Raw genomic sequence first — 56,763 nt, forward strand, 5'->3', positions numbered from 1 at the left:
AGCTATTGGCGATGCACTGGCTGCTTCTAATCGTCAGCGCACTGCGATTCAGCATGTGGCTGAGGCTAATCTGAATCCAGTACATAAAACTGTGACAGCTAAGCCGGATACTGCCGACGCTGCGCAGGGTGCTCAATTAACTCAAATGAATATTAGGCGCACTGCGATTGAGCATGTTGATGCTAACGCAGTGGCTGAGGCTCAGGAGCAAGCTGCCCATGCTGCGCGTTACAACATGAGCATACAACCTGCTGTAACAATCACTGAAACGGCGAAAGTCAGTGTCCCTGTCTCTGCACTGACTCCGGCAATTAAGCCTACTACAGTGACGCCGCCTACAACTGTTCCAGCGCAAACACTGACACCAGCAGTTAAACATGTGGAAACGATAGGTGTTAAGACTCCGGTTGAAGCGGTTCCGGCTACTATAGTCAACGTAGCGACTGCGGTAGTTAGCGTCCCATTCGTCGATAAGAAAGGCGGTAATGGTAAAACTACCTCCAGCCATAGTGATCATGGTACGGGTACGGGTGCTGATAACGCCCATGATCATGCATTTGGGGGGCACACTGGCGGGGGTGGTGGCTTTAAATATTAATTAATATATGTATCCAATAACAATTTAATTACGTATAAAAAGGAGATGTAGTTCTCCTTTTTGTTATTAATCCCTCAGCCCGCTAATAAGCGTTGTTACGGTTTTCATGTAAATGCCCATCAGTACCTGGAGATCTTTGTATCCACTGATACGAGCAAGAAAAGCTACTATCATGCCTGGCTTTTGGGAATAATTTGTAATACCTGTATGTCTCAGTGAATGAAAAAAGGATCTTTGCTTCCCAAAACAGGGAATATAATTTGGAGGCGATTAAGGATCGTTTTATTACTATTCTTTTCAATGCCTGCTTTTTACTGGGTACTTAGCATATATTTGTCTATCAGTGACACGATGGTGTGCTGAGTGTTTATTTATGTTGTTTATCTTGCAGAATCAACGTAGCGTCGCTTGCAAGTAAGGTTTCTTGCTCGGTAGCCCATGCTTTAGCCTTACCAGGTACTTAAACCTGATAGATTACAGCTCCTTTAGGATTCACCCGCTGTTTAGTAGTTACCGATGCCATGCTAAAATCCCCCCCTAAATACACATTTTCATTCTCATTAGCCAGGAAAAACTAAGTCAATTTAGACGCCTGTATGTTTTTCAGCTAGTCAGGAGTTGTCCATGAACGAACAAGGTATTCGTCTGACGCAATACAGCCACGGAGCAGGTTGTGGTTGTAAAATTTCCCCCAAAGTGCTCGATACTATCCTGCATAGCGAGCAAGCGAAGTTTATCGACCCGAACCTGCTTGTGGGGAATGAAACCCGCGATGACGCGGCGGTATACGATCTCGGCAATGGCACCAGCGTTATCAGCACGACCGACTTTTTTATGCCGATTGTCGACAATCCTTTTGATTTTGGCCGTATCGCTGCGACAAACGCGATTAGCGACATTTTCGCCATGGGCGGTAAACCGATCATGGCGATCGCGATTTTAGGCTGGCCGATCAATAAGCTGGCGCCTGAAATTGCCCGTGAAGTGGTGGAAGGTGGCCGACATGCCTGCCGTCTGGCGGGTATTGCGCTGGCGGGTGGGCACTCCATTGATGCACCGGAGCCTATTTTCGGGCTGGCGGTGACGGGCGTGGTGCCGACCGCGCGCATTAAGAAAAACAGTACTGCGCAGGCGGGTTGCCGTCTCTTCCTTACCAAACCGCTCGGTATTGGCGTGCTGACGACCGCCGAGAAAAAATCGCTGTTGAAACCCGAACACGTTGGGCTGGCAACAGAGGTGATGTGCCAGATGAACCTGGCCGGTGCTGCTTTTGCGGAAATTAACGGCGTGAAGGCGATGACCGATGTCACCGGTTTTGGCCTGCTTGGGCACCTGAGTGAAATGTGCCAGGGCGCAGGCGTTCAGGCGCAAATCTGGTATCAGGATGTGCCGAAATTACCGGGGGTTGAAGAGTACATTGCGCTTGGCGCAGTACCGGGTGGCACCCAGCGTAACTTCGCCAGCTATGGTCATTTAATGGGCGAGATGCCGGATGCGGTGCGCGATTTGCTCTGTGACCCGCAAACCTCTGGTGGCCTGTTACTGGCGGTGAGCGCCGAGGCCGAAGGCGAGGTTTACGCCACCGCGGCAGAATATGGCATTACCCTTGCGGCGATAGGCGAGCTGGTTAGCGCACGCGCAGGGCGTCCGATGATTGAGATCCGTTAAGCCAATGCGGTTGTTTATTGCCGAAAAACCCAGTCTGGGCCGCGCTATTGCGGATGTGCTACCCAGACCACATCGCAAAGGCGACGGCTATATTGAATGTGGCAACGGGCAGGTGGTGACCTGGTGTATCGGTCACCTGCTGGAGCAGGCGCAGCCGGATGTTTATGACAGCCGTTACGCGCGCTGGAACCTTGCGGATCTGCCCATTGTGCCCGAAAAATGGCGGCTGCAACCGCGTCCCTCCGTAACTAAACAGATTAATGTGATCAAGCGTCTGCTCGCCGAGGCGACGGAAGTCGTCCACGCAGGTGACCCGGACAGAGAAGGGCAGTTACTGGTTGATGAGGTGCTCGATTACCTCGAACTGCCGCCGCAAAAGCGTCAGCAGGTCCAGCGTTGCCTGATTAACGATCTTAACCCCCAGGCGGTGGAGCGGGCGATTTCACGCCTGCGCGCCAATAGTGAATTTATTCCTTTGTGCGTTTCGGCACTGGCCCGCGCCCGCGCCGACTGGCTGTATGGCATCAACATGACTCGCGCGTACACGTTGCTTGGGCGTAATGCCGGGTATCAGGGGGTGCTTTCCGTTGGCCGGGTACAGACACCGGTCCTTGGGCTGGTGGTGCGCCGCGACGAAGAGATCGAGAACTTCGTGGCAAAAGATTTCTTCGAAGTGAAGGCGCATATTATCACCCCGTCCGGGGAGCGATTCACTGCCCTGTGGCAGCCAAGTGAGGCCTGTGAGCCTTATCAGGATGAAGAAGGGCGTTTGCTGCACCGTCCGCTGGCTGAACACGTGGTCGCGCGTATTACCGGGCAACCGGCGAATGTTACCGCCTATAACGACAAGCGGGAATCGGAACCGGCACCGTTACCTTTTTCGCTGTCGGCGCTGCAAATTGAAGCGGCGAAACGCTATGGACTGAGCGCGCAGAACGTACTCGACATCTGCCAGAAACTGTATGAAACCCACAAGCTGATTACCTACCCGCGTTCAGACTGTCGCTATTTGCCGGAAGAGCATTATGCCGGGCGTCATGCAGTGATGAACGCGATTGGCGCCCATGCGCCGGATCTTCTGCCGCAGCCTGTGGTGAACGCCGATTTGCGTAATCGCTGCTGGGATGACAAAAAAGTGGATGCCCACCATGCCATTATTCCTACTGCGCGCAGTACAAAGGTGAACCTGAGCGAAGGTGAAGCCAACGTTTACAATCTGATTGCGCGTCAGTATCTGATGCAGTTTTGTCCCGATGCGCTGTTCCGTAAATGCCAAATCGACCTTGATATTGCCAACGGCAAATTTATCGCCAAAGCACGTTTTCTTGCCGAGGCGGGCTGGCGTACGCTGCTGGGGGCCAAAGAGCGTGATGAAGAGAACGACGGAACGCCGCTGCCGGTCGTGGCGAAAGGCGACGAACTTTTGTGTGAAAAAGGTGAGGTCGTGGAGCGTCAGACACAGCCGCCGCGCCATTTCACGGATGCGACGCTGCTTTCTGCGATGACGGGTATTGCCCGCTTTGTGCAGGATAAAGAGCTAAAAAAAATCCTGCGAGCAACGGACGGTCTGGGAACCGAGGCCACCCGCGCAGGCATTATCGAGCTGCTGTTTAAGCGCGGATTTCTGAGTAAGAAAGGGCGCTATATTCTTTCGACAGAGGCCGGACGCGCGTTGATTCACTCTTTGCCGGAGATGGCCGCCAGACCGGATATGACCGCGCACTGGGAGTCTGTGCTAACGCAAATAAGCGAGAAGCAGTGTCGTTATCAGGACTTTATGCAACCGCTGGTTGGCACGTTGCATGAGCTGATTCATCAGGCACGCAACACGCCGGTACAGCGATTTCGGGGCATCACCTCCCCGGCAGGTGAAAAGAAAAAAACATCGGGTAAACGTACAGCACGCAAACCGCGCAAAGACGACCCGACATCGCCGCAGCCTGCTGTCTGAGGCACATATCAGCAAATGCATAAGAAGGGGGGCGGTCACGGGGGAATCACCGTGATTTTGCCCAAAGATGACGTTAACTTGCACAATTCGTAAAAAGACGTGATGGTGTCGTCTTCCTGTCACAGCTAAACGGGATTATTATGCGCGCGAACACAGACCATTGAGTAGCAGGACTGGAAAATGAGCGAGCAAAAAGCCGTAGAGAAAAGCGAAGTACGTATCCCCGCCACTGTGCGCAACGCGCAATCCGATCGCAATGACAAAATGTTCAACGAACTCACCGCGGATGAGCAAATCGCGATCATTCTTAAACGTCACAGGGAAATTGTCTCATCGCTGGTGGTCAACTGAACGCCTGATGAGATTGTCCGGCGGCTTTGCGCTTACCGGGCATGGAACATAAAAGCCGGGTCGACGCAGTGCCGCCCGGCAGAATAACTCAGATAAGACCCTGACCGATCATCGCATCCGCCACTTTCACGAAGCCCGCAATGTTTGCGCCGCGCACATAGTGAGTCTGCTTAGCGTCGCCGCCATACTCCACACAGGCGTGGTGAATATCCAGCATAATGTGTTGCAGACGCGCATCCACTTTTTCCGCTTTCCAGCCAAGACGCGCCGCGTTCTGTGCCATTTCCAGCCCTGACGTTGCCACTCCTCCGGCATTCGCCGCTTTACCCGGAGCAAACAGTACGCCTGCATCCAGGAACAGATCGGTTGCCGCAATTGTGGTTGGCATATTGGCGCCTTCCGCGACTGCTTTCACGCCGTTGGCGATAAGCGTACGCGCGGCATCGACGTCCAGTTCGTTCTGGGTGGCACATGGCAGAGCAACATCCACTGGTACTGACCAGGGTTGCTGGCCTTCAAGGTATTGCAGGCCAAACTCGCGGGCGTAATCCGCCACGCGCCCATGCTGCTGTTCTTTGATTTCAATCAGACGCGCCAGTTTTTCGCTGGTGAAACCAGCCTCATCGACCACCGTGCCGTTGGAATCAGATGCGGTAACCACGAGTGCGCCAAAGGCCATCGCTTTTTCAATAGCATACTGCGCTACGTTACCGGAGCCAGAAACGGCAACGCGCAGCCCTTCCAGACCCATACCATGACGTTTGAGCATCGCCTCGGTGAAATAGACGAGTCCATAGCCGGTGGCTTCCGGGCGAATTAAGCTGCCGCCGAATGAGAGCCCTTTGCCGGTGAACACGCAGGCATTGTTGTTAGAGAGTTTTTTCATCATCCCGGTCATAAAGCCCACTTCACGCGCGCCTACGCCGATATCACCTGCCGGAACATCAGTATCCGGCCCCAGATGGCGATACAGCTCGGTCATTAGCGACTGGCAGAAACGCATCACTTCCGCGTCGCTCTTCCCTTTTGGATCGAAATCGCTACCGCCTTTACCACCGCCCATCGGCAGGGTAGTGAGGGCATTTTTGAAGGTCTGCTCGAAGCCAAGGAATTTGAGGATGGATAAGTTGACGGAGGGATGGAAGCGCATGCCGCCTTTAAACGGGCCAATGGCAGAGTTAAATTGCACACGCCACGCGCGGTTAACCTGCGCCTGGTTTTTATCGTCGACCCATACCACGCGGAACTGAATAACACGTTCCGGTTCAACCAGTCTTTCCAGCAGGGATAACTGACGATAACGGGGGTTTTGTTCGAGAAAAGGCCACAGTGTGGTCATTACTTCACGTACGGCCTGAGCAAACTCAGGCTGATGCGGATCGCGCTTTTGAACGTGGGAAAGAAATGATTCAAGAGAGCATGTCTGTTCCATAGATATAAGAGCCTCTTATGTTGATGATGGGATTTTATGGTTGTTGTGCGAGAAAAAATCAGCGTTTTTTCGACTATAACATCTGCAATATGACGTAAAGCAAGCAAAAATAGTTCACCAGTATCAAATTAATAATGGGTGGCCTGTCATAATAAAAACCGATGATGAAAGAAATTACGGTTCGTTAATAGAGATACGTTATAGTGATAAAAGGTTCTATTCAGGAAGAAAATGCTATGAAGCGTTCACTATGGGTATGGGGTTGTGTGCTGATGGTAGTCTCTGCGGGGGCCAGTGCGGATCGACGCCTGTCGCCGGATGTACAGGTGAATGTGCCGCCGGAAGTGTTTACCTCTGGTGGACAGCAAAGTTCGCAGCCCTGCAACCAGTGCTGCGTTTATCAGAATCAGAATTACACCGAAGGGGCGGTTATTAAAGCCGAAGGCGTGCTGCTCCAGTGCCAGCGTGATGAACGCACGGTTTCTACAAACCCGCTGGTCTGGCGGCGCGTGAAGCCATAAAGGCTTCCAGCAGAGGGATATCTGCAGGCGCAAGCGGCCAGCTAAAGGCTTCCTGCGGCGCACACCAGATAAGCGCTGCGTGATGATAGCGGGTAAGTGTGCCGGTGAAGGTCGGCACATGCCAGGCATGCAAATTGATAATGCGCCCGGAGACCTCGCGCTGGTGGCTGGCGATATATGTTGTCGGCACGGCTTCAATACCAAGCTCTTCGCGAAGCTCGCGTATTAATGCTTCCGACTGACTCTCTCCGGCTTCTACCTTACCGCCAGCAAATTCCCACAGCCCTGCCTGATCGCCCTGAGCCGGGCGCTGGGCCAGCAAAATCTGACCATCGCGCTCAATAATGGCGGCGACAACCTCTATCGTTTTAAGCATGATTATCCATTGTTGTGATGCAAGCTCCACTCATACCAGCCGCCATCATATACCCCGATATTCTTCCAGCCCATGGCGCGCGCGCAGATAAATGCCAGCGAGGCGCGCCAGCCGGTTCCGCAGTAAAAGGCGATTTGCTGATCTGCGGTAATATTCCATGCTTCCCACATGGCCGTAATATAATCCGCGCAGCGTAAGGTCTCATCGGGGTTAAGAAAATCCTCAACGCCATCTTTACCGCTTCCGCCGCGTCCCCAGCGCGCACCGGGGATGTCGCCACTGGCATCAATATAAGCATAACCACTGGTCGCGCCGGAATACTCAGCCCAGGAGCGGATACTCACGACCGAGGCATCCTGGCGGTTCAACAGCGCCCGCGTCTGTGCCAGGGAGAGCATCAATTGCGGTTGAGCGGGGATGGGAGCACCAAAATCGCGTGCGGGCGTGATGGATAGCGTATCGCCGGATACAACCGGAAAACCAGCGCGAAGCCAGGCTTGCCAGCCACCGTCCAGCAAACGCACATCCTGCACCCCGGCATATAACAAAATATGGGCCACGCGCGCGGCGGCAAGGGGGGTACGGCTATAGAGGATGACGGTGGTATCGCAGCATATGCCGTGCGTGGTCAGCACGTCACACAGAGTCTCAGGGGGGACGACATTCCACAGAGGCTCGCTTTCCAGCTCCTCGGTGTCAAGATAGTCCGCGCCGGGAATATGTCCACGCCGGAACGTATCACGTTCACCCCAACCTGCTTCTATCAATATCCACTTCCCGACGGGGTGTTCGCTGACCTGGCGATGAGTCAGTAGCGCGTTAAGCCAGCCTGCCGGAACCAGGTGATGAAAACCGGGCAGACGCTTGAGTGTAAAAGAAGAGGAGAACGCGTCGCTGATACGCCAGGGAGCATGGAGTCCCTTCTGGCTTAACCAGGCCTCTACCGCGTCATTATCTTGCGGTGCGCCATAGAGCGCGATAGAGGTTTCAGCGCTTACCGGGCGCAGGGCAGACCAGGAGGCGAACTGCGCGTCCGTTATCTCCTCAAGCCAGGATGCGGCAAGATTACGCGCGCCTGGAACATGGCCGGATGACCCGTGCAGCGCATCCGGCCAGCCGTTATACAATGCGCTGTCGCGCGTATCGATGACCACGCCATTGTGCTGGCGGAATCGGCAAAGGGGGATGTTTTTAGTCATAGCGTGTCAGAGCCAAAGAGGGCGGTCATAACATGACCGCCGCAATGGGAAAGTGACGCTTATTCGACCCTGAAGGTAGCCCATACCGGGGCATGGTCGGAGGGTTTATCCATACTGCGGATATCATAATCGATGCCAGTTTCGATGCAGCGCTCCGCCAGCGGTGAGCTGGCCAGCAGCAGGTCTATACGCAGACCCCGGTTGTCATCAAAGCCTTTGGAGCGGTAGTCAAACCACGAGAAGCGCTCGTTATTGTCCGGGTTTGCTGCACGCCAGGTATCCACCAGCCCCCAGTTGACCAGGCGGCCCATCCATTCACGTTCTTCCGGTAAAAAAGAGCATTTGCCGGTCCGCAACCAGCGTTTGCGGTTCTCTTCGCCGATACCGATATCCAGATCGGTCGGGCTGATATTCATATCCCCCATGATCAAAACCGGATTCTCTTTTTTAAGCTCATTATCGAGGAAGTTTTGCAGATCCTGGTAAAACTTCTCTTTGGCCGGGAATTTAACAGGGTGGTCGCGACTTTCTCCCTGCGGGAAATAACCATTGATAACAGTGATGTTACCCAGCGGAGAGGGAATTTCCGCCATGATGATACGGCGCTGGGCTTCTTCTCCGTCGTCCGGGAAACCGCGACGTACGGAGACAGGCGTCGCTTTGGTCAGTAGCGCCACGCCATAGTGCCCTTTCTGCCCATGATAAAAGACGTTGTAGCCGAGTTTCGCCACCTCTTCGAGCGGGAACATGTCGTCGTGGACTTTCGTCTCCTGCAGGCCAATCACATCGGGCTGGTGCTGCTCAACAATGGCTTCCAGTTGATGGGGACGGGCTCGCAGGCCGTTGATATTAAAAGAGACAAATTTCATAGTCGCCGCCAGATTGCTGTGGGAAATGTGGCTGGGATGTTAGCAGAAAATGACAACGGATGCCTATGGGTCTCGTCGTTAAGAGTCAATCCGTTCTCTTAATTAAGCATGAGCAGTTACAGGAATATCTATTAAATGCTCTGTATTATTAAACAGGTTAGTTTGTTTTTGTTAATTACCATGACTTACTTTTAATACTAATAAAAACGCAGTATTGATTACACCTTGACTTTGCATTCCATTCAATCAATTCTGTTCGCCCTCGCTAAGTGATGCAATGTCATTTATTAGCCTTGCTATGCATGCAATCTGTCTGGCAATACAACGTGTGGAATTGAATGCCGGATTTAATGATGGTCAGGGAGGATGCGTGACATGCAAAGGAAATATAAAATAAAACTAAATATTCTCATTGGCGGTTGTGTTTTATTGGTTTGTCCCATGACAGTCAGTGCCGTTGAGTTGAATTGTACAGCATATGGCCAGACATCTTATTATAATGCAAGCCGGACGATAATCGTTCCGGTCGATTCCCTTGAGTTATCAAAAGATAAACTTGATGTTTTGCTGACATCGATGAATAACTACGCAACTTGTGGCGGTAAAGCACAGCCTAATTATGCCGATGCCGTTCGCACCAGAGCGTTAACGCTCTCGACAGCTTTGACTAATCTTGGTTATCAGGGTTATGTGATATCTAATGGTGGCCCAATGGTGTTGTCACCAACGAATTTATGCCTTTGGCCAGACAGCAGTTGCTCAATAATTAATGGGTTTGACAAAACAACCTTATTAAATGTAAAAATTGGTATCAAGCGTGCTGTAAATTCTGGTAACTGGAAAGCAGGCGCGACTATTGATGCCAATACGGAAATTGCAAATATGTTAACGCAATTCCGATATGGACTTGGATCAATGTCATGGGGCACCACATTTAATTGGTCTTTCGTTTTAAAAAATAATATGGTTATCCCTGCCTATACTTGTTCTGTCACCCAATACGATAAAAGCGTGACGCTGCCGAATATAAGACGCAGCGATATTGTCAGCCACGGCACGGGCCGTTATCCCAATGCCAAAAAAACATTTAAATTTAATCTTGCCTGCGATGAACAAACCTCAGTATCGGTGACCTTTGAAGGCGATATCTTAAGCGGAACCGGAACGGATTCGGTGTTAAAAAACAGACTGAGCGGCAATGATAACGTTGGCATCCAGTTACTTTTTAACGACACTACGCCAGTGAAAATGGCCGAAAAAATTACCGTGGCAGCCAGCGCGCAGTCATCTGAGCTGTTGAGCTTTAATGCCTATTACTACTACAAGGGCGGTGATATCAGCGGCGGTCCCGTTAAAGCAAATACCACCTTTACGTTTGAATACCAGTAATATTGAAGGCTGACCTGCGCGTCAGCCTTTCGTTTATTTAGCGCTATACCGCGCACGGCCCCAAGTCAGCATCCCTTCCAGCAACTGCTGTAATAACGCCTGCAAGGCAGGCGCCCGTATTTCAGACCAACAATAAGGCGGCATTTCGTCCATATAATTCACTTGCGCCAGCTCAAGCTGCACGGCATGGATATCGGCATCGGGTTGGCCATAAGCACGGGTAATATATCCACCTTTGAAACGTCCGTTAAGCACATGGCTGAACTGCGTCTGCTGTTGGCAGATATTCGTCAGCACACCGCTCAGCTCAGGTGAGCAACTGGCGCCGCTATTGGTGCCGAGGTTTAAATCGGGTAATTTCCCGTCAAACAGCCGTGGGATGACCGATGCAATTGAGTGAGCGTCAAACAACAGCGCATAACCAAACTGTTGTTTAATCCGCGCAAGCTCTGAGCGGAGGCACTCATGATAAGGATGCCAGATTTGATCCAGATACGCCTGACGTCGGGCGTCGTCCGGGGTCATACCAGGTTTAAAGGTGTCGCGGCCATCAAACAGCGTATCGGGGAAGAGGCCAGTCGTTGCCGTGGTGTAGAGCGGTTTGTCGTCAGACGGGCGGTTCAGGTCAATAACAAAACGGGAATAATTCCCGACCAGGATACTCGCCCCCTGAGCGCGGGCAAAATCATACAGGCGTGGAATATGCCAGTCTGTATCGCCTAATGGCAGCGCCGCTTCGCTAAGGCCGTCAGCAACCTCTTGCGTCAGGCGTATTCCGGCGTGGGGAATACTGATCAGTAACGGCGATGTGCCAGCCGTGAAACTATAGGGTGCAGTGATATCTGAAAAACTCATAGGTCATGGTTTCCTCGTACATTTCCGCGATAGACCACCGTGCAGGGCAATTCTCCGCCCAGCCAGTAGACCAGCTCAGCCGGTCGCGAGAGCGGCCAGTGGATAAAATCGGCGACTTTGCCCACAGCCAGCGTGCCGTGAGAGTCCTGTAACCCGAGCGCGCGTGCGCCATGGCAGGTGATCCCGGCCAGCGCCTCTTCCGGTGTCAGGCCAAACAGCGTACAACCCATGTTCAGCATCAGGCGTAGCGAAAGCACCGGGGAGGTGCCGGGGTTGGCGTCGCTCGCCAGCGCCATTGGCACCTTATGCTGGCGGAATGCGGCCACCGGCGGCTGCTGTTTTTCACGTAATAAATAGAACGCGCCGGGCAATAACACGGCGACGGTCCCACTGGCCGCCATGGCGATGGCATCTTCCCCGGTGGCATATTCCAGGTGATCGGCTGACAGCGCGTGATGTCTTGCCGCAAGTGCGCTGCCGTGCAGCGAGGAGAGCTGCTCCGCATGCAATTTTACCGGCAGACCCAGTGCTTTCGCGGTGTCGAATACCCGCTCAACCTGAGCCGGGGAGAATGCCAGATGTTCGCAAAATGCATCGACCGCATCGGCCAGCTTTTCCCGGGCGACAATCGGCAACAGGGTGTCGCAAATCAGGCGGATATACTCATCGGGCTGGTTCTTATATTCGGGGGGAAGCGCATGGGCGGCAAGGCAGGTGGACTTAATTTCAACCGGTAGCCGTGTCGCTAAGGTGCGGATCACCCGCAACATTTTCAGTTCACTGTCGACGGAAAGCCCATAGCCCGATTTTATCTCAACACAGGTGACGCCTTCGGCTAACAGCGGGCGCAGGCGGAATAACGCCGATTCGATCAGCTCTTCTTCCGTCGCCTCACGGGTGGCGTTAACCGTGGAGATAATCCCACCGCCAGCTGCGGCGATTTCCGCATAACTTACCCCGTTCAGCCGTTGCTCAAACTCGCCGCTGCGATTGCCGCCAAAGACCAGATGGGTATGGCAATCGACAAAACCGGGCGTTATGAGCCCGCCTGCAAAATCATGCTGTTCGGCGTCGGGGAAAGGCGGGCAATCGGCGGCCTGGCCGAGCCAGATAATTTTCCCGTCGGCTACGGCGATAGCGCCGTTTTCTATCTGGCTGTAGTGCCCGTTTTGCATCGTTACCAGCGTGGCGCCACGCCAGACGCTATCGCAACGGGCTGGTGATGTCGCGGAAAATGACAACGGTTCGGCTAACGGCATGACAAACTCCGGGTTGGATTTATCTTGTATAGACAATTAAAGTCAACCTAACGCATAACCGGAAACGCGGCAAGGCGAGCAGAAAGAGTTTTTACTTATTGCTGGCGGGTTTACATATCAGGAGACATAGCGGCCAGAAAAGCCGCTATGGGCAAAGCGGGGTTAGCCGTGACTGGTGAAGCGGCCAAACAACTGGTAGCGCGAGCCGGGGTAAACCAGGCGGGCGGAGGTGACGATGCGGCTTCCGCTCCAGGTGCGACGGTGGATCAACAAGCAGGGTTCGTGCTCTGCCAGTTGCAGCAATTCGCGTTGCTCGTCGCTGGCGCTGACCGCTTCGACCCGATGTTCGCCCGCCGTCAGCGGCGATATTTCCATCAAATAGGTGTAGGGCATCTGTTTGTTGAACACCTGGCGCAGATAATCCGGGGCGGCGGCCGGGTTAACGTAACGGTCTTCAATTTGCACCGGCACGCTGTTTTCGTAATGGACGATTTGCGAATAGAACAGGGTGTCGCCGGGCGCGATACCTAATTGCATGGCCTGATCGGCATCGGCCTCGCGGGCTTCGCATACCAGAATCCTGCTGTCGTGGCGATGGCCGCGCTGGGCGATCTCATCGGCGATATTATGCACTTCCAGCATCGGCGTATAGGCTTTCGCTTCGGCAACGAAGGTACCGACGCCCTGCATGCGGATAAGAAAACCTTCGCTGGTCAGTTCCCGCAGCGCACGGTTAATGGTCATTCGGCTCACGCCAATTTCATTGACCAGTTCACTTTCCGATGGGATACGTTGGTGGGGCTTCCAGGCGCCGGAGCGAATCTGGCCGATAATTGCCTGCTTCACACGCTGATAAATCGGGGCAGGGGTATCACTCATGGCGGCGGCAAGCTCAGACAGTGCCTGCCGGTTCACGCCGTGTTGTGCTACACCGTTAGGTGAAGGCTCCGACATTTTCTTACCTCTCAAAAGATCCACAGGTATCAGGAACGTTTCCACAACGGCCGGCCATATTCACCGCGCAGGGGATAAGCGCCAGTTGCTGAAAAACGAAAAATAGTAAAAAAAAGATGCTGCAAGTTTACAGCCAATTCAGGCATATGTATATGTATAGACAAATTGGTCACAGGTTTGGCAATGGCCTGCATAAAGGTATGCAGGCATTGCTTTTCCCTGTTCAGGAAGGTTGCTATGCCTGCATATTTTGCTCCACGTGTCTTGCTCGCCAGAGGTTGGGCGCACCATGTCCGACTGGAGGTTGATGATGTCGGCATACTGACCGACATCACGCCACAAGCCTCTCCCGATGGTTGTATCCCGCTTTCCGGTCCGGTGGTGCCAGGGATGCCGAACCTGCATTCTCATGCTTTTCAGCGCGTAATGGCCGGGCTTGCGGAAGTGGCGGGCGACCCGCAGGACAGCTTCTGGACCTGGCGCGATCTGATGTATCGCATGGTGCAGCGGCTGACCCCGGAACAGGTCGGCGTGATCGCCCGCCAGCTCTATATCGAGATGCTCAAAGGTGGTTACACCCAGGTCGCCGAATTCCATTATCTGCACAATGACATCAGCGGTAAGCCCTACGCCGATCGCGGTGAGATGACCGCTCAGTTGAGCGCCGCTGCCGGGGACGCAGGGATTGGCCTGACGCTCTTGCCGGTGCTTTACAGTTATGCCGGGTTTGGCGGGCAGCCTGCTCAGGCGGGGCAAAAACGCTTTATTCAGGATGCCGACAGCTACTTAGAGCAGCAGGCGATCATTGGGCGGCAAATCAATGGAAAATGGCTGCAAAACCAGGGGCTGTGTTTTCATTCCCTGCGTGCGGTGACGCCTGAACAAATGGAGCAGGTATTATGCGCCAGCGACCCGACGCTCCCGGTCCATATTCATATCGCCGAGCAGCAAAAAGAGGTCAACGACTGCCTGAGCTGGAGCGGTCAGCGCCCCATCAGTTGGCTGTATGATCATCTGGATATCGATGCCCGCTGGTGCCTGATCCACGCCACCCATGCGGATGGCTACGAAGTGACGAAAATGGCCCGTAGCGGTGCCGTTGCCGGCCTGTGCCCGACCACCGAAGCGAATCTTGGCGATGGTATTTTCCCGGCAGTTGATTATCTGGCGCAGGAAGGACGCTGGGGCATTGGCTCAGACAGTCATGTCTCGCTCAATGTGGTGGAAGAGTTGCGCTGGCTGGAATATGGCCAGCGCCTGCGCGATCAGCGGCGTAACCGGCTGGTCACTGCGGGGCAAACGCGGGTAGGGGATGTGCTTTATACGCAGGCGTTATCCGGTGGTGCGCAGGCCTGCGGTGTCAAGGTGGGGCAACTCTCGGTCGGTTATCGCGCCGACTGGCTGGTGCTCGACAATCAGGACCCTTACCTGGCAGTAGCCAACGATAGCGAGTTACTTAACCGCTGGTTATTTGCAGGGCATGCCGGGCAGATCCGCGATGTCTATGTTGGCGGCGTTGCGCGCGTTATTGACGGGATTCATCCTCAGCAACAGGCCGCCGCGTCTGATTTTCTGCATCTGTTGCAACAGCTTTCTCAGGAGAGCGCATGAACAACTGGCACCCGTTTTCCCTTGGCGCGTTGCCGGTGAGCCGCTGGCGCAATGGCGGGGGAGAAACCCGCGAGATCGTCAGTTGGCCTCCGGGTTCGCCGCAATTTGACTGGCGCGCCAGCATTGCCACTATTGCCGCCGATGGCCCGTTTTCCGCCTTCCCGGGTATTGATCGTTCGATAACGTTACTGAGCGGAGAGGGGGTGCATCTCTGCGATGGCGGACAACTTAGCCACCGACTGAGCACTGTCGGCGCACCGTTTGCTTTCAGTGGCGACCTCTCACTCAGCGCGCATCTTCTGGGCGGTACGACGATGGATTTCAACCTGATGACCCGCCGCAATGTCTGCGCCTCCAGGGTGGTCGCTCTGCGTGAGAGCGGGATAATCACTGCCGGGCAAGGCGGCGTGCTGTATGCCATTCATGGCGACTGGCAACTGCCGGACGGAACCCGTTTCGGCAAGGGCGATGGCTTCTGGTGGTCGATAAGCGACAGACAGGCGCAATGGTTGATTTCGCCGCTTGCACAGTCAGTACCTGGCGATGGCCTGTTGTTGTGGGCTGCGGTCACGGACTAACCCGGAGCAGGTTGCACTGAAATAGCGCGCCGGGCGCACTACTTTGATTCGTCAGGCCCACCGCCAGTGGGCGAAAGCAACGATACGGGCGTACTTGCGGACTGGCACAAAGCTTGCTTTATCTTTCTCGGCTTAATTGTATAGACAAGAATATACAGAAGCATCATTCGCCGGTGGCAATTTGCTGCGCAGGCATTCCCCGAGACAGGTAATTTGGCAGGAGTGGCAGATGAGCAACATGATTTCCAGGACTGTACTAAAGCGTTCGTTATCTCTGTTAGGGCTGGCAGTCGCGTTAGGTGGTGCGGCTAACACAGCGCTGGCGGCGGATACGCCGGTGGCGATTGGGATTTCCGGCTGGACCGGCTTCGCGCCGCTGACCCTCGCCGACAAAGCGGGCATTTTCAAAAAGAATGGGCTTGATGTGACCCTGAAAATGGTCCCGCAGCAATCCCGACATCTGGCGATTGCCTCCGGTTCGCTGCAATGCGCGGCGACCACGGTAGAAACCTATCTCACCTGGAATGCCAGCGGTGTGCCTGTTAAGCAAATCGTGCAACTGGATAAATCATACGGCGCGGATGGGATCGCGGTACGTAGTGGTATCAACAGCGTGGCTGACCTCAAAGGCAAAACGATTAGCGTCGATGCTCCCGGAACCTCATCTTATTTTCTGCTGGCGTGGATCCTTGATAAAAACGGCATGACGATGAAAGACGTCAAACTCGCGACCTTAGGGCCAGACGCCGCTGCGCATGCGTTTATTGCCGGGCAGAACGACGCTGCCGTGACCTACGAACCCTATCTTTCCAACATCCGCCAGAGCCCGGATAAGGGCAAAATCCTGACCACCACACTCGAATACCCGATGGTGATGGATACCCTTGGCTGCACGCCATCCTGGCTGGATAAAAACCCGAAAGCGGCCCAGGCGCTGGTCAACAGCTACTTCGAGGCGCTGGATATGATCAAAGCCGAGCCGGATAAAGCCAATGAGATCATGGGCGCGGCGGTGAAAGAGACCGGTAAACAATTTGCCGAAGAGTCCAGTTATCTGCGCTGGCAGGATCGCGATGCGAACAAAAAATTCTTTAGCGGCGAAATCGTGAGCTTCACCAATGAGGCGGCACGTCTGCTTACGGAGATGAAAATTCTGCGTAAAACGCCGGATATCAACACGTTGTATGACGCGAAGTACGTTACTCAGCCATGAAGGACCACGATATGAACAGTCCTGTCAGTCAGGCCGCGGACTACGCCAGCAAGACCACGACAGACTTACGCGAGCCGGCACCTCTGCCGGCAAGCAAAAAGGTCTGGCATAACCCGTTGATGGTGCCATTACGCCCCGTTGCGCCCCGGCACCGCTGGTTTCTGGGCTTCTGTTTTTTTGTGCTGTTTTTTGCCTTATGGGCGCTGGTGACCTTTACCGGTCTGGTTGCTCCGACTTTCCTCGCAAGCCCGGCCAGTATGGTGCAGGAAGGGGTGTTGTTGTTTACCGATTTCGATTTCACCACCGATATCGGCATGACGGTAATGCGCGTTTTGGGCGGGTTTATCCTGGCCTGTGTTATCGCTGTGCCTCTGGGTATCTGGATGGGCTCGTACAAACTTATCGAAGCTTTCTTCGAGCCGTTTGTCTCATTTTGCCGCTACCTGCCTGCTTCCGCATTTGTGCCTCTGCTGATCCTGTGGGCCGGTATCGGTGAAATGCAGAAGATCCTGGTGATTTTTATTGGCTCTTTCTTCCAGATAACCCTGATGGTCGCTGTCGCCGTGGGGGCTGCGCGTCGCGATCTGGTTGAGGCAGCCTACACCCTGGGGGCGACAAATAAGAGTGTAGTGCGTCGGGTCATTATTCCCGGTGCGGCGCCAGAAATCGCCGAGCTCTTACGTCTGGTGCTCGGCTGGGCCTGGACCTATGTGATTGTGGCGGAGCTCATCGGTTCATCCAGCGGGATAGGCCATATGATTGTCAACAGCCAGGCGTTACTCAACACCGGGCAGATGATCTTCGGCATTATCGTTATTGGCTGTATTGGATTGCTCTCCGACCTGTTGTTTAAAGCGGTTAACCGCCGTCTGTTTGTATGGAGCTCACTGTAATGAACTATCCGAAGCTGAGTGTCCGCCAGGTGGAGCGTGTCTTCAGTGGCCCGAAAGGTGAAAAAACCCAGGCACTGTTGCCAGTGGATTATCAGGTCAATGAGAACGATTTTATTACCATCCTCGGCCCTTCCGGCTGCGGCAAATCAACGCTGTTGCGTATTGTCGCGGGGCTTGATCAGCCTACTCGCGGTGAAGTCTGGCTGGATGGGGAGCTGGTTGACGGCCCCGGCGCGGATCGCGGCATGGTCTTCCAGAGCTATACGCTCTTTCCCTGGCTTACCGTTGAGCAAAATATCCGCTTTGGTTTGCAGGAGCGTGGCGTGAGTAAAGCGGCGCAAAAGGAGCGCAGCGACTATTTTATTAATAAGGTCGGTTTGCGTGGCTTTGAGCATCACTTCCCACGACAACTGTCAGGCGGCATGCAGCAACGCACGGCGATTGCCCGTGCGCTGGCCAATGACCCGAAAATTTTGCTGATGGATGAACCCTTTGGTGCGCTTGATAATCAGACGCGCGTGATGATGCAGGAGTTACTGCTGTCGATATGGGAGTCCTCACGCAAAACGGTACTGTTTGTGACCCACGATATTGATGAAGCCATTTTTATGGCCAATAAAGTGGCCATTTTCAGCGCCCGTCCGGGACGAATCAAAACCGAAGTGGCGGTGAACTTTCCGCATCCGCGTGATTACACCTTAAAGACGTCGCCTGAGTTTATGACGCTCAAGGCGCGGATAACGGAAGAGATCCGTACCGAAACGATGCAGACCATGGATCATTGATCGCCCGTTTTTTGCTTCGTGTTGCCACTTTTTTGTCAGGTTGTGCGTAAGCACCCGGTGGGCCGAGTCCTTACCGGGTATATTTTCAGCTCTACTTGTATATACAGGAATAGATTATGGCTCCTTCATCCACCGGTTTCACTCTTTGCCGACTGCAGCCCGGTCAGGTCGACCTGCCCATGCTTCGCCAGATTTATCAGGGTAATGTTCATCTCGCGCTGGCGGAGGAGGCCCGTGCCGATGTGCTGGCCTCTCAGGAGACTGTCACCCGCATTGTGGCATCGGGGGAGGTAGTGTACGGCATCAATACCGGGTTCGGCAAACTGGCGCAAACCCGCATTCCGGCCGAGCGTCTGGCGGAATTACAGCGCAATCTGGTGCTGTCGCACAGCGTGGGGACGGGTAAATATCTGGCGGATAACATCGTGCGCCTGGTGATGGCCACGAAGATCCTCAGCCTGTCGCGTGGTCATTCCGGCATTCGCATTGAAGTGATTGATGCCCTGATAACGCTCTTTAATGCCGGGGTCTATCCCTGCATTCCGGAAAAAGGATCGGTGGGGGCATCCGGTGATTTAGCCCCGCTGGCACACCTGTCGCTGATGCTGATTGGTGAAGGTACGGTGACGGCGCAGGGCAATACAATGTCGGCGGTGGAAGGTCTGGCGAGTGCGGGGATACGCCCGTTCGAACTCGGGCCGAAAGAGGGGCTGGCGCTGCTTAACGGCACACAGGTTTCGACCTCCCTCGCACTGTCGGGATTATTTGAGGCTGAGCGTGTCTTTGCCGCCGGGCTGGTGGCCGGCACCCTGTCGCTGGAAGCCATTAAAGGTTCCGTTAAGCCGCTCGATCCGCGTATTCATGAAGCCCGCGGACAGCAAGGTCAGATTGCCGTGGCGGCAGCGCTGAGCAAAATCCTCGCCGGGAGCGACATTGTGACCTCCCATGCGGCATGTGGCCGCGTGCAGGACCCGTATTCCATCCGCTGCGTGCCACAGGTGATGGGCGCATGTCTGGATAACTTACACCATGCCGCCCGCATCCTGCGTATAGAAGCCAATGCCGCTTCCGATAATCCACTGGTCTTTGCCGAAAACGGCGACGTCATTTCCGGCGGCAACTTCCATGCCGAACCGGTGGCTTTCGCCGCCGACATTATCGCGCTGGCGGTCGCTGAGATTGGGGCAATATCTGAACGCCGTATGGCCCTGTTGCTGGATACGGGATTATCCGGTTTGCCGCCATTCCTCGTGCGTGACGGCGGGGTGAACTCCGGCTTTATGATTGCTCAGGTCACCGCCGCCGCGCTGGCCTCAGAAAACAAATCGCTGGCCCATCCGGGAAGTGTTGACAGCCTGCCCACCTCTGCCAATCAGGAAGACCATGTCTCGATGGCGACCTACGCCGCACGCCGTCTGGGTGATATGTGTTTCAACACCAGCGTTGTGGTCGGCATTGAAGCGATGGCCGCCGCGCAAGGGGTGGATTTCCACCGCCCGCTGCAAAGTTCAGCGACGCTGGAAAACGAAATGAAAGCGATTCGCCAGAACGTTGCGTTCCTTGAAAAGGACCGCCTGATGGCACCGGATGTCGAAATGATGCGTCTGTGGGCGTCCCGCGAACGCTGGCCCGCAGAAATCGAAGCGCTGTTGCCGAGCTTCGCCTGATAACGCTGTGCAAAAAATTCAAATTTAGAGAAGGAAATGAACATGAATGCGTCACACAAAAATGCCGAAGCTCGCGTTGTCCGTGCGCCCCAGGGGAGCGAACTGAGCTGCCAGAACTGGTTGATTGAAGCGGCCTACCGCATGATTCAGAACAACCTCGATCCGGATGTCGCTGAACGCCCGGAAGATCTGGTGGTTTATGGTGGTATCGGCAAAGCGGCCCGCAACTGGCCAGCCTTTGAGGCAATTCTTGAGAGCTTACGCAAGCTGCGGGAAGACGAAACCCTGCTGGTACAGTCGGGGAAACCGGTCGGTGTTTTTCGCACCCACACCAACGCGCCACGGGTATTGATTGCTAACTCCAACATCGTTCCCCACTGGGCGCACTGGGAACACTTCCATGAACTGGATAAAGCCGGTCTGATGATGTACGGCCAGATGACGGCCGGTTCATGGATTTACATCGGTGCACAGGGCATTGTGCAGGGCACCTACGAAACCTTCGCCGAAGCCGGGCGCCAGCATTACAACGGCAACCTGCGCGGTAAGTGGATTTTAACCGCCGGGCTGGGCGGAATGGGCGGCGCGCAGCCGCTGGCAGGCGTCCTGGCAGGCGCGAGCGTGCTGGCGATTGAGTGCCAGGAATCTCGCATCGATTTCCGTCTGCGCACGCGCTACCTCGACTACAAAACCCACAGCCTTGACGACGCCCTGACGATGATTGAAAAAGCATGTGCCGAGAAAAAAGCCATCTCTGTTGGCCTGCTGGGTAACGCCGCTGAGGTGATGCCTCAACTGGCGGCACGGGCGAAAGCAGGCGGTCTGCGCCCGGACATTGTCACCGATCAGACCTCGGCGCACGATCCGCTCAACGGTTATCTGCCGGAGGGCTGGAGCCTGGAAAAATGGCAGCAGACGCGCCAGTCCGATCCGCAAGCGGTAGTGAAAGCGGCCCGCGCTTCCATGGCGAAACACGTGCAGGCGATGCTCGATTTCCACGCTATGGGGATCCCGACCGTCGATTACGGCAACAATATTCGCCAGGTTGCCAAAGAGGAGGGGGTAACCAACGCCTTTGATTTCCCGGGATTCGTTCCTGCTTATATTCGTCCGCTCTTCTGCGAAGGCAAGGGGCCTTTCCGCTGGGTTGCGCTTTCCGGGGACCCGGAAGATATCTACAAGACCGACGCCAAACTGAAAGAGTTATTCCCGAATAACGCCAATCTTATCAACTGGCTGGATATGGCACGCGAGCGCATTGCGTTCCAGGGGCTGCCAGCACGCATCTGCTGGCTTGGCCTGGGGGAGCGCCATCTTGCCGGGCTGGCCTTTAACGAGATGGTGCGCAATGGCGAGCTAAAAGCGCCGATTGTCATTGGCCGCGACCATCTTGATACCGGCTCTGTTGCTTCGCCTAACCGCGAAACGGAAGCGATGAAAGACGGTTCTGACGCGGTATCTGACTGGCCGCTGCTCAACGCGCTGCTCAATACCGCCGGCGGCGCGACCTGGGTCAGCCTGCACCATGGCGGCGGCGTGGGGATGGGCTTTTCTCAGCATGCCGGGATGGTCATCGTCTGTGACGGAAGCAAAGAGGCAGATGAACGGCTGGCGCGGGTGCTGTGGAATGATCCGGCCACTGGCGTGATGCGCCACGCGGATGCGGGCTATGAACAGGCGAAAGCCTGCGCGCAGCGTCATCACCTGAATTTACCCATGATCTGATGATGAATGCCGGATGGGTGCTTCGCGCTTATCCGGCTGTTCCCGGAGGGATGTAATGGCCTCAGATGTCGCAGTTTCCGACCCACTATTTGCTTTGCAACAACAGACACTTATCAGTCTCGCTCGCTCCACGGCACGCACCCTGGGGCTGTATAACGCCGGCCTGTCAGCAGAGGCGGTACGGCAGAAATATGGCGTAACGCATATCGCTAAACTGGCCAGTAATGAAAACCCGTCGGGCGCCAGTCCGCAGGTAGTCTCAGCATTACAGGCGGATGCCGCGCTCAGCGCCGTCTATTCCGATGCTGCCAGCACGCAATTGCGCGATGTGCTGGCGGACCATACCGGCGTGAGCGCCGAAAATATTGTCATGGGCAATGGTTCAGAAGACATTCTGCATATGCTGGCGCTGGCCTTTCTTAACCCTGGCGACCGCGTTGTCACGCTGCTCCCTTCGTTTGGCCTGCACGAGATTTTCCCGCGCATGATGGGCGCGGACGTGACCCTTGTCGGGGTCGATCAACAGCAACAGTTCGACGTTGCGGCCTGGGAGCAGGCGCTCTCCACGCCCGCGAAAATGGTCATTTTCAGCAATCCGTCAAACCCCGTGGGGTGTATGCTCGACAAAGACGGTTTTGCCCGCATCATTGCCGCCGCGCCGCAGGAGTGCGTGCTGGTCATTGATGAAGCCTATTTCGAATATTGCCAGGATGACCCGAATTATCCCGACAGCCTGACGGTGCTGGCGGCGCAGCCGCGCCCGTGGATTGTGCTGCGTACTTTTTCGAAAGCCTGGGGGCTGGCGGGACTGCGTGTGGGCTATGGCTTAGCCAGTCACCCTGAACTGATCAATCTGCTCAACCGCGTGCGTACACCCTTTAATATTAACCGCGCGGCGCAGGCGGCAGCGGTGGCGGCGTTGGGCGATCAGGCGCATGTGAAAGCGAGCGTTGCCCTGGTGAACACGCAGCGGGAGAGTATGGCCGCAGCGCTCAGACGTCTGCGGTTTTACGTGGCACCCTCACATGCCAATTTCCTCTTCTTTAACTGTGGACGGCCCAGCAATGAGATGGCGCAGCAGTTGTTGCGCTATGGCGTCATCATCAAGCCGTGGCGGGAGCCTGGCTATGAGCAGTGGATTCGGGTATCGATTGGCAACGAACAGGATAACCAACAATTTATCGACGCTCTGCAGGCGATCCTCACACAGGGGGCTGTGTGAAACGGGCGCCACTCAATATTGAAGAACTACGCCATCGGGCCAGACGGGCGCTACCGCGTTTTGCGTTTAGTTATCTTGAAGGGGGGGCGGATGACGAGCAGACGTTGCGGGATAACCGCAGTGCCTTTGCCCGCTGGCGCTTTATTCCCCCGGTACTCAATGATGCGAGCGAACGCGATCTCTCGGTCACCCTCTGCGGACAGAAACTGGCGGCGCCGCTGCTGATTGCACCTACTGGTTATAACGGCATGTTGCGTTATGGTGCCGATGCGATGTTAGCGCGTGCCGCCAGAGATGCCGGGATTGGCTATATCCAGAGTACCGTCTCGACCGCACCGATAGAGGAAATCGCGGCTGAAAATTTGCCCCAGCACTGGTTTCAGCTGTATGTGCTCAAAGATCGGACGGTCACCTCAGGGCTGCTGGCACGCGCAAAAGCGGCAGGGTGCACTACGCTTGTGGTCTCCGTTGATGCGGTGCACTTTGGCAATCGGGAAAAAGATAAGCGCAACTACCGCCGTCCGATGAAGCTCTCACTCTCCAGTCTGTTTGATATTGCGCTACATCCCGCCTGGGTATGGCGCACCATTCGGCCTGCGGGCGTCCCGGGATTTGGCAATTTAACGCCATATGTCCCGGCGGATAAGCAGCGGGGAGCCGGGGGCGCAAGTTATTTTGCCGGGCAAATGGATACGCGTCTGACCTGGGAGACGCTGGCGTGGATCCGCAGTCAGTGGTCGGGGCCGATGCTGGTTAAAGGAATTCTCGCGCCGGATGACGCAACGCGGGCGTTTGCAGCGGGAGCCGATGGCATTGTGCTCTCGAACCACGGCGGGCGGCAACTTGATGGTTCTGTGAGCGCCATGGAGGTGTTATCTGAGATCCGTCACCGCTGCGGGCCGCAGGCCACGATTCTTATCGACAGCGGTTTTCGCCGTGGCACTGACGTGGTGAAGGCGCTGGCATTGGGGGCGAACGGCGTTTTGCTCGGGCGGCCAATGCTCTATGGCGTGGCCGCTGATGGTGAGGCCGGGGCGAAGCAGGCGCTGGCGCTGATTTTGCAGGAAGTTGACCGCACCCTGGCACAACTGGGATGTACGTCTATTGCCCGGTTAGGGCCACATTTGCTGCGTCCTCAATCCTGACAGGGAAGAGGGCAGATTTGTTCATCACGGAGAGTCTTTTATGCAGGCACTGAATATCATCTTCCCGGCGCAAATTTTACGTGGCGCAGGCGTTATCAACCGCCTTGGCGGGGTGTGCGCCGCACTGGGCAAACTCGCGCTGGTTATAGGCGGCCATGCCGGACTGGCGGCGGTGGAGGCGCAGATTCGCCATCAACTGGCGATTACGGGGGTTGAACTGGCGGGCCTTGAGTGGTTTGGCGGCGTGTGCAGCGAAGAGAATATTCAGCGTCTGGCCCGGCAGGTCGAGGCAACAGGGGCGGATATGGTGATAGGCGTCGGCGGTGGCAAAGCGCTCGATACCAGTAAAGCCGTTGCGGTACAGACGCAGGTGCCGATTGTTACCATCCCCACCATCGCAGCGACCTGTGCGGCCGTGACGCCATTGACGATCCGCTATCATGCCAATGGCCATTTTCGCGACCTTTTCCCCTTAGCGCAGGCACCTGCGGCGGTCATTATCGACAGCGAAATTCTGGCAAACGCGCCGCTGCGCTGGCTTGCGGCGGGTCTTGGCGACACGCTGGCAAAATGGTACGAGTTTCGCGCTATCAGCACGCAACATCAGAACCACAGCGGCGTCGCGCAGGCGTCCAGCGCCAACAGCCGTATCTGTTATGACCTGATCAAGGTTCACGGCCCTGCAGCCTGCGACGCCGTGCGGGCAGGAAAACCCAACGCCGCGCTGGAACAGGTGCTGGATGCCATCTTTATGTTTGCCGGACTGACATCCCTGATGAGCAGCGGTGCTCATGCCGCCGCCGCCCATGCGATTTATGAAGGCTTTACGGTCTGTGATAAAACCCGCGAATTCGGTCACGGGTTACTCGTAGGCTTTGGCAACCTGTGCCTGCTGGCGCTGGAAAAGCGCAGTGATGAGGAGTTGCTTGAGGCGCTACGTCTGGCGCATGCCTGTGCGTTACCGCTGCGCCTGAGCGACATTGCCGCGCTGGATGCCGGCGAGCTCGAACAGATTGTGGAAATGTCCGTGCATGCGCCTGATATGGAAAATATGCCGGATAAGGTCACCACACATGCGCTCTACCAGGCTATAGCCCGCGTCGAAGCGATGGCGGCATTAGTCTGATTCGACCACCAGATACGTTATGTCACCCAAAAAGCTGGCGGCCATGCCAGCTTTTTTCGTTCTTTTGAACAGGCGCTCTGCCCCACAGCAGTGCGCGATGCCCCAAATTGTCGCAGGATTTACCGATAAATTTCGCAGACGATCACAGATTCAGAATTATATTTTATCGCTGCATAATCTTTCTGATTTTCTCTCCGCCATCAAGACTTCATCTAATATTATTCACTTTTTATGCAATTTAAGTGAATAGCGACATGTTTTAACCTATTGATATTTCGTTGTCAGACCGCGTTTATGCATTTTGATGGCTGGCTGGCACGGCCTGTGCAATATACATTTACAGCGTAAATACTCATATTTTTTAACATATATTCAACCAATTATTTACCGGATGAGGTCGCTATGTCGCAGTCAATTACACGTGAGAACTTTGATGAATGGATGATGCCTGTGTACGCGCCAGCGCCTTTCATTCCGGTCCGGGGCGAGGGGTCACGCCTTTGGGATCAGAACGATAAAGAGTACATCGACTTTGCCGGTGGCATTGCCGTTAACGCACTGGGCCACGCCCACCCGGCGTTATGCAAAGCGTTAAGCGAGCAGGCTTCGCGCTTCTGGCATACCGGAAACGGCTACACCAATGAACCGGTATTACGGCTGGCAAAACGCTTGATCGCCGCTACTTTTGCCGAAAAAGTTTTCTTCTGTAACTCCGGGGCGGAAGCTAATGAAGCGGCGCTGAAACTGGCGCGCAAATATGCCCACGATACCTTTGGTGGTAAGAAAACGGGCATTGTGGCGTTCAAAAACGCCTTCCATGGCCGCACGCTGTTTACCGTAAGCGCCGGCGGTCAGCCTGCCTATTCGCAGGATTTTGCCCCTCTGCCACCGGATATCGCGCATGCTCCGTACAACGATTTAGCGGCTGCCAGCGCGCTTATCAATGACGATACCTGTGCGGTGATTGTCGAGCCAATGCAGGGGGAGGGTGGCGTGGTGCCTGCCAGCACCGCGTTTTTACAGGGGTTGCGTGAACTGTGCGATCGCCATAATGCGCTGCTGATTTTCGATGAGGTGCAAACGGGCGTCGGGCGTACCGGCGAACTTTATGCCTATATGCACTATGGCGTAACGCCTGATGTGCTGACTACCGCCAAAGCGCTTGGCGGCGGTTTCCCGGTAGCGGCGATGCTGGCGCGGGAGAAATATGCCCGCGTCATGACCGTGGGCACCCACGGTACGACCTACGGCGGTAACCCGCTGGCCTCTGCGGTCGCCGGTGCGGTGCTGGATATTGTCAACACTCGCCAGACGCTGGATGGTGTAAAACAACGCCACCAGTGGTTTAACGAACAATTGCAGGCCATTAATGCCCGCAGCGGCCTGTTCCGTGAAATTCGTGGCCTGGGGTTATTGATTGGCTGCGAACTCAAAGCTGAGTTCGCCGGGAAAGCGAAACAGATTTCGCAACTGGCAGCCACAGAAGGCGTCATGGTGTTGATTGCCGGGGCAAACGTGGTGCGTTTCGCCCCGGCGCTCAATATCAGCGAAGATGAAGTCTCCCGCGGGCTGGCGCGCTTTGGTATCGCCTGCGACAAATTCATTGCGGGGTGCCCATCATGATGGTGATTCGTCCTGTTGAACATGACGACCTTCCGGCGCTGATGGCGCTGGCAGGAAAAACAGGCGGCGGGTTGACCTCGCTGCCTGCGGACGAAGCCACACTCTCTGCGCGTATCGAGCGAGCCCTGAAAACCTGGCGTGGGGAGCTGGCGAAAAGCGAGCAGGGGTACGTGTTTGTCCTTGAAGTGGTAGAGACTGGCGAAGCGGCCGGGATCTGCGCCATTGAGGTCGCCGTGGGGCTCAATGACCCCTGGTATAACTACCGCGTCGGCACGCTGGTGCATGCCTCAAAAGAGCTTAACGTTTATAACGCGCTACCCACACTGTTCCTCAGTAATGACCATACGGGTAGCAGTGAACTTTGCACCTTATTTCTCGATCCGGCCTGGCGCAAAGAGGGGAACGGGTATCTGCTTTCTAAATCGCGTTTTATGTTTATGGCCGCTTTCCGCGATCGCTTTAACGAAAAAGTGGTGGCCGAGATGCGTGGGGTCATCGACGAGACCGGTTATTCACCGTTCTGGGAGAGTCTTGGTAAGCGCTTCTTTTCAATGGAGTTCGCCCGTGCGGATTACCTGTGCGGCACAGGGCAGAAGGCGTTTATCGCCGAACTGATGCCTAAGCACCCCATCTACACCGATTTTCTCTCGCCCGAGGCACAAGCGGTGATTGGCCAGGTGCACCCGCAAACAGCGCCAGCCCGCGCGGTACTGGAGAAAGAGGGTTTTCGCTACTGTAACTACGTCGATATTTTCGACGGCGGGCCAACGCTGGAGTGCGACATTGACCGCGTTCGCGCGATCCGTAAAAGCCGTCTGGTGGATGTGGCCGAAGGCCAGCCTGCGCCGGGAGAATGGCCTGCCTGTATGGTGGCCAACGAGCAATATCATCAGTTCAGAGCCATGCTTATCTATGCCGACCCGGCAACGGAGCGGCTGGTACTGAGCGCTGCACAACTTGATGCACTCAAATGTAATCCGGGCGACAAAGTGCGCCTGGTACGCCTGTGCGCAGAGGATAAAAAATCATGAATCAATGGATTAATGGTGAGTGGATTGCGGGTCTGGGTACCCGACGCATCAAAACGAATCCGGTCAGTAACGAGACCCTCTGGCAGGGTAATGATGCCGATGCTTCTCAGGTTGGGCTGGCCTGTGAAGCCGCGCGGGCTGCGTTTCCGGCGTGGGCCAGGCTCACAATGACGCAGCGTCAGGTTGTTGTCGAAAAATTCGCCGCGCTGCTGGAAGCCAACAAAACCGCATTAGCTGAGATTATCGCACGTGAAACGGGTAAGCCGCGCTGGGAAGCGACCACTGAAATCACGGCAATGATCAATAAAGCCGCCATTTCGGTAAAAGCGTACCACGCGCGTACCGGCACGCAGCACACGGAGATGCCGGACGGGGCTGCAACATTGCGCCACCGTCCACATGGCGTACTGGCGGTCTTTGGCCCCTATAATTTCCCCGGTCATCTCCCCAACGGGCATATTATCCCGGCCTTGCTGGCGGGCAACACGCTGATTTTCAAACCCAGTGAACTGACGCCGTGGACCGGCGAGGCAGTAGTTAAACTCTGGGAGGAGGCGGGACTGCCGCCTGGCGTGCTGAACCTGATTCAGGGCGGACGGGAGACCGGCCAGGCGCTAAGTGCCCTTGAGGGGATTGATGGCCTGCTGTTTACCGGCAGCGCCAGTACCGGTTTTCAACTGCATCGTCAGCTGGCCGGGCAGCCGGAGAAGATCCTTGCCCTCGAAATGGGCGGCAACAATCCGCTGATTGTGGAAGACCCGGCGGATCTCGACGCCGCTGTGCATCTGACTATTCAGTCGGCGTTTATCACCGCCGGTCAGCGTTGTACTTGTGCGCGTCGTCTGCTGGTGAAACGGGGCGAGGCGGGAGATGCGTTTCTGCATCGTCTGGTGGAGGTCTCCTCGCGTCTGACGCCGGCGGCGTGGGATGCGCAGCCGCAGCCTTTCTTCGGTGGCCTGATTTCAGAGCAGGCGGCACAACATGTCTGGCAGGCCTGGCGGGACCACGTTGAACGTGGCGGCAAAACCTTGCTTGAACCGCACCTGCTGCAAGCCGGGACATCGCTGCTGACCCCCGGGATCATTGAGATGTCAGATGCGCAGAATGTACCGGATGAAGAGGTCTTTGGTCCGTTGCTCTGCGTCTGGCGTTATGACAACTTTGACGAAGCCATCGCGCTGGCCAACAACACCCGTTACGGGCTGGTCTGTGGTTTGATTTCACCGGATCGCGAACAGTTTGACGAGTTGCTTCTGCAAGCGCGTGCCGGGATCGTCAACTGGAATAAACCGCTCACCGGAGCCGCGAGTACCGCGCCATTTGGCGGTGTGGGCGCCTCAGGCAACCATCGCCCGAGCGCCTGGTATGCCGCCGATTATTGCGCCTGGCCTATGGCGAGTCTCGAATCGGCAGAACTGGTCCTGCCACAATCGCTCAGTCCGGGGCTGGATTTCACCCGGGAGACGATACGATGAAAGCGCGGGAAGTGAATTTTGATGGGCTGGTGGGCCTGACTCACCATTATGCCGGGCTGTCGTTCGGTAACGAGGCGTCGACGAAACATCGTCACCGGGTCTCTAACCCGAAGCTGGCGGCAAAGCAGGGGCTGTTAAAGATGAAAGCCCTTGCGGATGCCGGTTTTCCGCAGGCAGTGATCCCTCCGCAGGAGAGGCCAAATGTACAGGTCCTGCGCCAGCTTGGCTTTAGTGGAAGTGATGAGCAGGTGGTTGAGAAAGCCGCAGCCCATTCGCCTCACTTACTTTCTGCGGTCAGCTCGGCATCATCCATGTGGGTGGCGAACGCGGCCACGGTCTGCCCCTCTGCCGATGCGCTCGACGGGCGGGTGCATCTGACGGTGGCGAACCTGAATAATAAATTCCACCGTGCCATTGAAGCGCCGACTACCGAAGCTGTGCTAAAAGCCATCTTCCGTGATGAGCATAAGTTTGCCGTGCATCCGGCGTTACCGCAGGTAGCCATGCTGGGCGATGAGGGGGCGGCTAACCATAATCGTCTTGGTGGCGAGTACGGCGAGCAGGGGATTCAGTTGTTTGTTTATGGTCGCGAAGAGGGCGGTAACACAGCCCCCGGACGCTATCCTGCCCGCCAGACGCTGGAAGCCAGCCAGGCGGTCGCGCGGTTAAATCAGGTCTGCCCGCGACAGGTTATCTTCGCCCAGCAAAATCCCGCGGTAATCGATCAGGGCGTGTTCCATAATGATGTTATCGCGGTATCAAACCGGCAGGTGCTTTTTTGTCACGAGCAGGCGTTTTTGCATCAACAGGCGCTGTTTAGCCAGCTTCGCGCACGGGTGCCGGGATTTATGGCGCTGGAGGTTCCGGACGCCGAAGTATCCGTCAGCGATGCGGTGGAAACCTATCTGTTCAACAGTCAGTTGTTGAGCCGCGAAGACGGCAGCATGGTGCTCATCCTGCCCCAGGAATCCCGCGAACATCCGGGCGTCTGGCGCTATCTGACAACGTTGCTTGAGCAGGATAATCCCATCAGCGAAATCAAGGTGTTTGACCTGCGCGAAAGTATGTCCAACGGCGGCGGCCCGGCGTGTTTGCGGCTGCGCGTCGTGTTAACCGATGATGAGGCGCGTGCGGTAAATCCGGCAGTGATGATGAATGATGTGCTGTTCCGCGCACTAAATGACTGGATTGAGCGTTATTATCGTGACAGGTTAACGCAGGCCGATCTGGCCGATCCGATGCTATTACGGGAGAGCCGGGAAGCACTGGATACGTTGACCAAAATGTTGAGATTAGGTTCCGTTTATCCCTTCCAGCAGTGACAGGAGGCCGTATGGACAATTTTCTCGCAATGACGCTGTCAGGTGAAATGCCCCGCAGGATGGCGGGGGAGGCTGGTGCGATCCACTGGTTATGGCATGAGCAGGGCGTACTGGAGCTACTGCCCCCAAAGCCAGTAAAGCGCTCTCTGGTGCTATCGTGCGCTATTCACGGCAATGAAACCGCACCGGTGGAGATGCTGGATGGATTATTAAAACAGTTATTAAACGGGACGCTCGCGTTGAGCTGGCGCCTGCTGATCATCATCGGTAACCCCCAGGCGCTGGGGCAGAACAAACGTTTTCTGCGTGACGACCTGAACCGCATGTTTGGCGCTCGCTGGCAAGGTTTTCCGGCCAGTGATGAGACGATCCGCGCTGCGCAACTGGAACGGGCTGTCACCCATTTTTACGCTGAGGGCGACGAAGAGCGCTGGCACCTTGACCTGCATACGGCGATACGTGGTTCATATCATGTGCGTTTTGGCGTACTGCCTGCTCGTACGGAACCCTGGGATGAAATTTTCCTTAAGTGGCTGGGCGATGCCGGACTGGAAGCGTTAGTGTTTCATCAATCGCCGGCGGGAACCTTTACCCACTACACCTGTGAACAGTTCCAGGCCCATTCCTGTACGCTGGAGCTCGGTAAAGCGCTGCCGTTTGGTGAAAATGATCTGAGTCAGTTTGAGCGCACCCGCTGGGCGCTGGCGGCGTTGCTTGCTGGTGATGTGGTACCAGAAGCAGAAACCGTACCGTTGCGCTACCGCGTGGTGCAGCAGTTAACACGACGCAGTGAAGACTTTGTGCTTTATATGTCGGATGAGACGCTCAATTTTACTCCGTTTGCAGCGGGTACGCTGCTGGCGGAAGATCGGGGTGAGCGTTACGTTGTCCAGCGCGATCAGGAATATGTGCTCTTTCCTAACCCGAAAGTCGCTGTAGGGTTACGGGCGGGGCTGATGCTGGAACGCATCAGTTAGCGCAACAGCAATCAATAACAAAAACGCGCCCGGAGATAACGCCGGGCGCGTTTTTTATGGCGCAACACGCTTTTTGATGAGCGATCAGGCGTTAGCGCTCTGCGGAATATAATCGTCAGATTGCAGGAAATGGTTAATCAGGTAGACCATTGTCTGTCCGGAAAGGCCACGCATGCACTCATAGGTTTTGTCTTTTGGGCACCATTCAGCAAAAGACACCCCGTTTGTTTCTTTGGGATTCGTACTCACCAGTCTGCCGCATGGACCGTAAGCCGGGCAGGCAACATCAATGCCTAACGCATTCCAGCCCTGAACACCATTCCTGAAGGGTAAACGGTTTTTCGCCTCAATCTGCGAATAAATAGAAATGATGCCGATCGAGGTCATGCCTGCAAGTGCAACCGGACCGGAATCACAGGCGATCAAAAGCGCGCAATGGCGCATAAAATAGATTGTTTCCATAATGGAAAACGAATTCACTGCTGAAATGGCACGCGGGTTTGTGATGGTCATCAGATCGCGTTTATGGCTATTATTCTTGTCGCTGCCAATGACAACCACCTGCCATCCCGCATCGACCATATGGTCGGTTACGGTATTCCACCCCTCTTCTGTCCAGGTGCGATTTGGCGCGCCAACGTTCGGATGCACCAGCACGGTTTTGCCCGCATTAAGGTTATGCTCTTTAATGAAGGCGTCGACACGGGTTGTATCGAGATGACTTAAATCGATCTTCGGTTGTAAATCGCTTTCTCGCCACTGGCTGCCAAATTCATCCAGAAAGGCCAAAGACATATGTTTTGGCGCCAGAATCTGATCCCATTTATCGAGAATGTGAATCTTATCCTGCATGCCAACTTTTTCAATGAGCTTGCTTTTCCCTTCTGTAACGGAATTCATCGGCCAAAAGTAATCCACTGCCGGGCAGGCGGAGGCCATATCCTCAAACAGTTTATTCGCAATAAGCACAAATTTTTCTGTTGTTTGGGTTTTGAGCGCAGTTAATGCGCCCAGTGCAAAAACAACGTCACCCATTGAGGCGGCACAACGAAAAATGCGCAGATTATCGGGAGATAAAAGTGCATCGTTGTCGACAAGTTCCAGACTTTTGCTATTTGCAAAACAGGCGAATTTACCAGTGAGTTGTTCTAAAGGCGTCTCTTCCATGCGCGGCAATGTCAAAATAACTTCATTCCCGTTCATCAAAAACATTTCAGTACATAATTCCCCAACCATCTTTCTGGGCAGGACATTACATCTGTCAAGAAAGACCAGAGGAATAGTATTTGGCAGATGCAAAACCTGTAAATCGTGCGGGTAAGTTATGCCTTTTCTGCCACCCCACACGAGAAGTTTATTAACATGACTATTGTCCGGGTTTGAACGGAATTCGCTAATCAGATTCTCGATATTCGCCTGGCAATCACGGATAGAGTAATCATTTTTAAAGATGATCAATAGGGTGTTGTTATCGACAAACGCGCGTGCAGTTTCAATTTCAGGGAAGTTGAAAAGTACAGTTTTAACATTTGGGTCGGTTTCTAATGGTGATATAGATAACCCATGTTCAGTAAGCAGGGTTTTGTCGCACGAATAATATTTAGTGTCGTAAATCTTCCCAAATGAGTAAGTGACGACAGGATTCCATCCTCTGCTTGAAATAAGATTGTCTTTTTTAGTGAATATTTTATCTTGCAAATGTTGAGCATACGTAGCGATTGCACTTTGACGTTGCGCAGCAGGCAATGCCAGTAATGTATTACGCGTTATGATAGATAAAGGATCATCCTCATAAACTCTTAAATGTGTTTTATTCCTCGGATGACGCGATTTGCTCAGGATTGTGCCAATATCTTCCGCATGTCCGGTGCCGAAATGAAGGTAAATCGAAGGAATTGATTTTTGACTAATACCATGCAAGATGTCTTTTACGACATCAGGGAAGTTCGCATAGGTGATATTGATAATGGTGACATTGCTTTTTTCTTTAAATTCGTCCTTGTAATCTAATGCCTGTCGTAATATAAAAGTGTGCGAACTGGTATCGCTAATTTTTTCGGCAAGATCGGTTGCCTGCATGCTAAACGCAGACGGGCTAGTTTCGATGTAAAAATGGAACTTCATCTTCTCAATTCCTCAATGAGCTATCCATAGCCTAACTGATCTATTATCTATTTTATTAAAATTTAAGGGTAGCATGCCCGGCCATCTTCTAACTGAGGATTAGACCCGTTTTTGCTATCTTATTAGGGCAATTGCACTTCACGATTTTAGAATGTGATATCGATTTATCTCATTGAAAATTAATATTATTTTTGTGGAATTTCATCAACTACCGTTGCGATGAACAGCCGCGCTTTTGGAGGAATCTCTCCCTGCTGCGTTGAGTCATGCGTAGAGTAATGTATCGATATTAAAATCCTGTTGTCATGGAGCAAAAGGAGCCCGCGCCAGCGTATTTATCATGTTCCCGTCCTCGGCTGGCAGTGCGCAGGCAATTCTATACTTTAAACTGAGCACTAAAGTAGCGTCTTATCCTGACGTAAGTTGCCGCTGCAGCTGTTATCGTAGACTATTGCTCTGGGAGGTAGGGTGTAGTCGGGTTAAATATTGAGTGAAATACCACGTCTCATACGGCTGCACGGATATTGAACGATTAAAACCTGGTTTTGTGAGGACGCATGATTATTAAAAGCCTTGTTCATTCATCAAAATGCAAAGTCTGTGAAAGCGATGCTCATTTGTGTGGGGTCGTTGACTTTAATACTTCATGTGATAGTAAGTTACCTGATCATGCTGTCTTACCATTGACCGGGATACCAATTTATTATCATCGCTGCGAGAATTGTGGACTGCTCTATACTCATGCATTTGATGACTGGGAATTCGACGATTTTAAAAAATACATTTACAATGATGATTATATAAAACACGATCCTGACTTCCTTGGTGTCCGCCCACGAAATAATGCAGAATTGGTTATGTCTAATTTCAAACCAATACTGAAATGGAATGTACTCGACTATGGTGGTGGCGATGGTCAGCTTGCAAACTTACTCTGTGAGCAGGGTGTAAAAGCAGTTGGCTGGGATCCGTTTCATCTAAATTTAGAATTGCCGCAGGGCAAGTTTGAATTAATTACCTCTTTTGAAGTGTTCGAGCATACGCCGACGCCTGTTGCAACGCTCTTAAGGCTTTCAGTTTTCTGGAAGAAAGAGGGGCAATTTTCTTTTCTACATTAGTCAGCGATTCGATGACTAATGAAGGAACCAATAGCTGGTATGTTGCGCCCCGAAATGGCCATGTGACAATTCATACTAAAAAATCGCTTTCAATTCTTTTTGCAAAAGTTGGCATGGAAGTATTTAGTTTTAGCGATAGTGTACATATAGCTTATTTCCCAACGCCAGAAGACGCTTAAGAATAAATCCTGGCCTCGTCATCATTTCGATGTGAGGCTTTTCTTGCCCAGCCAAAGGCAGTGAATGGTCAGCGGACCCGGATTACAGGTCCGCATGATCTGACTACAGAGTGCCACATGCCAGCTAAGCCTGACCCGATTAGGTGGGTTTTAAATCTATATACAGATTATTCTTGTTGCATTGGCTTGTTATTTTCTACTCTCGTTATATAATCTCCATCATTACCTGCGAAACTGCCTGCTAGTATATTTCTTTTTCCACTCTTCATCGTTTATTCATATTTTCTCCACAATTGATGTAAAAATGTTTTTTACACTTTCATTGTTTTACTGATGCTCTGATTTATTGACGAAGAAAAGGCTAAAGTGAATATCGTCAACACGGCATCCGCCGCAAGAAAACATGAATAGTAAGGAATTATATTATGCGTAAACTCACCGCTCTGTTTGTTGCCTCTACCCTGGCTCTTGGCGCTGCTAACCTGGCGCATGCTGCCGATACCACCACTGCACCGGCTGATGGTAGCCCGGTGATGCACCATAAAGGCCCGCGCGGACCTCATCATGACATGATGTTCAAAGGCCTGAACCTGACGGATGCGCAGAAACAGCAGATCCGTGATATCAGGAAAGGCGAGTACGAGCAGATGCAGCAGGAACGCCGCGAAATGCACAGCATTATTGCCAGTGACACCTTCGACAAAGCGAAAGCGGAAGCGCAAATCGCGAAGATGGACGAGCAGCGTAAAGCGCATATGCTGGCACACCTGGAAACGCAGAACAAAATCTACAATGTTCTGACCCCGGAGCAGAAAAAACAGTTTAATGCCAATTTTGAGAAGCGTCTGACAGAACGTCCGGCGCCAGAAGGTAAAATGCCTCAACCTGCTGAATAATGATTCAGCAACCCCTATCAAGACCGCCGGTCTTGCTCATAGCACGTGTTTACGTTGTGGGCAGGACTGGCGGTTTTTCTTTCCCGCCCCCTTGTCTGCCGCCTGTATCAGGGTATCCTCAACCTGCTTGTTTTTGACAGAAAATTTACGTGTATCATTACGTTAATTTTTTACATGCTGGCAACAGCATCGCTAAGGCATCCTGCTTTGCTGCCGATAATCTTTTTATGGCAGGATGGATGATAATGACACGCTGCCTTTAGAAGCAGCGGCGCGGCATTTCCATGCTGTGCCATTCAGGAGTGATGATGGAATTCTTTGATATCCGCAAAATGCCGGTAAATCTCTGGCGTAATGGGGCAGGTGAAACCCGAGAAATTTGCTGTTTTCCGGAGGCGACGAGGGATTTCAGTTGGCGGGCAAGCATCGCTTCGCTGGCCAGTAACGGTGAGTTTCCGCAATTTCCCGGGGTTGATCGTGTCATTACGCTTATTGAAGGCGGTGAAGTCACCCTGGATGGCGGTCATGAATTCTGTCATACGCTGAAAAAATTCCAGCCTTTTACCTTTGCCGGAGAACAACCGGTGAAAGTTCAACTTCATGATGGTCAGATGTCGATGGATTTCAATATCATGACTCGTCGCGATCACTGCCGCGCAAAAGTGCGTATTGCAGACCGGACGTTTACCACATTTGGTACCCGGGGGGGCGTTATCTTTGTGCTGAGTGGCGCATGGCAACTTGGCGATAAGCTGCTTACCGCCGATCAGGGCGCCTTCTGGAGTGAAGGTCGCCAGACATTGCGCTTGTTAAAATCAGAAGGTCAGTTGCTCTTTAGTGAAATCACCTGGCTTGCGGGTCACTGAGGAAATTCGCTAATCAGATACTCCCCTGAGAGCAATGGCTTGCAGAGTATTTTATAGCCATCGTGATCAAACCCAGCGGGCGTGCGGAGCAATTCTGCCGCCTCATCTAAATGGTTGACTGCCCCAAGCCACAGCCAGTTGTGGATGATATGGTATTGCGTCATCGTTTCCCCAACCTCCTGTAAACTAATCGGCCCATTCCAGGGCCAACACACCAGACGCATACGTTCCATGGCAGCCAGAAAACGACCATCGTGTTCGGCAACTGTTTCTTTACCGCAACAGGCGCCTGCGCACCGGCGTAACGCTGAACGGAAACAGCCGCGACCGCGGGTTAAAGACTCCAGGCCAAGCAGGCCATAGCAGAGCTTTTCGTCATCGGCGATGGACTGCAATGTTTGTAGTGCGGCGCGACGATTGGCAAACAGGCCGTACAATCCGCCTTCTGAGGAAAAATCCACTTCGCGGGCGTACACCACCTGTGGCTTATCGCCTTTGACTGATAACGAACAAAGCTGACGGTTACGGCGCAAGCGTTTATTAAAAAGAGGTTGTTGTTCTTTAATCAGGCGCGCTTCAAGCAACAGGGCGCCGAGCTCACCTGCGGTACATATCCAGGTGATGCGCCGTGATTGCCGGAGCATCGCGGCTTCGTCGGGTGTACGCAGATGGGAAAGAACCCGGCTTCGGATATTCACGCTTTTACCGATGTACAGCGGCATCGCATCACTGTCGCCATGGAAAAAGTAGACGCCTGGCTGCTTTGGCAGAGCTTCAAGCCATGGACGTAAATGTTCAGGATATTCATAAATAGCCGCCGCTTCAAATTCAAGACGCGGGGCGGATTGACGCCTGTTCACTGCTGACTCCTGATACTGTCTGGATATCCAGTGTAGCAGGCTGCGGCGGGTGAAAAAAGAGGCGACTTACGCCGCCTCTGAGATTTATTACTTTTTCCAGAAATCGTCGAAAACGGTAATCGGCGGACGGCGTTTATGCTCCGTCTTCAGATACCAGCCTTCGATAATCTGGGCTGTACCAGCGTCCAGCGTTTTGCCTTCCAGGTAATCATCAATGTTTTCGTAGGTAACGCCGAGTGCCGCTTCATCGGGCAGAGAAGGGCGATCGTCTTCCAGATCTGCGGTAGGCGCTTTCTTGTAGAGGTGTTCCGGGCAGCCCAGGAAAGCCAGCAACTGTTTACCCTGACGCTTGTTGAGACGGAAAATTGGGTTGATGTCGGTACCGCCATCACCGTATTTGGTGAAGAAACCGGTAACGGCTTCTGCCGCATGGTCAGTACCTACTACTACGCCTTTTGTCATCCCGGCGATGCTGTACTGAGCTTTCATGCGCTCACGGGCCTTTTCATTGCCCCGAATAAAGTCGCTCAGCTCAATTCCCGCCTCGCGCAGCGCCTGTTCACTGGCCAGCACGGCTCCCTTGATATTAACGGTCAGCACGCGATCCGGTTTGATAAAATCAATGGCATCCTGGCAATCCTGTTCATCTGCCTGTATGCCATAGGGCAAGCGTACGGCGATAAACTGGTAACTGGCATCCCCGCTTTCCTGACGTAGCTCGGAGATGGCGGTCTGGCAAAGCTTCCCGGCGAGCGTTGAATCCTGGCCGCCGCTTATCCCCAGTATCAGGGAGCGTAAAAAAGGATAGGTTTGCAGATAGGACTTAAGAAAATCTACGCTACGGCGAACTTCTTCTTCGGCATTGATAGTTGGCTTGACGCCCAGCGCCTGAATAATTTCTTGTTGCAGAGTCATTTAACCCCTCCGTCATGTGGCCTGCTATGCAGGTAGCAAATAGGTGATGAAGCCAAATTAACCCTTTGACGGTAAAACGACAAGGATCACGCATTTGAGTGTCGTAAAATACGCCGTTTTTGCAGGCATTCGTAGTTTTATTAGAATTTTCCGAAAGTTATCCCAGCCATTCTGTATAGTTGAAAAATGCAATTTTATATTCCAGGCTTAGATAACACGCTGATACACAAGCGGATAAACAAGAGGATGGAATATGAACAAGAACATCGCAGGAATTCTGGGTGCAGCGGCGGTACTGACTATGCTGGCAGGGTGTACAGCTTATGATCGTGCTAAAGATCAGGTGAGCCAGCCGGTGGTAAAAGATGTGAAAAAAGGGATGACGCGCCAGCAGGTTATGCAGGTTGCTGGTCGTCCCTCTTCCGAAGTGACCATGATCCATGCGCGTGGCACTTGCCAGACCTATATCCTGGGTCAACGTAACGGTAAAACTGAAACCTATTTCGTCGCGCTGGATGAGACGGGTCACGTGATGAACTCCGGTTACCAGACTTGTGCTGAGTATGATACCGATCCACAAGCACCTAAGCAGTAACCTTTAATTCCCTTTGCCTGAGCAGATCTAAAACCGGCCTGATGGCCGGTTTTTTTATGTCTGGATCTTTTTTAACGAAGCGAATTATTTGACCGGAATGTGAAGGGAATCATGATGCCTGGTCAATGAGAGACAATTTTGGTTTGTTGTGAATTATCCCCTTATAAGACACCAACGTATACTCAATACAACATCAAAACAGATAACACGGCGTCTCGCCATACGGCGTAATCACGCGTTCCTGCGATGATAAACGTCGCTCAAGGGAGGTTTTATGGATAAGAAAGTCATCTATTTGTTCTGCTCTGCGGGCATGTCCACCTCGTTGCTGGTGTCGAAAATGCGTGCGCAGGCAGAAAAGTACAATGTGCCAGTGATTATCGATGCCTTTCCGGAAACGCTGGCAGCAGAGAAAGGTCCGCAGGCGGATGTCGTCCTGTTAGGTCCGCAAATTGCGTATATGCTGCCCGAAATCCAGCGCATCTTACCCGATAAGCCAGTAGAAGTTATTGATTCACTGCTCTATGGCAAAGTCGATGGTTTAGCTGTTCTTAAAAGTGCTATTGCTGCCATTAAAAAAGCAGCGCTTTAATTTTTATATTTTTCCCGTCAAAGAGTAATTTCACACATTCATGCCGCAATCAATGTTGCGGCACTTAAGGGCTTATTTGTATGAGTAAAGCGATCAATTATCTGGAAAAGATACTGCTACCGTTCGCGGTGAAAATAGGCAAGCAACCACATGTCAACGCGATTAAAAATGGTTTTATTAAATTAATGCCATTAACGCTCGCAGGGGCCATGTTTGTTTTAATAAATAATGTTTTTCTTAGTTTTGGCGAAGGGTCTTTTTTTTACTCGCTTGGCATTCGACTGGATGCGTCAACAATTGATTCCCTGAATGGCCTTAAAGCCATCGGCGGTAATGTCTATAACGGTACGTTGGGCATTATGTCGCTGATGGCACCTTTTTTTATTGGTATGGCTCTGGCAGAGGAACGCAAAGTTGATCCCCTCGCGGCGGGGTTGTTGGCCGTTGCGGCGTTTATGACGGTAACCCCATATAGCGTGGGAGAAGCCTATGCGGTAGATGCTAACTGGCTCGGTGGCTCAAACATCATTTCCGGCATGCTGATTGGGCTTATTGTCGCGGAAATGTTCGCCTTCGTCGTTCGGCGTAACTGGGTGATCAAATTACCTGATAGCGTACCCGCCTCGGTTGCTCGTTCTTTTTCGGCGCTGATTCCGGGTTTTGTGATCCTCTCGGTCATGGGGATTATCGCCTGGGGACTGGCGGGCGTCGGAACCACCTTCCACCAGATCATTATGGACTCCATCTCCAGACCGCTGGCGGCAATGGGCGGCGTAGTAGGTTGGGCATACGTCATTTTTACCTCGCTACTGTGGTTCTTTGGCGTCCATGGTTCACTGGCTCTGGCCGCGCTGGACAGCGGGATTATGACGCCATGGGCGCTGGAAAACGTGGCGCTTTATACCGAATATGGCTCCGTTGATGCGGCGCTGGCCGCGGGGAAAACCTTCCATGCATGGGCAAAACCGGTTCTCGATTCCTACATCTTCCTGGGCGGCACCGGGGCGACGCTGGGGTTAATCATTGCCATCTTTATTGCGTCTCGCCGCGCCGATCACCGTCAGGTGGCGAAGCTGGCGCTGCCTTCCGGGATTTTCCAGATTAACGAACCCATGATGTTCGGTCTGCCGATTATCATGAACCCGTTGATGTTCATTCCGTTTATCCTGGTTCAACCTGTACTGGCCGCCATTACTATGACAGCCTACTACATGGGGATCATCCCGCCTGTCACCAATATCGCACCATGGACTATGCCCACAGGGCTGGGTGCCTTCTTCAATACCAACGGCAGTATCGCGGCCGTGTTGCTGGCGCTGTTCAACCTTGGTGTGGCGACACTGCTCTATCTGCCGTTCGTCGTAATATCGAATAAAGCGCAGAACACTATTGAAGCCGAAGAGAGCGAGGAAGATATCGCTCAGGCGCTGAAATTTTAAGGAAAATCGCCGCGGTCGGTGTACCGCCGCGGCTACAGACGAGGAGTCATCATGCTGGATTTAGATAACCTGCCGGAAACCGATGCCGCTACCGATACTCTGGAAGAGGTCGTCATGGGGCTTATTATCAACGCGGGGCAGGCGCGAAGCCTGGCGTACAGTGCGTTAAAACAAGCCAAACTCGGCAATTTTGAGATGGCAAAAACGCTGATGACGCAATCCCATGCCGCCCTTCATGAGGCGCATCGCGTCCAGACGCAGCTCATTGAAAGTGATGAGGGGCAGGGTAAAATGAAAGTGAGCCTCGTGCTGGTTCACGCCCAGGATCATCTGATGACAGCCATGCTGGCGCGTGAGCTTATTAGCGAGCTGATTGAACTGCACGAAAAAATGTGACGATAAGGAGAAGCCCGCGATGCAGCCTGAGGTAAACGCGACGGACGCGAGAATTGTCAGAGAGCAGCAGCTTTTTAACGGCCGGCCTTTCCACGTGTTTATCTACAACAAAGTTGAGAGTATCAGCGGGCTGCATCAGCATGATTACTATGAATTTACGCTTGTTCTGACCGGGCGTTACTATCAGGTGATCAACGGGAAACGGGTGTTGCTGGAACGAGGCGATTTTGTCTTTATCCCCGTCGGTTCGACCCACCAGAGCTTCTATGAATTTGGTGCGACGCGGATTCTTAATGTGGGGATCAGCAAACAGTTTTTTGAAACCCATTATCTTTCACTGGTGCCGTTTTGTTTCGTTGCCTCGCAGAGTTATCGCATTAAAGCCACGTTTCTGGCATACATTGAATCAGTCATTGCGTCACTCAATTTTCGTGATAGTGAACTCGATGAGTTTATTGAAAATGTAACCTTCCATGTTATCAATCGCCTGCGTCATTACCGGGAGCAGCAGGAGGAAGATTGCATTCCTCAATGGTTGAAAATGACCGTTGAGGGGATGCACGACAAACATCGTTTTGGTGAGCATGCGCTGGAAAATATGGTCGCCCTGTCCGGGAAATCTCAGGAATATTTAACCAGGGCAACGCAGCGTTATTATCATAAAACACCGCTGCAAATTATTAATGAAATTCGGATTAATTTTGCCCGCAAGCAACTTGAGATTTCGAATTTCTCTATTAATGATATTGCATGGGAGGCAGGCTACAGTAGCCCCAGCTTATTTATTAAAACGTTTAAAAGATTAACCTCATTTACACCGGGTAGTTACCGTAAACAACTGACAAATATTTCCTGACTGGCGGGGTTCTGCCCCGTTAACAAATATCATCATTTATAATTATCGCACTGCGGTAATGACACGGCTTGTCTTAACATCAGGCCAGAGGGAGAAAATATGACGACGAAACTGAAAATTGTCACCATCGGCGGTGGCAGCAGTTATACCCCGGAATTACTGGAAGGATTTATTCTTCGCTACCACGAATTACCTGTCAGTGAATTATGGCTGGTAGATGTGGAAGAGGGGAAACATAAGCTGGATATCATTTATGACCTTTGCTGTCGCATGGTGGAAAAAGCAGGAATTCCCTTAAAGATATTTAAAACCCTTGATCGACGTGAAGCGCTGCGCGATGCGGATTTTGTCACCACACAATTTCGTATCGGCCAGCTCAAAGCACGGGAACTTGATGAGCGCATTCCCTTAAGTCACGGTTATCTTGGTCAGGAGACCAATGGCGCCGGTGGCTTGTTCAAAGGGTTGCGCACTATCCCGGTTATTTTCGATATTCTTCGTGATGTGGAAGAACTCTGTCCCCAGGCATGGGTGATCAATTTCACCAACCCGGCCGGTATGGTGACAGAAGCGGTGTATCGCCATACCAACTTCCGTCGCTTTATTGGCGTATGTAATGTCCCCGTCGGCATGAAAATGTTTGTCCGTGATGTTCTGCAACTCGCCGCGACGGACACGCTATCTCTCGATTTATTTGGTCTAAACCATCTGGTCTTTATCAAAGATGTGCTGGTGAATGGTGAGTCGCGTTTTGCCGAGTTGATGGATGGGGTGGCTTGCGGACGGCTGGCGAAATCATCGGTGAAGAATATCTTTGATTTACCCTTCTCTGAGGGGTTGCTGCGTTCGCTCAATCTACTGCCATGTTCATATCTGCAATATTATTTCAAATCCAAAGAGATGCTGGGCATTGAAATGGGGGAATACTACAAGGGGGGGACGCGTGCTCAGGTTGTTCAGGAGGTGGAAAAAAACCTCTTTGAAATGTACAAAGATCCGACACTCAATGTGAAGCCGAAAGCGCTGGAGATGCGTGGCGGGGCCTATTATTCCGATGCCGCTTGTGAAGTGATCAATGCGATTTTTAATGATAAGCAGACGGAACATTATGTGAATGTGCCGCACCGGGGAAGCGTGGAAAATATTCCTGCGCAGTGGGCAGTAGAAATGACCTGTCTGCTGGGGCGCGATGGAGCAACGCCGCATCCACGGATAAGACACTTTGACGACAAGGTTCTTGGGCTGATTTATACCATTAAGGGCTTTGAGATTGCTGCAAGCAACGCGGCACTGAGCGGTGAATTGAATGATATTTTACTGGCGCTCAATCTTAACCCTTTGATTCACTCCGATAAAGATGCGGAAAAACTGGCCCGCGATATGCTGCTGGCCAATCAGCAATGGTTACCGCGTTTTGCTGCAACAATAGCATCCTTCAACCAGTGAGGGGGTTATGCAAAGACTCTTAATCGTCAATGCGGATGACTTTGGCTTAAGCCGTGGGCAGAACTACGGCATTGTCGAAGCCTGCCGCAACGGTGTCGTCACATCCACGACTGCGCTGGTGAATGGGGCCGCTGTCGAACATGCCGTTGCTTTGCGCACTCAGGTTCCGGAGCTGGCCGTAGGGCTGCATTTTACCCTGACGCTGGGAAAACCCGTGGGAAATACGCCATCACTGACGCGAGAGGGGCAACTGGGAAAGTGGGTCTGGGATATGGCTGCGCAAGGTTCTTTGCCGCTGGATGAGATTGCCGATGAGCTGGCCTGCCAGTACTCGCGCTTCATCGCGCTGTTTGGTGAGCCACCGTCACATATCGACAGTCATCATCATGTGCATATGATCGGCGCCATTTTCCCGCTGGTTGCGGCGTTTGCACGCGAAAAAGACATCCCATTGCGTGTCGATCGTGATGATGCGCAGCGCCAGGGAATTGAAGCCAACGAGGTACGCAGCACAAGCGGTTTTTCCAGCGACTTTTATGGCGATGCGATATCAACGTCGCTATTTATGTCGATTCTTGATGCCGGCTTGCAGCGTGGTGACAGTTCGCTGGAAATCATGACTCATCCGGCATTTGTCGATAAGACGCTTATGGCCAGCAAATACTGTTATCCACGCTTAGACGAGCTGGATGTGCTGACGCAGCCATCGTTGAAAGAGGCGATTGCCGAACGAGCCTTCAGGCCAGGTACCTTTCGGGATCTGTAAGTCACGCACCGCGGCAGAGGCCGCGGTGCGTGTTTATCAGGCAGGAATACTGGCGATTTTACTCATGCGTGACCAAATACGGTGCGCGCGCAATAATCCCAGGAAATCATCCATGCTGCTGCCCGCGGCATCGTCGGCCTGTACCACACCTTCTTCACCCTGCGGAGCAACCTGTAAAACGGTGCTGAATTGACGGGCATCTCCCAGCAGCGTAATGGGTTTTAAATGTTTGTAAGCTTCCAGCAGATAGTAAAGCGCATCGCCATTATTCACGAGCTGGCTGAGATCGCCACCTGGCACGATGACACCATCCACCGTCAGCGATGGTGCGCCCGCAAAGGTTCCCGCGACAGGTAATACTGAGCCATCATCGGCAACGACATTGCCCATTCGGGAATAGAGCAATTTTGCGTGCACACCTTCTGCCTTAAGACGTTGCAGGATCTTGAGCACATCGTCGGCACGCGTTTTATCATTCAATAACACGGCGACGATACGGCCTTTGATGGAACCCTCCGGGATGGCATAGAGGCTGAGCGAGGGATCTTTTTTCAGGCCGTTAACGTCTTTCGGCGGCGCGATGTTGCGTTGTTCTTCACTGAGCGTAATGCCGAGGTTCCCGGCGACGGCATTCGCCAGATGAACGTCAATATGCGCCAGTTGATCAACCACCCGTTCACGAATATATTCGCGCACGACTTTACTCAGCTCGAAGCTGAAAGCATCGATAATATGCTGCTGTTCGAATGGCGTCTGGCTTAACCAGAACAGCCGTGGATGCGCATAATATTCTGCAAACGAGGGGCTGCGTTCGCGAATTTTGCCGCCTTCGACCCGTTCCTGATACGACTCGAATCCGCCCCGTTTGGGGCCAGGCGGCGTCTCGCGTGGCCAGTTATCATTAATCGAGTTGGGTTCATAATTTGCCGGGTTAGTATCGATATCCATTCGATGCATGCCGTCGCGCTGAAAATTATGGTACGGGCAGGCAGGACGGTTTATCGGGATCTCATGAAAGTTTGGCCCGCCAAGGCGGCTAATCTGCGTATCCGTATAGGAAAACAGACGTCCCTGCAGCAGGGGATCATTAGAGAAATCGAGGCCCGGGACAATATGACCGGGGTGAAACGCGGCCTGTTCGTTTTCAGCAAAGAAATTATCCGGATTACGATTGAGCACCATTTTGCCCACCCGTTTTACCGGCACCAGCTCTTCCGGGATCAGTTTCGTCGGGTCAAGGAGATCAAAATCAAATTTAAATTCGTCTTCCTCAGGAATCAGCTGTAATCCGAGCTCATATTCCGGGTAATCACCGGCTTCAATCGCTTCCCACAGATCGCGGCGATGAAAATCGGGGTCACGTCCGGTCAGTTTCTGCGATTCATCCCACACCAGGGAGGCTTTTCCTGCCAGCGGTTTCCAGTGAAAGCGCACAAATGTTGCCTGGCCTTCGGCATTAATCATGCGAAAGGTATGAATACCAAAGCCTTCCATTGTGCGATAGCTGCGTGGGATCCCCCGGTCAGACATGGCCCACATAACATTATGTAATGTCTCCGGCTGCAGCGAGACATAATCCCAGAAGGTGTCATGGGCGCTCTGCCCCTGGGGAATTGCCCAGTGAGGCTCTGGTTTTACCGCATGAACAAAATCCGGGAATTTATGTGCGTCCTGAATAAAAAAGACGGGCGTGTTATTGCCTACCAAATCGAAGATACCCTCCTCGGTGTAAAACTTGGTGGCGAATCCACGAATATCCCGCACGGTATCGGCGGAGCCCGCGCCCCCCTGAACCGTTGAAAAGCGCACAAATACCGGGGTGATTTTCTCCGGGTCAGAGAGGAACGCTGCTTTGGTGATAGCTGATAAACTTTCGTAAGGCTGGAAATAGCCATGGGCGGCAGAGCCGCGTGCGTGGACGATGCGCTCAGGGATGCGCTCGTGGTCGAAATGGGTGATCTTTTCGCGCAGGATGAAGTCTTCCAGCAGCGTTGGTCCACGCGTGCCTGCCCGCAGTGAATTCTGATCGTCTGCGATGCGTACACCCTGATTCGTCGTCAGTGGAAAATTCTCACTCCCCTTACGAAAGGCTTCCAGCGCAGTGAGCTTCTCATTGGCGGTATTGGGGGCCTTTAAACTGCCTGGCGCGGTTGGTTGCTCACCGGGCGCAGAGAGCCGGGGGGAGGGTTGATGGGAACCATCTGCCGGCGCCAGAGAATCCAGACCGGGTTTTGACTCACTTGCATCATGTACAGGTGATTGATGATTTTTAGGGCTTTGTTCTTTATCCGACATTGAGCACATCTCCTGTTTTCATTGCTGAAAAATGGTCGTTGCTTTGGCAAAACCCTTCTAACTATAGAACAACTCAGGACAGTGCTCAGGCGCAACGGCTACGGGCGGGCAGGTAAAACGGCAAAAATCCGCAGAAAATCAGCCCGAAGGCGACGCGCGGGGTGACGATCGGCTATGATAGGACTTTCGTGTTAGTGGAATTCGTTTTTGTGAACTCTTCGCTTATGAAACCTTTGCGCCATCAAAACCGTCGTGTTATCAGCTATGTACCCCGTATCGAGCCTGCACCACCTGAACATGCTGTGAAGGTTGACGGGTTTCGTGACGTCTGGTTATTGCGCGGAAAGTATGTGGCCTTCGTGTTGCAGGGCGAGCGTTTTACGCGTTCACCTGTTTTCAATGTGCCTGAATCCGCTCAGCGCTGGGCAACACAGATTCGCCAGGAAGGTGAAATCGACGAATAAAAAAACCGCCTGCAATGACTTGTCAGGCGGTTTTCGTTTCAGATATCGCGAACTTAGCGATGTGCCAGTTCGGCGTCCTCTTCACTGTTCAGAATGGTTTTGTCCGTCTGTTTAAGCCACTGGCTGGTCAGCGTACCTGCGGTCATTGAGCCGCTGACATTAAGCGCCGTACGCCCCATGTCGATCAGTGGCTCCACCGAAATCAGCAGTGCAACCAGCGTTACCGGTAAGCCCATCGCCGGCAGCACAATCAGTGCGGCGAAAGTCGCGCCCCCACCCACACCGGCGACACCCGCAGAACTGACCGTCACAATACCTACCAGCGTCGCAATCCACATCGGATCCAGCGGGTTGATGCCGACTGTCGGGGCAACCATTACGGCCAGCATTGCCGGGTAGAGCCCTGCACAGCCATTCTGACCAATGGTCGCTCCGAACGAAGCGGAGAAGCTGGCGATAGACTCAGGTACACCCAGACGGCGAGTCTGTGCTTCCACATTCAGTGGAATAGATGCGGCGCTGGAACGGCTGGTAAACGCGAACGTCAGTACCGGCCATACCTTACGGAAGTATTTCAGCGGGCTGATCCCATTTACCCCCAGCAGCAGGCCATGCACCACAAACATAATGCCAAGACCAATATAGGAGGCGATAACAAAGCTACCGAGTTTAATAATGTCCTGGATGTTAGAACCGGCCACAACTTTGGTCATGAGTGCCAGTACGCCGTACGGCGTGAGTTGCATAACCAGACGCACCAGTTTCATTACCCAGCTTTGCAGCGTATCAATGGCGGTAAGAACACGTTCGCCTTTCGGCGCATCGTCTTTGAGCAGTTTCAGGGCGGCGACACCCAGGAATGCCGCGAAAATCACGACGCTGATAATGGAGGTTGGGTTTGCACCAGTCAGATCGGCAAACGGGTTCTTCGGTACAAACGACAACAGTAGCTGCGGTACGCTCAGATCGGCCACTTTGCCCACATAATTGGTCTGAATAGCCGTCAGACGTGCCGTTTCGGCGGAACCCTGAACCAGTCCTTCGGCGGTCAGACCGAAGAGGTTGGTCATCATGACGCCAACCAGGGCTGAAATCAGCGTGGTAAACAGCAGGGTGCCGATGGTTAAGAAGCTGATTTTACCCAACTGAGAGGCGTTGTGCAGGCGGGCAACGGCGCTCAGAATAGAAGCAAAAACCAGCGGCATAACAATCATCTGTAGCAGTTGCACGTAGCCATTACCGACCACGTTGAACCACTGAATTGAGTTTTTCAGTACCGGGTTATCTGCGCCATAAATGGCCTGCAACGCAAGGCCAAACACTACGCCCAGACCTAAACCGGCCAGCACTTTTTTTGCCAGACTCCACTGTTTGTGACGCGTTTGCGCCAGCAACAGCAGCAGTGCGACAAACACTACAACGTTTGCGATTAAAGGAAAGTTCATCCCCGTTCTCCTGATCTCATTATAAGGCCGGCATCCAAAGGTCAGCCAATGGCGGAAGGTTAGCAGAAGAGGTCTGCAAGCCTTATATCCAAATGGAATGAATTATGCCGTAAGGGAAGAAAATGGCGGTTTAATGGTCGATCTGTTGATGTATAAAGCGATTGAACTGATTTTGCAGCAAATTAATCACCTGTGATGACCAGCGCACTGCACTATTATCGGGCAATGTTTGTGGCATCCACAGCGCCCAGGTGAACAGGGCCATGCATAACACACGTTCAAGTTGGTTACCACGCTGCGGCGAGAGCAATGGCAGACGGAATCGCCAGCGGCAGGGCCAGAGCAGAGGTACACCCGCCGGGGTTATCATATCGGCAAGAATATGGCTCAAATAACCCAGAACCAATCCCTGCAAGGCATCTGCCGGGATGATCCAGCTATCGGGCACTTTGAGATAGAACAGGGTTAACCCAATAAAAACGGCCAGCAGACTATGGGTAAAACCACGATGACCGAACATGCGGGCCACGGGCTTTGAGATCCATTTTAGCCGCTGCCCAAGAAAGGACTTCGGGTGATCAATATCGGGCAGAAGGCAGGTCAAAATTGCTGAAGGAACAATATGCCACCAATCCCCGTGTGCCAGCACAGGCGTCAATTCGGCATTTTTGGCAAACACCGCGCAGGCAATAGAAAAAAGCAGGTGTCCTTCCGCCGTCATGATAAAACTCGCTAAACTGTCGATGCATACAGTATAGGGTTTTTATACAGTAGGCGGAAGAGGTGACGGTGTAACTCTTTGTCACAAGAATGACATTTAACGCGCCAGCCAGCCACCATCCACGGCAAGGGTAAAACCATTAATATAGTCCGAGGCCGCAGAAGCAAGAAAGACCGCCGGGCCTTTGAGATCATCCGGGTTTCCCCAGCGACCGGCCGGAATGCGATCAACAATCTCCTGGTTACGCTCTGCGTCTTCCCGTAATGCCTGGGTATTGTTAGTTGCCATGTAGCCAGGGGCTATGGCATTAACATTAATATTATGTGATGCCCATTCATTGGCCAGCAGACGGGTCAATCCCAGAACACCGCTTTTGGATGCCGTATACGACGGTACGCGGATACCGCCCTGGAACGAAAGCATAGAAGCAATATTGATGATTTTCCCACCGCCACCCTGAGCAATAAACTGGCGGGCGACAGCCTGAGAAAGAAAGAAGACCGTTTTAACGTTGAGATTCATCACATCGTCCCAGTCTTTCTCGCTAAATTCGAGTGCGTCGCAGCGGCGGATGGTCCCGGCGTTATTGAGCAAAATATCAATGCGACCCATCTGCGAAACGCTCTGGCTGACAATGTCATTAAGGCACTCTTGTTTGCCGAGATCGGCCTGGATAGCAAGGAACTTGCGGCCCAGCGCAGTGACTCGTTCGGCGGTCTCCTGTGGTTTTTTACGGCCAACGCCGACAATATGGCATCCTGCTTCGGCAAGCCCCAGCGCCATTCCTTGTCCCAGACCGGTATCGCAGCCGGTGACGATAGCGACTTTATTTGCAAGCGAAAAGGCATCAAGAATCATAATTCCCCCGGGTCCCGGTTATTGTCATATTGCCTGAGATGAGGATAGGGGCAGAGAGGAAGAATTACAAATAAATTGAAACGATGTTTTAAAAAAATAAACCAGAGACAGTTCAGACCGTCTCTGGTGGCAGGGGTTAGCCGCAAAGATGCGCCACGGTAAGCTCTTCAAGGCTGGATAACTTCACATCAGCCAGCGCATAACGTGGGTCATCACGGTTCTCTTTCGCAGGTACCACGACAGAACGCATCCGTGCGGCTTTACTGGCAATCATTCCATTGACGGAATCTTCCAGCGCCACACAGGTGAGCGGGTCGACGCCAAGCTTCGCGGCGCAGTCCAGATAAACCTGCGGATGGGGTTTGCTGTATGGCAGCTTTTCGGCGGAGGCCAGCGCATCGAAATTATCGCGCAGGCCAAACAGAGAGAGCGTTTTTTCCAGCATATGCAGCGGTGATGCCGAAGCCAGCCCCACTTTCAGCCCGCTGGCTTTGCATAGGGCAATCGCTTCGCGCGCGCCAGGAAGCAGCGGGCGCGTCTCTTCCACCAGGGTAATGGCGCGACTGATGATGCGATTCGTAACTTCATTACAGTCCGGACCACTCCATGGCTGGCGGTCGAACCACAGGCCAACAACCACATCAATGCGCAGACCAAGGGTATCCGGTAGCTCATCGCGGCGGGTGGTATCAACCCCAAGGCTTGCCATGACATCCAGTTCAGCGCGATCCCAGAGTGGCTCTGAGTCCATAATTAATCCATCCATATCGAAAATGGCAGCGAGTATTTGTCGCGGGGCAGACATTCACACCTCTCTTTTTTGCGTCAGAACACAGGGAGAAACACTTTTTATGGTCAGAAGGTCATCATACCGTCTTTAAAGATCGGGCGAAAATGAATATGAGAGGGTAGACTTAGGCGGAAAACGGAACGTCTCACAAGGGGAATCCATGACGTATCAACAAGCTGGACGCATTGCCATATTAAAACGCGTCCTGGGGTGGGTTATTTTTATCCCGGCAGTGATTTCGACAATTATTTCAGTACTTAAGTTTATGTATGACCACAGTGAAAAACAGCCGGGCATTAATGCCGTTATGCTGGATTTCGCGCATGTGATGATTGAGATGATTCGGTTTAACACGCCATTCCTCAATTTTTTCTGGTACAACTCACCCACGCCGGATTTTCATCATCAGCTTAATATCGGTTTCTGGATTATTTTCGTGCTGATTTTTGTCGGGCTGGCGCTGCAGGCCTCCGGGGCAAGGATGAGTCGCCAGACGCGTTTTCTGCGTGAAAACCTTGAGGATCAACTGATTCTGGAAAAAGCAAAAGGTGCCGAAGGGCTGTCACGAGAAGAGATCGAAGCGCGTATCGTGGTGCCACATCACACCATCTTCCTGCAGATTTTCCCGCTCTATGTCCTGCCTGTCATTTGTATCGTCGCAGGCTATTTCTTTTTTTCGCTGCTCGGCTTCCTTTGACAGAAAAGGCCATCTCAGCGTGGCCTTATCGTTGCATCAGGCGGCAAGTACCCGCTCCAGCGCTTTTTGCGCCGTTACCAGGTGCTGTCCACCGAACAGAATCGCCCGGTTAAAGAGAGTATAAAGCTGATACACGGGCTGACGGTCGAGGAAATCGCCGGGTAAGGGGCATACGGACTGGTAGCCATCATAAATTTGTGGTGGCTGATCCGGATGCAGCGGCAGCATCGCCAGGTCACATTCTCTGTCTCCCCAGTAACACGCCGGATCGTAAATAAACGGACCGTCCGGACCGAGCGCACAGTTTGCTGACCACAGATCGCCATGTAGCAACGATGGCTGAGGCTGATGCGAAGCTAGGCGCTGCTGAACATGTTCGACAATGGCGTCGATATTGCCAAACTCCAGCCCTTTTTCGGCTGCCAGCTCCAGTTGCCAGCCGATACGTTGTTCGGCAAAGAACGTTGACCAGCGACGTTGCCAGGCATTGGGTTGCGGTGTTGTCGACAGGTCGTTATCAAAATCAAGACCGAACTGCGGCTGGTCGCTCCACTCATGCAGCCGCGCCAGCTGCTGGCCGAGTAAAAAAGCGCTGTGGGCATCAAGAGGGCGGGCAGGGAGATATTCCATTACCAGGAAGCTGTAGTCGCGGTCGCTGCCGACGGCGAGAACTTTGGGTACGCGTACCGTGTTACTGCGGGAGAGCAGTTCAAGCTGGTCAGCTTCTGCGGTGAAGATGGGCAGTAATTCCCGTTCATCGCATTTTACAAACAAATCCTGACCACCATAACGCAGGTGCCATGCAGCATGGATTTCTCCACCTGGCAACTCGTCACGCTGTTCGATCTCACCATCACCGAGTTGTTCGCTTAACAGACGACTAATTGCTTGCCACATGATATGTCCCCCATGTTATCAGCCAGATCATAAGGTTAGCGCACTACTGCTATGAAAAAATACGAACCAACGCACACCTGCGCATCCTGGGACGGACAATGGCACTTATTGTGTCTCTTTTTGCCATGCTTCCCAGGTCGTTACGCTAATGTCAGGCTTCCCGCTGACAACACTATCTGCAAGGCCACTGGCCAACTCACTGACCTCTTGTTCGTTCAGCGGGCTGATAAGGCCAAAGGTATTTGTCCCAAGATCATGCACCTTGCCTTCTTCGTCCGTGAGAGTCAGCAGAAACCCGGCGCGCGTAAATTGGTTATTCAGTTCATTGATTTCAGCCAGGCTCTGCTCGTGAAATTTCACTGTGACCACGTAGCGGGTAATACCGTCGCTGCTCATAATTCACCTCGTTGTTATCCTGAATTTTTTTAGCATAGTCGGCGAAGGGGATTTGTCGACTGCGGCAGGGGAAGGAAAGCCCTCGCAGTAAGGCGAGGGCGCATTTTCAGAGATTGCGCAGGTAATCGTAGATTTTTTGTGTGTCGGCGCGGGAACACAATTTGGTCCCCTGATTGATTGTCGCAGCACTCCCGGCGGCGACACCGAACTTCACCATGTCTTCAAGCGATGCGCCTTCGGCAAGTTTCAGTGTCATCGCGCCAACCATACTGTCGCCTGCGCCTACGGTGCTCTGGCTTTTCATCGGTGGCGGCACAGCCTGGACACACTGGCTACCATCGACAGCCAGCGCGCCCTGTGGACCGAGAGAAACAACGACCCGTAACGCTTTGCCCTGACGAACAATCTCTTTTGCAGCATTCTGAACGTCATCGGGCTGCGTCAATTCCCGTCCTGCCAATGCGCTGAGCTCTTTCTGGTTCGGCTTGACCAGTTCGATATTGCCGATATCGAGCGCAGCGGAAAGGGCATCGCCCGAACTGTCGACAATGCAACGGATACCTTTTTGTTGCGCCGCTTTAATCAGTTGCGTCAGTTTTGTCACGTCAATACCCGGCGGCAGGCTACCGCTAATCACAAGGATCGCGCCGCTCTCAATGGCGAGCACTTTCTCTTCCAGCAGGCGGAATTCATCAGCAGTCAGGGTGGCGCCAGGCATCACAAAACGGTATTGCTCGCCACTGGCCTCAACATGCACGTGCAGATTTTGCCGGGTCCAGTCGTGCGTTTCGACGCATTGCGTGGGAACATTTTCATCGGCAAGCAGCGCCGTCAAATGTTCGCCTGTAGCGCCTCCTGCCGGGAAAATCGCCGTGGCTTTTCCCCCAAGATGAGCGATGGCGCGCGCAACATTAATTCCTCCGCCTCCGGGTTCAAAGACAGGTGCACTACAGCGAAGTTTCCCTTCCGGATAAATGTGCGGCGTAAGCGTCGCGCTATCAAGGGATGGGGCCAGCGTCAGGGTATAAACCGATACCATAATGATCTCCTTTTACGGTGAGTATATTAATTCTGGCATCTGATACTCAGAAGACAATGTAAATAAAGCGATGATTTAAAATATGAATTTTCGATAAGTTGAGATCAAATTTTTATACATTTAATGTCTATTTGAGATCTGTCTTATTCAAAAAATGAAATAAGAATTCATTGCTATGTTAAACGGGGCTTTTTATAATTTGTTACCTTTCAATGGACCGTTGGTCGTTGATCCACCTGAAAGTTTCCGGGACCGTTACGGTCTCTTTTTTAGTTGTTCGGACTCCTTATAAATGAAGCTTTTTAAGACAGTACCCGTGCTGATTGTTCTCGCGGGAGGCGTGCTTGCGTCGTTGAATGCTGCCGCAGATGACACCGTTTTTACTGTTATGGATGACCCCTCCACCGCCAAGAAACCGTTTGAAGGTAGCGTTAACGGTGGTTACCTGGCCCAGTCTGGTAATACTACAAGTTCTTCTCTGACCGCAGACTCTACCCTGACCTGGTATGGTACAACCACCGCATGGTCTTTATGGGGAACCGCGAGCAACACTTCATCAAATGATGAACGTTCCTCAGAGAAATATTCCGTAGGTGGACGTAGCCGTTACAACATGACGGATTACGATTATCTGTTTGGCCAGGCAAGCTGGTTGACCGATCGCTACAACGGTTATCGTGAGCGTGATGTTCTGACCGCTGGTTACGGTCGTCAGTTCCTCAATGGTCCGGTGCACAGTTTCCGCTTTGAATTTGGTCCCGGTGTTCGTTACGACGAATACACTGACGGGGACACCAAAACGCAAGGTCTGGGCTATGCCTCTGGGACCTATAGCTGGCAGATGACGGACAACGCCAAATTCACACAGGGCGTCTCTGTGTTTGGTTCAGATGACACGACACTGAACTCTGAGACCGCGTTAAATGTTGCTATTAATGATCACTTTGGTCTGAAAGTGGCATACAACGTGACCTGGAACTCTCAGCCGCCTTCATCGGCGCCAGAGCATACCGATCGCCGAACCACGGTCTCCCTCGGCTACAAAATGTAACCGAACCGGGCCGGGTTCTCCGGCCCTTTATTTTCCTAAAGATGCTTTGTTTGCCAGCGCAATGGCATTGCTAATGGCCGATTTTGCCTGCGGACTGTTTTTCCAGCAGGTTGATCCGACAAGTGCCGCACCCTGGGCGAGGATATCGTCAACGGATGCGCTACTAAGTTGATCCAGTGAACTAAATCCCATTTGCTCCAGACGTTCGATAACTTTCGGGCCAACACCTTTACAGGCGAGCAGGGCAGCGCGTTCTTGTGAGGTAAAAGACATCGACATTTCCTTATTGTGATGATCACCTTACTGTTGATATTCAGTATTATTAATGAGTAACAAAAGAATAACAAACCACCGAAAGTCGTGATCACCTCATGGGGGAGTGAATGGGTAAGACAAAAGATGCCGAATTGTACGAAGAAATGTGCCGGGTTGTCGGGAAAGTGGTACTTGAGATGCGAGACCTTGGCCAGGAACCAAAACATGTGGTGATCGCCGGGATGGTGCGAACGATGTTGGCGAATCAGCGTGTGCCGCGTAAGGAATTAACCAAACAGGCCATGGCGGAAGTCATCCGCGCGCTTGGTTTTGAAGCTTCCTGAGGTTCTTTTTTGGTGAGCCAGTCGACGGACACAGAAAATAGTCAAAGGAACCAATATCAAACAAGCAGTACATTCCCACTTTTTTTAGTGTTACCATCCTCTGACGCAATGAAAAGTGTGAGCCATGATGGCTTTCATTGACGTAACAGATTACGCGCCAATTTAGCGATTGTTGGTTAGATGGCGGCGTAATTTATCTCGATTAAACAAATATTTACTTCGTATGTGATCTTTCGTGTAAGACATGTGCGAAGTTTCACGTGATTCCACTCCGTTTCAATCCCTCCGTTTAAACCCTCATCAGCTTTGACTTTCTCCCGTCTCGGTGTTTCACTTCGTTTCTCTCTGTGCGTGTTTGTGCCACGCTATTTTTGTACACACCTATGTACACAGTAAGGAAACGAGATGCTCACTGATGCGAAACTGAGGAAGTTAAAAGGAAAACCGTGTGACAAGCGTTACGAACTATCAGACGCCGCCGGCTTGTCCGTCAGAATAACACCCGCAGGTATGATCGTTTTTCAGTTTCGCTACCAGTTCAATGGGAAGCCGCGTCGAATGTCTCTCGGCCAGTATGACGAGGTTTCGCTAAAAGAAGCCCGTGAAGCCGTTGTAGAAGCAAAAAAGATTTTAGGTACCGGAAAAGAC

At 53.0% G+C, this 56,763-nt stretch carries 55 protein-coding genes (1 of these 55 only partly in view); 36 read left to right on the top strand and 19 right to left on the bottom strand.

What is annotated here, in order from left to right:
• From AAIG39_RS17555 to AAIG39_RS17570, 4 genes are all read left to right on the top strand, one after another.
• Positions 1-598: hypothetical protein (locus tag AAIG39_RS17555; RefSeq protein ID WP_343194380.1), on the top strand; the 598-nt coding region annotated here is incomplete at its 5' end.
• A 624-nt stretch (positions 599-1,222) separates the two neighbouring features.
• Positions 1,223-2,266, top strand: a complete 1,044-nt coding sequence (gene selD / locus AAIG39_RS17560; protein WP_343194381.1) for a selenide, water dikinase SelD — start codon at positions 1,223-1,225, stop codon at positions 2,264-2,266.
• 4 nt (positions 2,267-2,270) lie between these two features.
• Positions 2,271-4,217, top strand: coding sequence for a DNA topoisomerase III (locus tag AAIG39_RS17565; RefSeq protein WP_343194452.1), 1,947 nt, complete (start codon positions 2,271-2,273; stop codon positions 4,215-4,217).
• A gap of 180 nt (positions 4,218-4,397) precedes the next feature.
• Positions 4,398-4,568: a hypothetical protein gene (locus tag AAIG39_RS17570; protein ID WP_249572896.1), complete on the top strand. Its 171-nt coding sequence runs from the start codon at positions 4,398-4,400 to the stop codon at positions 4,566-4,568.
• A gap of 88 nt (positions 4,569-4,656) precedes the next feature.
• Here AAIG39_RS17570 and gdhA read toward each other — a convergent pair whose 3' ends face one another.
• The gene (gdhA, locus tag AAIG39_RS17575) at positions 4,657-6,000 is read right to left on the bottom strand and encodes an NADP-specific glutamate dehydrogenase (RefSeq protein ID WP_343194382.1); all 1,344 of its coding nucleotides are present in this window, start codon (positions 5,998-6,000) and stop codon (positions 4,657-4,659) included.
• A 236-nt stretch (positions 6,001-6,236) separates the two neighbouring features.
• On the opposite strand from gdhA, the gene AAIG39_RS17580 reads away from it, so the two are divergent.
• Positions 6,237-6,521 (top strand): YnjH family protein, encoded by a 285-nt coding sequence (locus AAIG39_RS17580; RefSeq protein ID WP_090086473.1) that lies wholly within the window; start codon positions 6,237-6,239, stop codon positions 6,519-6,521.
• Here AAIG39_RS17580 and AAIG39_RS17585 read toward each other — a convergent pair.
• Genes AAIG39_RS17585 through xthA form a run of 3 tightly spaced genes read right to left on the bottom strand, consistent with a single transcriptional unit; the run spans position 6,484 to position 8,965 of the window.
• The gene (locus AAIG39_RS17585; RefSeq protein WP_343194383.1) at positions 6,484-6,897 is read right to left on the bottom strand and encodes a pyrimidine (deoxy)nucleoside triphosphate diphosphatase; all 414 of its coding nucleotides are present in this window, start codon (positions 6,895-6,897) and stop codon (positions 6,484-6,486) included. The two genes, AAIG39_RS17580 and AAIG39_RS17585, sit on opposite strands and share 38 nt — an antisense overlap.
• 2 nt (positions 6,898-6,899) lie before the next feature.
• A complete protein-coding gene (locus AAIG39_RS17590) occupies positions 6,900-8,096 on the bottom strand; it encodes a sulfurtransferase (RefSeq protein WP_343194384.1) in 1,197 nt (398 codons plus the stop codon).
• 59 nt (positions 8,097-8,155) lie between these two features.
• A complete protein-coding gene (xthA, locus tag AAIG39_RS17595; RefSeq protein WP_090086479.1) occupies positions 8,156-8,965 on the bottom strand; it encodes an exodeoxyribonuclease III in 810 nt (269 codons plus the stop codon).
• A 375-nt stretch (positions 8,966-9,340) separates the two neighbouring features.
• Here xthA and AAIG39_RS17600 point away from each other — a divergent pair, with 375 nt between their 5' ends.
• On the top strand, positions 9,341-10,354 hold the full coding sequence (locus AAIG39_RS17600) for a fimbrial protein (protein WP_343194385.1): 1,014 nt from the start codon (positions 9,341-9,343) through the stop codon (positions 10,352-10,354).
• 33 nt (positions 10,355-10,387) lie between these two features.
• On the opposite strand, the gene hutG is transcribed toward AAIG39_RS17600, so the two are convergent.
• From hutG to hutC, 3 genes are all read right to left on the bottom strand, one after another.
• Positions 10,388-11,209, bottom strand: a complete 822-nt coding sequence (gene hutG, locus AAIG39_RS17605) for an N-formylglutamate deformylase (RefSeq protein WP_343194386.1) — start codon at positions 11,207-11,209, stop codon at positions 10,388-10,390.
• Complete coding sequence (hutI, locus tag AAIG39_RS17610; protein ID WP_343194387.1) at positions 11,206-12,468, bottom strand: imidazolonepropionase; 1,263 nt, start codon at positions 12,466-12,468, stop codon at positions 11,206-11,208. Before hutI ends, hutG begins: the two co-directional genes overlap by 4 nt.
• Positions 12,469-12,630: 162 nt before the next feature.
• Positions 12,631-13,422, bottom strand: coding sequence for a histidine utilization transcriptional repressor HutC (gene hutC, locus AAIG39_RS17615; protein ID WP_090086487.1), 792 nt, complete (start codon positions 13,420-13,422; stop codon positions 12,631-12,633).
• Positions 13,423-13,659: 237 nt separating this feature from the next.
• Between hutC and AAIG39_RS17620 the strand changes: the two genes are divergently transcribed.
• The 15 genes from AAIG39_RS17620 to astE all read left to right on the top strand — a co-directional run bounded on the left by AAIG39_RS17620 (position 13,660) and on the right by astE (position 31,815).
• Positions 13,660-15,033 (top strand): formimidoylglutamate deiminase, encoded by a 1,374-nt coding sequence (locus tag AAIG39_RS17620; protein ID WP_343194388.1) that lies wholly within the window; start codon positions 13,660-13,662, stop codon positions 15,031-15,033.
• Positions 15,030-15,611 carry a HutD/Ves family protein gene (locus AAIG39_RS17625; RefSeq protein WP_090086490.1) on the top strand — a complete coding sequence of 194 codons (582 nt, stop codon included), beginning with the start codon at positions 15,030-15,032 and terminating at the stop codon, positions 15,609-15,611. The genes AAIG39_RS17620 and AAIG39_RS17625 overlap by 4 nt, the downstream gene beginning before the upstream one ends.
• 229 nt (positions 15,612-15,840) lie before the next feature.
• Positions 15,841-16,824, top strand: a complete 984-nt coding sequence (locus AAIG39_RS17630; RefSeq protein ID WP_090086492.1) for an ABC transporter substrate-binding protein — start codon at positions 15,841-15,843, stop codon at positions 16,822-16,824.
• An 11-nt stretch (positions 16,825-16,835) separates the two neighbouring features.
• The gene (locus AAIG39_RS17635) at positions 16,836-17,717 is read left to right on the top strand and encodes an ABC transporter permease (protein WP_090086494.1); all 882 of its coding nucleotides are present in this window, start codon (positions 16,836-16,838) and stop codon (positions 17,715-17,717) included.
• Complete coding sequence (locus AAIG39_RS17640) at positions 17,717-18,502, top strand: ABC transporter ATP-binding protein (protein ID WP_090086495.1); 786 nt, start codon at positions 17,717-17,719, stop codon at positions 18,500-18,502. The genes AAIG39_RS17635 and AAIG39_RS17640 overlap by 1 nt, the downstream gene beginning before the upstream one ends.
• 116 nt (positions 18,503-18,618) lie before the next feature.
• The gene (gene hutH, locus AAIG39_RS17645; protein ID WP_343194389.1) at positions 18,619-20,169 is read left to right on the top strand and encodes a histidine ammonia-lyase; all 1,551 of its coding nucleotides are present in this window, start codon (positions 18,619-18,621) and stop codon (positions 20,167-20,169) included.
• 42 nt (positions 20,170-20,211) lie between these two features.
• Entirely contained in the window at positions 20,212-21,894 is a 1,683-nt protein-coding gene (gene hutU, locus AAIG39_RS17650; protein ID WP_090086500.1) for a urocanate hydratase, read from the top strand.
• A gap of 55 nt (positions 21,895-21,949) precedes the next feature.
• A complete protein-coding gene (hisC, locus tag AAIG39_RS17655; protein ID WP_343194390.1) occupies positions 21,950-23,116 on the top strand; it encodes a histidinol-phosphate transaminase in 1,167 nt (388 codons plus the stop codon).
• Positions 23,113-24,261: an alpha-hydroxy acid oxidase gene (locus AAIG39_RS17660; protein ID WP_343194391.1), complete on the top strand. Its 1,149-nt coding sequence runs from the start codon at positions 23,113-23,115 to the stop codon at positions 24,259-24,261. The genes hisC and AAIG39_RS17660 overlap by 4 nt, the downstream gene beginning before the upstream one ends.
• 40 nt (positions 24,262-24,301) lie before the next feature.
• Positions 24,302-25,387 carry an iron-containing alcohol dehydrogenase family protein gene (locus tag AAIG39_RS17665; RefSeq protein WP_343194392.1) on the top strand — a complete coding sequence of 362 codons (1,086 nt, stop codon included), beginning with the start codon at positions 24,302-24,304 and terminating at the stop codon, positions 25,385-25,387.
• Positions 25,388-25,789: 402 nt separating this feature from the next.
• Complete coding sequence (gene astC, locus AAIG39_RS17670; RefSeq protein WP_343194393.1) at positions 25,790-27,010, top strand: succinylornithine/acetylornithine transaminase; 1,221 nt, start codon at positions 25,790-25,792, stop codon at positions 27,008-27,010.
• A complete protein-coding gene (astA, locus tag AAIG39_RS17675) occupies positions 27,007-28,041 on the top strand; it encodes an arginine N-succinyltransferase (RefSeq protein WP_343194394.1) in 1,035 nt (344 codons plus the stop codon). The genes astC and astA overlap by 4 nt, the downstream gene beginning before the upstream one ends.
• The gene (gene astD, locus AAIG39_RS17680) at positions 28,038-29,516 is read left to right on the top strand and encodes a succinylglutamate-semialdehyde dehydrogenase (RefSeq protein WP_343194395.1); all 1,479 of its coding nucleotides are present in this window, start codon (positions 28,038-28,040) and stop codon (positions 29,514-29,516) included. Before astA ends, astD begins: the two co-directional genes overlap by 4 nt.
• Positions 29,513-30,838 (top strand): N-succinylarginine dihydrolase, encoded by a 1,326-nt coding sequence (gene astB, locus AAIG39_RS17685; protein WP_343194396.1) that lies wholly within the window; start codon positions 29,513-29,515, stop codon positions 30,836-30,838. The genes astD and astB overlap by 4 nt, the downstream gene beginning before the upstream one ends.
• An 11-nt stretch (positions 30,839-30,849) precedes the next feature.
• Entirely contained in the window at positions 30,850-31,815 is a 966-nt protein-coding gene (gene astE / locus AAIG39_RS17690) for a succinylglutamate desuccinylase (protein ID WP_343194397.1), read from the top strand.
• A gap of 84 nt (positions 31,816-31,899) precedes the next feature.
• Here astE and AAIG39_RS17695 read toward each other — a convergent pair whose 3' ends face one another.
• The gene (locus tag AAIG39_RS17695) at positions 31,900-33,939 is read right to left on the bottom strand and encodes a glycosyltransferase family 9 protein (RefSeq protein WP_343194398.1); all 2,040 of its coding nucleotides are present in this window, start codon (positions 33,937-33,939) and stop codon (positions 31,900-31,902) included.
• Positions 33,940-34,496: 557 nt separating this feature from the next.
• Between AAIG39_RS17695 and AAIG39_RS17700 the strand changes: the two genes are divergently transcribed.
• From AAIG39_RS17700 to ves, 3 genes are all read left to right on the top strand, one after another.
• Positions 34,497-35,057 (top strand): class I SAM-dependent methyltransferase, encoded by a 561-nt coding sequence (locus tag AAIG39_RS17700; RefSeq protein WP_343194399.1) that lies wholly within the window; start codon positions 34,497-34,499, stop codon positions 35,055-35,057.
• 604 nt (positions 35,058-35,661) lie between these two features.
• Entirely contained in the window at positions 35,662-36,132 is a 471-nt protein-coding gene (spy, locus tag AAIG39_RS17705; RefSeq protein ID WP_090086520.1) for an ATP-independent periplasmic protein-refolding chaperone Spy, read from the top strand.
• 308 nt (positions 36,133-36,440) lie between these two features.
• On the top strand, positions 36,441-36,998 hold the full coding sequence (ves, locus tag AAIG39_RS17710; RefSeq protein ID WP_090086522.1) for an environmental stress-induced protein Ves: 558 nt from the start codon (positions 36,441-36,443) through the stop codon (positions 36,996-36,998).
• On the opposite strand, the gene cho is transcribed toward ves, so the two are convergent.
• Positions 36,992-37,858 carry an excinuclease Cho gene (cho, locus tag AAIG39_RS17715; protein ID WP_090086523.1) on the bottom strand — a complete coding sequence of 289 codons (867 nt, stop codon included), beginning with the start codon at positions 37,856-37,858 and terminating at the stop codon, positions 36,992-36,994. The genes ves and cho overlap by 7 nt on opposite strands.
• An 87-nt stretch (positions 37,859-37,945) precedes the next feature.
• Positions 37,946-38,773 (bottom strand): ammonia-dependent NAD(+) synthetase, encoded by an 828-nt coding sequence (gene nadE / locus AAIG39_RS17720; RefSeq protein ID WP_090086525.1) that lies wholly within the window; start codon positions 38,771-38,773, stop codon positions 37,946-37,948.
• 253 nt (positions 38,774-39,026) lie between these two features.
• Between nadE and osmE the strand changes: the two genes are divergently transcribed.
• The 7 genes from osmE (at position 39,027) to chbG (ending at position 44,863) form a co-directional block, all read left to right on the top strand.
• Positions 39,027-39,368 (top strand): osmotically-inducible lipoprotein OsmE, encoded by a 342-nt coding sequence (gene osmE, locus AAIG39_RS17725; RefSeq protein ID WP_041851625.1) that lies wholly within the window; start codon positions 39,027-39,029, stop codon positions 39,366-39,368.
• A 274-nt stretch (positions 39,369-39,642) separates the two neighbouring features.
• Entirely contained in the window at positions 39,643-39,960 is a 318-nt protein-coding gene (locus AAIG39_RS17730; RefSeq protein WP_343194400.1) for a PTS sugar transporter subunit IIB, read from the top strand.
• A gap of 80 nt (positions 39,961-40,040) precedes the next feature.
• A complete protein-coding gene (gene chbC / locus AAIG39_RS17735) occupies positions 40,041-41,399 on the top strand; it encodes a PTS N,N'-diacetylchitobiose transporter subunit IIC (protein ID WP_343194401.1) in 1,359 nt (452 codons plus the stop codon).
• Between the two features lie 51 nt (positions 41,400-41,450).
• Complete coding sequence (gene chbA / locus AAIG39_RS17740; RefSeq protein WP_090086531.1) at positions 41,451-41,795, top strand: PTS N,N'-diacetylchitobiose transporter subunit IIA; 345 nt, start codon at positions 41,451-41,453, stop codon at positions 41,793-41,795.
• A 19-nt stretch (positions 41,796-41,814) separates the two neighbouring features.
• A complete protein-coding gene (gene chbR / locus AAIG39_RS17745) occupies positions 41,815-42,651 on the top strand; it encodes a transcriptional regulator ChbR (RefSeq protein WP_090086533.1) in 837 nt (278 codons plus the stop codon).
• A 99-nt stretch (positions 42,652-42,750) separates the two neighbouring features.
• The gene (locus AAIG39_RS17750; RefSeq protein ID WP_343194402.1) at positions 42,751-44,097 is read left to right on the top strand and encodes a 6-phospho-beta-glucosidase; all 1,347 of its coding nucleotides are present in this window, start codon (positions 42,751-42,753) and stop codon (positions 44,095-44,097) included.
• 7 nt (positions 44,098-44,104) lie between these two features.
• Positions 44,105-44,863: a chitin disaccharide deacetylase gene (gene chbG / locus AAIG39_RS17755; RefSeq protein ID WP_343194403.1), complete on the top strand. Its 759-nt coding sequence runs from the start codon at positions 44,105-44,107 to the stop codon at positions 44,861-44,863.
• A gap of 36 nt (positions 44,864-44,899) precedes the next feature.
• Here chbG and katE read toward each other — a convergent pair whose 3' ends face one another.
• Positions 44,900-47,158: a catalase HPII gene (katE, locus tag AAIG39_RS17760; RefSeq protein ID WP_343194404.1), complete on the bottom strand. Its 2,259-nt coding sequence runs from the start codon at positions 47,156-47,158 to the stop codon at positions 44,900-44,902.
• A gap of 209 nt (positions 47,159-47,367) precedes the next feature.
• On the opposite strand from katE, the gene cedA reads away from it, so the two are divergent.
• On the top strand, positions 47,368-47,622 hold the full coding sequence (gene cedA, locus AAIG39_RS17765) for a cell division activator CedA (RefSeq protein ID WP_090086819.1): 255 nt from the start codon (positions 47,368-47,370) through the stop codon (positions 47,620-47,622).
• Between the two features lie 53 nt (positions 47,623-47,675).
• On the opposite strand, the gene AAIG39_RS17770 is transcribed toward cedA, so the two are convergent.
• The 4 genes from AAIG39_RS17770 to hxpB form a co-directional block, all read right to left on the bottom strand.
• Entirely contained in the window at positions 47,676-49,067 is a 1,392-nt protein-coding gene (locus tag AAIG39_RS17770; RefSeq protein WP_090086541.1) for an L-cystine transporter, read from the bottom strand.
• A gap of 130 nt (positions 49,068-49,197) precedes the next feature.
• Entirely contained in the window at positions 49,198-49,788 is a 591-nt protein-coding gene (locus tag AAIG39_RS17775; RefSeq protein WP_090086545.1) for a metal-dependent hydrolase, read from the bottom strand.
• Positions 49,789-49,884: 96 nt separating this feature from the next.
• Positions 49,885-50,646, bottom strand: a complete 762-nt coding sequence (kduD, locus tag AAIG39_RS17780; protein WP_343194405.1) for a 2-dehydro-3-deoxy-D-gluconate 5-dehydrogenase KduD — start codon at positions 50,644-50,646, stop codon at positions 49,885-49,887.
• Positions 50,647-50,782: 136 nt separating this feature from the next.
• A complete protein-coding gene (hxpB, locus tag AAIG39_RS17785; RefSeq protein ID WP_343194406.1) occupies positions 50,783-51,451 on the bottom strand; it encodes a hexitol phosphatase HxpB in 669 nt (222 codons plus the stop codon).
• Positions 51,452-51,596: 145 nt separating this feature from the next.
• Between hxpB and AAIG39_RS17790 the strand changes: the two genes are divergently transcribed.
• Positions 51,597-52,133 carry a YniB family protein gene (locus AAIG39_RS17790; RefSeq protein ID WP_343194407.1) on the top strand — a complete coding sequence of 179 codons (537 nt, stop codon included), beginning with the start codon at positions 51,597-51,599 and terminating at the stop codon, positions 52,131-52,133.
• 36 nt (positions 52,134-52,169) lie between these two features.
• On the opposite strand, the gene AAIG39_RS17795 is transcribed toward AAIG39_RS17790, so the two are convergent.
• The 3 genes from AAIG39_RS17795 to pfkB form a co-directional block, all read right to left on the bottom strand.
• A complete protein-coding gene (locus AAIG39_RS17795) occupies positions 52,170-53,030 on the bottom strand; it encodes a fructosamine kinase family protein (RefSeq protein WP_090086553.1) in 861 nt (286 codons plus the stop codon).
• 105 nt (positions 53,031-53,135) lie between these two features.
• Complete coding sequence (gene ghoS, locus AAIG39_RS17800) at positions 53,136-53,426, bottom strand: type V toxin-antitoxin system endoribonuclease antitoxin GhoS (RefSeq protein WP_343194408.1); 291 nt, start codon at positions 53,424-53,426, stop codon at positions 53,136-53,138.
• 106 nt (positions 53,427-53,532) lie between these two features.
• Positions 53,533-54,465, bottom strand: coding sequence for a 6-phosphofructokinase II (pfkB, locus tag AAIG39_RS17805; RefSeq protein WP_343194409.1), 933 nt, complete (start codon positions 54,463-54,465; stop codon positions 53,533-53,535).
• Between the two features lie 292 nt (positions 54,466-54,757).
• On the opposite strand from pfkB, the gene AAIG39_RS17810 reads away from it, so the two are divergent.
• On the top strand, positions 54,758-55,516 hold the full coding sequence (locus AAIG39_RS17810; RefSeq protein WP_090086559.1) for a DUF481 domain-containing protein: 759 nt from the start codon (positions 54,758-54,760) through the stop codon (positions 55,514-55,516).
• A gap of 27 nt (positions 55,517-55,543) precedes the next feature.
• On the opposite strand, the gene AAIG39_RS17815 is transcribed toward AAIG39_RS17810, so the two are convergent.
• Positions 55,544-55,789 (bottom strand): nucleotidyltransferase family protein, encoded by a 246-nt coding sequence (locus AAIG39_RS17815; RefSeq protein WP_090086561.1) that lies wholly within the window; start codon positions 55,787-55,789, stop codon positions 55,544-55,546.
• Positions 55,790-55,899: 110 nt separating this feature from the next.
• Between AAIG39_RS17815 and fumD the strand changes: the two genes are divergently transcribed.
• Entirely contained in the window at positions 55,900-56,115 is a 216-nt protein-coding gene (gene fumD / locus AAIG39_RS17820; protein ID WP_090086563.1) for a fumarate hydratase FumD, read from the top strand.
• 405 nt (positions 56,116-56,520) lie between these two features.
• Positions 56,521-56,763, top strand: partial view of a tyrosine-type recombinase/integrase gene (locus tag AAIG39_RS17825; protein WP_343194410.1) — the 5' portion only. It continues 951 nt past the right edge of the window; 243 of the gene's 1,194 nt are visible here — the first part of the coding sequence; it begins with the start codon at positions 56,521-56,523; its stop codon lies off the right edge, out of view.

Source organism: Phytobacter palmae, from assembly GCF_039409775.1.
In the GTDB taxonomy this organism is placed as follows: domain Bacteria; phylum Pseudomonadota; class Gammaproteobacteria; order Enterobacterales; family Enterobacteriaceae; genus Phytobacter; species Phytobacter palmae.

What these genes read in the sequence shown, in the direction of transcription:
- selD (WP_343194381.1), top strand. Translation starts at nt 1,223, where the DNA reads ATGAACGAACAAGGTATTCGTCTGACGCAATACAGCCACGGAGCAGGT.
- AAIG39_RS17565 (WP_343194452.1), top strand. Translation starts at nt 2,271, where the DNA reads ATGCGGTTGTTTATTGCCGAAAAACCCAGTCTGGGCCGCGCTATTGCG.
- AAIG39_RS17570 (WP_249572896.1), top strand. Translation starts at nt 4,398, where the DNA reads ATGAGCGAGCAAAAAGCCGTAGAGAAAAGCGAAGTACGTATCCCCGCC.
- gdhA (WP_343194382.1), bottom strand. Translation starts at nt 6,000, where the DNA reads ATGGAACAGACATGCTCTCTTGAATCATTTCTTTCCCACGTTCAAAAG.
- AAIG39_RS17580 (WP_090086473.1), top strand. Translation starts at nt 6,237, where the DNA reads ATGAAGCGTTCACTATGGGTATGGGGTTGTGTGCTGATGGTAGTCTCT.
- AAIG39_RS17585 (WP_343194383.1), bottom strand. Translation starts at nt 6,897, where the DNA reads ATGCTTAAAACGATAGAGGTTGTCGCCGCCATTATTGAGCGCGATGGT.
- AAIG39_RS17590 (WP_343194384.1), bottom strand. Translation starts at nt 8,096, where the DNA reads ATGACTAAAAACATCCCCCTTTGCCGATTCCGCCAGCACAATGGCGTG.
- xthA (WP_090086479.1), bottom strand. Translation starts at nt 8,965, where the DNA reads ATGAAATTTGTCTCTTTTAATATCAACGGCCTGCGAGCCCGTCCCCAT.
- AAIG39_RS17600 (WP_343194385.1), top strand. Translation starts at nt 9,341, where the DNA reads ATGCAAAGGAAATATAAAATAAAACTAAATATTCTCATTGGCGGTTGT.
- hutG (WP_343194386.1), bottom strand. Translation starts at nt 11,209, where the DNA reads ATGAGTTTTTCAGATATCACTGCACCCTATAGTTTCACGGCTGGCACA.
- hutI (WP_343194387.1), bottom strand. Translation starts at nt 12,468, where the DNA reads ATGCCGTTAGCCGAACCGTTGTCATTTTCCGCGACATCACCAGCCCGT.
- hutC (WP_090086487.1), bottom strand. Translation starts at nt 13,422, where the DNA reads ATGTCGGAGCCTTCACCTAACGGTGTAGCACAACACGGCGTGAACCGG.
- AAIG39_RS17620 (WP_343194388.1), top strand. Translation starts at nt 13,660, where the DNA reads ATGCCTGCATATTTTGCTCCACGTGTCTTGCTCGCCAGAGGTTGGGCG.
- AAIG39_RS17625 (WP_090086490.1), top strand. Translation starts at nt 15,030, where the DNA reads ATGAACAACTGGCACCCGTTTTCCCTTGGCGCGTTGCCGGTGAGCCGC.
- AAIG39_RS17630 (WP_090086492.1), top strand. Translation starts at nt 15,841, where the DNA reads ATGAGCAACATGATTTCCAGGACTGTACTAAAGCGTTCGTTATCTCTG.
- AAIG39_RS17635 (WP_090086494.1), top strand. Translation starts at nt 16,836, where the DNA reads ATGAACAGTCCTGTCAGTCAGGCCGCGGACTACGCCAGCAAGACCACG.
- AAIG39_RS17640 (WP_090086495.1), top strand. Translation starts at nt 17,717, where the DNA reads ATGAACTATCCGAAGCTGAGTGTCCGCCAGGTGGAGCGTGTCTTCAGT.
- hutH (WP_343194389.1), top strand. Translation starts at nt 18,619, where the DNA reads ATGGCTCCTTCATCCACCGGTTTCACTCTTTGCCGACTGCAGCCCGGT.
- hutU (WP_090086500.1), top strand. Translation starts at nt 20,212, where the DNA reads ATGAATGCGTCACACAAAAATGCCGAAGCTCGCGTTGTCCGTGCGCCC.
- hisC (WP_343194390.1), top strand. Translation starts at nt 21,950, where the DNA reads ATGGCCTCAGATGTCGCAGTTTCCGACCCACTATTTGCTTTGCAACAA.
- AAIG39_RS17665 (WP_343194392.1), top strand. Translation starts at nt 24,302, where the DNA reads ATGCAGGCACTGAATATCATCTTCCCGGCGCAAATTTTACGTGGCGCA.
- astC (WP_343194393.1), top strand. Translation starts at nt 25,790, where the DNA reads ATGTCGCAGTCAATTACACGTGAGAACTTTGATGAATGGATGATGCCT.
- astA (WP_343194394.1), top strand. Translation starts at nt 27,007, where the DNA reads ATGATGGTGATTCGTCCTGTTGAACATGACGACCTTCCGGCGCTGATG.
- astD (WP_343194395.1), top strand. Translation starts at nt 28,038, where the DNA reads ATGAATCAATGGATTAATGGTGAGTGGATTGCGGGTCTGGGTACCCGA.
- astB (WP_343194396.1), top strand. Translation starts at nt 29,513, where the DNA reads ATGAAAGCGCGGGAAGTGAATTTTGATGGGCTGGTGGGCCTGACTCAC.
- astE (WP_343194397.1), top strand. Translation starts at nt 30,850, where the DNA reads ATGGACAATTTTCTCGCAATGACGCTGTCAGGTGAAATGCCCCGCAGG.
- AAIG39_RS17695 (WP_343194398.1), bottom strand. Translation starts at nt 33,939, where the DNA reads ATGAAGTTCCATTTTTACATCGAAACTAGCCCGTCTGCGTTTAGCATG.
- AAIG39_RS17700 (WP_343194399.1), top strand. Translation starts at nt 34,497, where the DNA reads ATGATTATTAAAAGCCTTGTTCATTCATCAAAATGCAAAGTCTGTGAA.
- spy (WP_090086520.1), top strand. Translation starts at nt 35,662, where the DNA reads ATGCGTAAACTCACCGCTCTGTTTGTTGCCTCTACCCTGGCTCTTGGC.
- ves (WP_090086522.1), top strand. Translation starts at nt 36,441, where the DNA reads ATGGAATTCTTTGATATCCGCAAAATGCCGGTAAATCTCTGGCGTAAT.
- nadE (WP_090086525.1), bottom strand. Translation starts at nt 38,773, where the DNA reads ATGACTCTGCAACAAGAAATTATTCAGGCGCTGGGCGTCAAGCCAACT.
- osmE (WP_041851625.1), top strand. Translation starts at nt 39,027, where the DNA reads ATGAACAAGAACATCGCAGGAATTCTGGGTGCAGCGGCGGTACTGACT.
- AAIG39_RS17730 (WP_343194400.1), top strand. Translation starts at nt 39,643, where the DNA reads ATGGATAAGAAAGTCATCTATTTGTTCTGCTCTGCGGGCATGTCCACC.
- chbC (WP_343194401.1), top strand. Translation starts at nt 40,041, where the DNA reads ATGAGTAAAGCGATCAATTATCTGGAAAAGATACTGCTACCGTTCGCG.
- chbA (WP_090086531.1), top strand. Translation starts at nt 41,451, where the DNA reads ATGCTGGATTTAGATAACCTGCCGGAAACCGATGCCGCTACCGATACT.
- chbR (WP_090086533.1), top strand. Translation starts at nt 41,815, where the DNA reads ATGCAGCCTGAGGTAAACGCGACGGACGCGAGAATTGTCAGAGAGCAG.
- AAIG39_RS17750 (WP_343194402.1), top strand. Translation starts at nt 42,751, where the DNA reads ATGACGACGAAACTGAAAATTGTCACCATCGGCGGTGGCAGCAGTTAT.
- chbG (WP_343194403.1), top strand. Translation starts at nt 44,105, where the DNA reads ATGCAAAGACTCTTAATCGTCAATGCGGATGACTTTGGCTTAAGCCGT.
- katE (WP_343194404.1), bottom strand. Translation starts at nt 47,158, where the DNA reads ATGTCGGATAAAGAACAAAGCCCTAAAAATCATCAATCACCTGTACAT.
- AAIG39_RS17770 (WP_090086541.1), bottom strand. Translation starts at nt 49,067, where the DNA reads ATGAACTTTCCTTTAATCGCAAACGTTGTAGTGTTTGTCGCACTGCTG.
- AAIG39_RS17775 (WP_090086545.1), bottom strand. Translation starts at nt 49,788, where the DNA reads ATGACGGCGGAAGGACACCTGCTTTTTTCTATTGCCTGCGCGGTGTTT.
- kduD (WP_343194405.1), bottom strand. Translation starts at nt 50,646, where the DNA reads ATGATTCTTGATGCCTTTTCGCTTGCAAATAAAGTCGCTATCGTCACC.
- hxpB (WP_343194406.1), bottom strand. Translation starts at nt 51,451, where the DNA reads ATGTCTGCCCCGCGACAAATACTCGCTGCCATTTTCGATATGGATGGA.
- AAIG39_RS17790 (WP_343194407.1), top strand. Translation starts at nt 51,597, where the DNA reads ATGACGTATCAACAAGCTGGACGCATTGCCATATTAAAACGCGTCCTG.
- AAIG39_RS17795 (WP_090086553.1), bottom strand. Translation starts at nt 53,030, where the DNA reads ATGTGGCAAGCAATTAGTCGTCTGTTAAGCGAACAACTCGGTGATGGT.
- ghoS (WP_343194408.1), bottom strand. Translation starts at nt 53,426, where the DNA reads ATGAGCAGCGACGGTATTACCCGCTACGTGGTCACAGTGAAATTTCAC.
- pfkB (WP_343194409.1), bottom strand. Translation starts at nt 54,465, where the DNA reads ATGGTATCGGTTTATACCCTGACGCTGGCCCCATCCCTTGATAGCGCG.
- AAIG39_RS17810 (WP_090086559.1), top strand. Translation starts at nt 54,758, where the DNA reads ATGAAGCTTTTTAAGACAGTACCCGTGCTGATTGTTCTCGCGGGAGGC.
- AAIG39_RS17815 (WP_090086561.1), bottom strand. Translation starts at nt 55,789, where the DNA reads ATGTCTTTTACCTCACAAGAACGCGCTGCCCTGCTCGCCTGTAAAGGT.
- fumD (WP_090086563.1), top strand. Translation starts at nt 55,900, where the DNA reads ATGGGTAAGACAAAAGATGCCGAATTGTACGAAGAAATGTGCCGGGTT.